Consider the following 56,449-nt stretch of genomic DNA (forward strand, 5'->3'; position numbering starts at 1 on the left):
ACCGAGCAGTGCCACCGCCGTGACATCCAGGCCGCCGACGACATTGCCGAGGCAGCACACCCCGCCCACTCACGTCCCCTCCCGCACACCGAGCAGCGCCGCCGCCATGGCATCCAGGTCGAGCCCCGGGTTGACGCGGATCAGCGTCTCCCGCGCGGCGGCCGGGAAGGCGGCCACGCCGTGGCAGGCGCCGCCGACGGCGCCCGCGATCGCGGCGATCGTGTCGCAGTCGCCGCCGACGGACGCGGCGAGCAGCGCGGCCTGCCAGGGGTCGTCGGGGCAGGCTGCGAGAACGGCGAAGGCGGCCGGGACCGACTCCTGTGTGGCCAGGCTCGTCCCGACCAACTCGTAGACCCGCTCGCAGACTTGGGCCTGGGTGAGGCCCCGCACCAGGCCGGTCGCCCACACGATCCGTTCGGAGACATCGGCGGCGGCCACCCAGTGGCCCCGCCCCGCAGCCAACCGGGCCGCCGACACGGCCACTTCGATCGCCTCGGGAACCGACGCCCCGTCAACTCCCGCGCTCACGGCGGCAGCTACAGCCGCGGCACCGGCGAGCGCGACCCCGGTGTTGTGGGTGAGGCTGCTGGCCTCCACCACCCGGTCCACCAGTGCGGGCGGGTCCGTGACCGGCGTCGCGATGCCGACGGGGGCGATCCGCATCGCCGCGCCATTGGTCGTGCCGTAGCGGCCCACCTCGTCGGCGGGGGTGCCGGCGAGGACCTGTTCCACGGCCCGCTTGGTGGACGGGCCGAGGAGGTCGAGCGAACCCCGGGCCCGCATGTCGTCCTCCCAGGCGACCAGGCGCCGGGCCAACTCCGCCGGGTCGATCCGGCCCTTGCCCTCCACCAGCAACTCGGCCAGCAGCAGGGCCTGTTCGGTGTCGTCGGTGACCGCGCCCGCCGGCATGCCTGCGGCCAGCGGATGGTCGGGGTCGGCCGGGTGGAAGCCGGTGAGGAAGGGGCCGTAGCGTGCCGTGATCTGTGGGCGGGACAGCATTTGGGTGGGCATGCCGAGGGCGTCGCCGAGGGCGAGCCCGTACAGGGCTCCGGTGGCGCGGCTCTGGAGGGTCATGGGTACTTTCCGGGGCGGGGTCGACGGTTCGGCGGTTCAGCGGTTCAGCCGAAGGCGAGGGTGAGTTGGAAGTGCTCGGGGTCGAGGAGGCTCACGACATGTTCGACGAAGGAGCCGTCGGCGGCCCGGCTGGTGCGGCGCGTGTCGAGGAACCAGTCACCCGGTTCGCGGCGCAGCAGCTTCGCCTCCCGGCCGTCGATCCGCCGCCCGCTCACCCGCTGTTCGCCGTGGTCGGGCCGCAGTCCGGCCCGCAGCATCACATCGGTCAGCGACTCCTGCCCGAGGCCGCGCGCCGGCAGCTCCCGCACTCCGGGCACGGGCGGCAGGAAGCTGCGCTCGTACGACACGACGACCGCGTCCGCGACCAGTTCCCGTATCCGCTCCACGCACACGAACTCCGTGGTGTTCAAGGTGAGTTGACGGGCCAGCTCCTCGTCCCGCCGGGCGTCGACCGCGAGTGTCCTGACCCGGGTGTCGATGCCCTGGGTGGCGAGCGCATGGGCCCAGCCGAGGCTGTCGTCCAGTGGGCGGCCGTCGAAGAGGACGTAGGAGCCCTTGCCGGTGCGGGTGGCGATCAGGCCGGCCTCGCTGAGTTCGGCGAGGGCCGCGCGGACGGTCGTACGGCTGACGCCGAAGCGTTGGGCCAGGGCGTGTTCGCCGGGCAGCTGCTCGCCCGCGGGGCGGTGGCCGCTGCGGATCTCCTTGGCGAGGACCTCGGTGATGCGCTGGTGTTTGAGCCGGACGCCGGTCATGACGCCGCCCCGACCGCCTCGGTGACCGTGACCACCCGGATCAGGGGGCGGTAGAGGTCCATGACGTGCAGCGCCTTGGCGTGGGACTCGTCGTCGACGCCCGCGCAGGCGTCGGCGGCCACCAGTACCTCGACGCCCGCGTCGGCGGCGGCGAGTGCCGTCGACAGCACGCAGCAGTCGGTGCTGACGCCCGCGAGGACTAGACGGCCGGTGGGGGCGACGCGCTCTGCGAGTGCCGGGGTCCACTTGCCGAAGGTGGGCGCGTCCACGAAGTGCCTTGCCTGGGCGGCGAATTCGTCGGTCAGGCGCCAGAGCGGGGCGTCCGGCGGCTGGAGGGCGAAGGGCCACTGGTCGTAGTAGGCGCGCCAGCTGCCCTCGGGTTTCTCTGGGGCCAGGAAGCGGGTGAAGGTGACCTCGTCCCCGAAGGCCGGCAGCAGTCGTCGTACACCCGCCGCCGCTTCGTCGAAGCGCGGGGTGGCCCAGGGGCTGTCGGGTTCGGCGAAGACGCGCTGCATGTCGATGACGGCGAGGTGGCCGGGTGCGGTGGTCATACGGCGGCCACCGCCTCCGGGCTCGGGGCCTGCTCTTCCTGGCGCTGGACGCGGGCGCGGCCCAGCGCGAGGGTGCCGAGGAAGCCGAGGGCGAGGGCGGCCAGGACGCCGAGGTTGGCGTAGGCCCAGGCGCCGGACTTGCCGCCGAGGCCGAGCGGGTCGAGGAGGTAGCCCTGCCAAGTGAGCCAGCTGGCGGCCGTGTTGGTGACCAGGCCCCAGCCGATCGCGGTGGCGGCGAGGGTGAGGAGGAGGGGTGTGAGCGGTACGTCGCCGTAGCGGCCGTTCGGGCGGAAGAGGTCGCCCTCGTCGTAGTCGCGGCGGCGCAGGGCGAGGTCGGCGAGCATGATGCCGCACCAGGCGGCGATGGGGACGCCGAGGGTGGTGAGGAAGCCCATGAACTGGCCGAGGAAGTTGTCGGCGAAGAACACGATGTAGATGGAGCCCGCGATCATCAGGACGCCGTCGACGAGCGCGGCAAGATAGCGCGGCACCGGCAGGCCCGCGGAGAGAAGGGCGAGGCCGGAGGAGTAGATGTCGAGGACCGCGCCGCCGACCAGGCCGAGGACGGCGACCACGGCGAACGGGACCAGGAACCAGGTGGGCAGGATCGTCGTCAGCGCGCCGATCGGGTCGGCGGCGACCGCCTTGTTCAGCGTGCTGGAGGAACCGGCGAGCAGCAGCCCGAAGACCAGCAGGAGCAGCGGGGCGACGGAGGCGCCGAACGTGGTCCAGCCGATCACGCCTCTGCTGGACGAACTCCGGGGCAGATAGCGGGAGTAGTCGGCGGCGGCGTTGACCCAGCCGAGGCCGAAGCCGGTCATCATGAACACCAGCGCGCCGATGAACTCCTGGGCGGAGCCCGCCGGTACGGCCCTGACCGTGCTCCAGTGGATGTGGTCGGCGACGAGGGCGATGTAGACGACGGTGAGCACGGCGGTGACCACGGTGATGACCGTCTGGAGCCGCATGATCAGGTCGAAGCCCATGACTCCGCCGACGACGATGAGCGCGCCGACGATGATCAGCGCGACCACCTTGGTCTCGGTGCCGCCGCCCCAGCTGAGCCTGTCGAAGACGGTCGCGGTGGCCATCGTCGCGAGCGCGGTGAGGACGGTCTCCCAGCCGACGGTGAGGATCCAGGAGATCACCGACGGCAGCCGGTTGCCGCGCACTCCGTAGGCGGCGCGGCTGAGCACCATCGTCGGTGCCGAGCCGCGCTTGCCCGCGACCGCGATGAAGCCGCAGAGCAGGAAGGAGAACACGATGCCGATCACACCGGCGATCAGCGCCTGCCAGAAGGAGATCCCGAAGCCGAGCGCGAAGGCGCCGTAGCTCAGGCCCAGGATCGAGACATTGGCCCCGAACCAGGGCCAGAACAGTGTGCGCGGGGTGCCTTTGCGTTCGGCGTCGCCGATCACATCGAGGCCGTGCGTCTCGACCTGAAGCTGCCGGGACTGGGAAGTCTGGGAGTCCGCCATCGTCGACCTACCTGTCTAGACGTGTTCAGTCGAGGCTAGGTGCGGTGGTGACGAGCGTCAAGAGGAGAGGGCGGTGGAGCGGAGGACGCCCCGCCGTTCCGCTGAACGGCACGGCACGCGACAGGGCGCCGGGCGGTCAGCAGGCTGGTTCTGTCGGTCGGGCGTCGCACGTACCGCACCTGGTGTGCCGCGCTTCCGCGTTCTCGAAGGAGGGCACCATGGAGTCGTCCACGACGCGTCAGGGGCACGGTGAGCCCGCCCGCACTCCCCGCGGCACCGGCCCCCGCGTCCGCGACCCCCTCGTCCTGCTGACGGCGGAGTTCGACGGCGTCCACGACGTGTGGCGCTCGGCCGCGGGCACGGTGTGCGTGGCGGGCCCGGAGCCGGCCCGGGCGGTGCTCGGCAACCGGTACGGTGCCGTCGCCGAGGCGGCCGACTTCTACCGCACCCGGCACGGCGACTTCGGCCCCCGCGCGGCCCAGATCCGGATCGGCCGGGCGGGCCGCGCCCTGATCCGCCGTCATCTGGACGCTCGGCGGCCGGAGTTGCCCGCTCTCGTCGCCGAACACCTTGTCCCCAGCAGCGTCTGGCCGGACGCGGGGAACCTGCTCGTGTTCCGGCATCTGCGGGACGTCCTGCTGCACCGTGACGCCTCGCCTCAACTCCACGCAGTTGTTGGACAGATCGTCCACCGGTCGGTCCTGGCGGGCGCGCGGCGTCGGCACTCGACGCCGTCGCGACTGCTCTTCCGGCGGCGCGCGTTGAGCGTGCTGCATGCCGAAATACGCGCCCGGCAACGGGAGTTCCAGGGCGAGCCACGTGACCTGGTCGACGTAGTGGTGCACGAGAGCGACCCCGGGTCGGACCCGAAGGACCTCGCCGAGGTCTATCTCTCCTTCCTGTTCGCCGCGGTCGGCTCGGTCGGCTTCGCTTTCGGCTGGTCGGTGTATCTGCTCGGCACGCACCCCGACCGCCTTGCCATGGAGCCGAGTTGGACGGTCCGGGAGGCGCTGCGGCTGTGGCCGGTGGCGTGGCTGTTCGCGCGGACGCCGAGCCATGTGCAGGAACTCGGCGGGACGGAGGTCGGCCCGCGCGACCGGCTCGCCGTCTGCACCTATCTGGTGCACCGGCATCCCGGGCACTGGGAGCGGCCGGACGAGTTCGTACCGGAACGCTGGGCGGCGCCCGTGCCGGACGGGGCGTACCTCCCGTTCGGCCACGGGCCGCACACCTGCGCCGGGGCGACCGTCACCATGCGGCTCCTCGAAGACCTCGTCGGCATCATCACCCGTGACCGGCGGCTGTCGGTCACCCACGACGGCGCCGGTCCCCAGGTGGGCCCGGCGCTCGCTCCACCGCGTTTCACCGCGGTGCTGAGCGACCGCACCGGCTGTCCCGGAAGGAGGTGAACGCGCATGCGCGCCCTGTATCTCAAGGCGAAGTCCGTCCTCAACATCCGAGGCCAGTACGAGTACTTCTGGTACCTGTACCACCACATCTGACCGGCCCGGCGCGGGACGCCGCCGCAGACCGGCGCCCCGCGCCCCACGAGGGGGACGTATCCGATGACCACCCCGCAACACCCCGAGGACTTCCTGCGTTTCATGCGGATGCGCAGCGCGAACGAGGACGGGATCTTCTGGGTCGACGACATCCGGCTCGGCGTGTTCGAGCCGGAGGCGGCGCGCCGGGTCAGTGCCACGAACTGGCGCCGGTTCGTCATGCACGACCGGCTGATCGACATGGTGCGGCGGCGGCGCAGCCCCGAGGTGCGGTGGAGCGAGGTCCGTTCCGCGTGGCTGACCCAACTGCACACGCTGGCCACGGCGGAGCACCACGGTGATCTGATCGACCGCATGGAGCGGATCCTCGACGAACGGCTCGGTGACGACGTCGACCTGGTGATGCTGACCCAGGACGTGGCACTGCGGTCCATGCTGCCGGTCGCGCTGACGGGTCTCACCTCCGGCGAGGCGGATCTGGTACGCCGGGACCTGGAGATGAAGCTGCTGCGGCTCATCTCGCCGGATCCGGGCGGCACTTGGCACCACCTGAAGTTCGTCGTCGTACAGCTGCGGTCCGGTCTTGTCGTGCGCCGGGTGCTGCGGCAGCGCGCGCACGGGAAGCGGAAACGTGAGCCGGACCTGGCCGATCCCTTCGTCGACCTGCTGCCCCGGATGGGCATGGACCGCGCGCTGGACGTGGTGACCGCCGTCCTCACCGCCATCGGCGGGCCGCCGGGCACCGCGGCGGCGAGTCTGCTGTACGAGTTCGTCCGCAACCCCGAGTGGCAGCGGCGGCTCACCGAGGAACTGCGTTCCGTGGACCCGGTGGAGTTCCGCACGGCGCCGACGCACGCGGCCCCGGTGACGCACCGGTTCGTGAAGGAGGTGCTGCGTCTGTGGAGCCCGCCGCTGCTGCTGGTCCGGCGGAACCAGTTCCCCTTCGACTTCGGCAAGACCCGCTTGGAGCCCGGCGACTGGTATCTGCTGAGCCCGCATCTGATCCACCGGGACGAGCGGGTGTGGAAGCAGCCGGACGTCTTCGACCCGGACCGCTTCCTGCCGGGCGCGCCGCACGGGCCGGCGGACCGTACTTGCTACGTGCCGTTCGGCTGGGCGCCCAAGAAGTGCGTCGGCGCGAACATCGGCACCGTCCAACTCATGGGTCTGTGCCACCTGTTGTGCACCCGGTACGACCTGAGTGTCGACCGTCCCGAGGACCTCACGATGGCGCTGCGCTTCGCCCCGGTCCCGGAGAACTTCCGCGGCCGACTCGCCCTGCGCCGACCTGGATCGCCCCCGCCGACCTCGAACTCCCGGAAAATTGTCCGTAATCCGTAACAGCGGGATCCCTTCGCTCGTTTATACCGTCCTGACGAATGCACGGAAGCGGACAACAGGACAGGGAACAGGGCGGACATGGCACGTCATGGCGGGCGGGGTTGGTACGGCCGGGTACTCGCGGCGGCGGTCGGTGTGACGGCGGTGGCGGCGGCCACTTCCGTGTGGACCGCGCAGGCCGGTGTGGTCGACGCGCAGCGGGGCGGGGCCAATGGGCGTCCCGGCGCCTCCAGTTCGGCGGCCCGGGTGGCGGCCGTGTCGGCGGAGATCGTGCACGCCTCCGACAAGGGCGCGCGGGGTGTCAACATCACGATCGACGACGGGCCGGACCCGACCTGGACCCCGCAGGTGCTCCAAGTGCTCAAGGAGTACGGGGTGAAGGCCACCTTCTGCATGGTCGGCCCGATGGCCGAGGCCCATCCGGACCTGGTCAAGGCGGTGGTGGCGGCCGGGCACCGGCTGTGCGACCACTCGGTGTCGCACGACACCACCATGGACAAGAAGTCCGAGTCCTACCAGAAGCAGGAGATCCTGAACGCCGCCGCCATGATCACCAAAGCCTCCGGGGGCGTACGGCCGCTGTACTACCGGGCGCCGGGCGGCGCGTTCACGCCGTACAGCCGTCATCTCGCCGCCGCGCAGGGCATGCGCCCCCTGGGGTGGAACGTCGACTCCAAGGACTTCGAACTCCCCGGCACCGGCGCCATCGTGACCACCGTCAAGAGCGAACTGCCCAACGGGCCGACCATCCTGTTCCACGACGCGGGCGGCGACCGCTCCGAGACCGTGGCCGCACTGCGCGAGATCCTGCCGTGGCTGAAGCAGCAGGGCTATTCGTTCGGTTTCCCGATGCGCTGAACAGTGCGTCGAGCGCGTGTGGAACGATGCGCCGAATTGACGGTCGTCGTTTTTCGGGTGGCGAATATGTGTGGGAAATGTGGAACGGCCGACGAGGTGGCGGTATTTAAGCGTGTCAGTGCCGATTCGCGCTGCTGTCGATTCGCCATGAAGGGTTGCGGCGATATCACCCGTGCAGTAACTACGTGAAGCATGAACCTGTTCAACCGTGCTGCGCCCCTCCGCCGCCCGGCACCCCCCACAGCTCCGCAACGCCCCGCCGCCCCACCGGCGTTCACCCCCTCCGGCCTGCCCGATCCCGCCCTGGCGGCGCTGACCGGAGAGTGGATGATCGACCCCGCGCACAGCCGGATCGGTTTCTCCGTCCGGCACGCCATGGTGACGACCGTGCGCGGGTCCTTCGCCGAATACAAAAGCCGGCTCTACTTCGACGGCCGCAACCCGGCCCGTTCGCGGGCGGAGATCGTGGTGTCCACCGGCAGTGTCGACACCGGTGTGGAACAGCGCGACGCCCACTTGGTGGGCCGGGACTTCCTGGACTCCGCGACCTACCCGCGTATGCGTTTCGCCAGTACCGCGGTGCAGATGTCCGGCAACGATGTCTACCGCATGCTCGGTGACCTCACCATCAAGGACGTCACCCGTCCCGTCGTCCTGGAACTGACCTACATCGGACATGTCACCGACCCGTTCGGCGTCGAACGGGTCGGCTTCGACGGCACCACCACGATCGACCGTTCCGACTGGGGGCTGACCTACAACTCCCGGCTGGCCGAGGGCGGTGCGATGGTGAGCGAGAAGGTGCGGCTCCAGTTCGACATCGCCGCGATCAGGACGCTGCCGGCGGGGTGACGAGACCGCCGCCCACGAACGTGTGCAGGGGGTTCAGGTCGCGCAGGGCGTCGCTCGGGCAGCGGGCGGGGTCCTGCTCCCAGACAGTGAGGTCCGCGAGGCGGCCCGGGCCGAGCATGCCGCGCAGGTTCTGGTCGCCGCACAGCAGCGCCGCGTTGGCGGTGTGCAGAGTGAGGGCCTCGTCGTAGGTGATGGCGTGCTCGGGGCCCTTGGGGCCGATGACGGTCTGGCGGGTGATCATGCCGTAGACCGAGCGCATGGCGCCGAACTGGCCGACGGGGAAGTCCGATCCGGCGCTGACCTGGGCGCCCAGGTCGATCCAGCCGCGGGCGGGGAAGAGGCGGGCGACGCGCTCCGGGCCCCAGAAGCCCTCCTCGACCTCGGCGGTGTCGTGCAGCAGCGGCTGCTGGATGGTGACGGGGATGCCCAACTCGACGGCGCGGGCGCGCTGTTCGGGCCCGGCCAGACCACCGTGCTCCATGACCAGCGTGCCGGCGGGCAGTCCGGGGTTGCGGGCGAGGACCCGCTCGTAGACGTCCAGGAGGGTGCGGACCGCCCGGTCGCCGTAGGCATGGGTGCCGACCCGCCAGCCACGCCGGACCACTGCCTCGACGGCCTCCACCAGCGCGTCGGGCTCCCAGGTCAGCGTCCCGGAGAAGGCGTGGTCACAGGCGTACGGCTCCTCGGTCGCCCCGGCCTCAAGACCGCCGTCGAGCCCGAACTTCACGCCCCACACGCGCAGCCACGGGTCGGAGTCGTCGCGCCACTTCTCCATGGCGTCGAGCAGGTCCTCCACCTGGTCGGCGCCGGTCATGCCGAGCGCCGAGATCAGGGCGCGCACCCGGATGCCGAGCGCCCCCGCCTCGCGGGCGGCCAGCAGCACGGCGTAGTCCTCCAGGCCGACCGCGCAGTCGCGCACGGTACCGATGCCGGTGGCGGCGTACTGGGCGGTGGCCAGCCGCAGCCCGTCGATCCGCCCGGCCCGGTCCGGGGCCGGGACCAGGCGCTCCACCAGGCCCAGGGCGTTGTCGATCAGCCGCCCGTCGAGGCGGCCGTCGGCGTCGCGGCCGATGACACCGCCCGGCGGTACGGGGGTGTCCTCGGTGATGCCCGCCAGGCGCAGCGCATAGCTGTTGACGACGTCGTTGTGGCCGCCGCGCTTGACCAGGACCGGGTGGCGGCCGGTGGCCGTGTCGAGTTCGGCGGCGGTGGGCATACGCCGCTCGGCGAGGTTGAGTTCCTGCCAGTTGGTGGTGGTGCGGATCCACTCGCCCTCGGGGGTCGTCTGCGCCCGCTCCCGGATCAGGTCAAGGAACTCGGGGATGTCGTGGGCCCGGTGGACCGGGACGTCGTGCGCGCCGAGCGCCGCGTAGATCAGGTGGGTGTGGGTGTCGTCGAAGGCGGGCAGCACCGTGGCGCCGGGCAGGTCGTGGACCGTGGTGTGCGGGCGCAGCAGGTGGTCGAGTCCGTCGGGGTCGGGCGAGAGGGCCGTGATGCGGTCGCCGCGCACGGCCAGCGCCCGCTGCGGGGCCTGGCCGGGTACCAGCGTGTGGATCGCCCCGGCCCGGATCACCAGATCGGCTCCGTGATCAGTCATCGTTCTCTCCCACTTCCTCGATGCATCCGCTGACCAGGCCTTTGTACGAGCGATCGGTCGATTGGCGCACTTTTGGCGGGCTCTGATGCAGGAAACACGCCACGGTGGTCGTCTGAAATGGAGATCATGCGCCAAACTCTCGGCTTGTCTCGCCCACCACTCGGGACCGTCATTGACAAGGCGATTCCGCAACGGTTGTCATGAACACATGCTGAACTGCCCGGAGCCCCGCCGCCCGCACCGCCCCGCCCGCACCGCCGTGGCGCGGAAGTGCGGTCGTTGACCGGGCACCGCGAGCTGATCGGCACCGCCCGCACCGAGTTGACGGACCGTCAGGGAGTGCTGCTCCACGGTCCGACGGGGATCGGCAAGTCCGTGCTCGTGGCCGCCCTCGTGGCGTCCTCGGACGCCCATGTCCGGCCGTCCGGAACGGTGTTGCACTGCTCGCCCGCCGAGGAGGACGCCCGGCTGCCGTTCGCCGGTCTCGTCGACCTGTTCGCACGCGTGCCGGAGAGCTGCCTCGACGCCCTGGCACCCGAACCCCGATCGGCCCTGCGGGCCGCCCTGTTGCGCGGCGCGGTACCGGCCGACGACCGTGACCGGCTCGCCGTCCGTGTCGCCGTTCTCGACGTATTGCGCGTCCTCGCCGCCACCGGCCCGGTGCTGCTGGTCCTCGACGGCCTCCAGTGGCTCGACGAACGGACCGTCGAGGTGCTCGCCTTCGTCGTACGCCGTGTCGAGGGCCTCGACGTAAGGGTGGTGGCCGCCGAGCGGGTGGCGGACGGTGGGCAGCCCGGGCGGACGCGCTGCTGCCCACCTGGCACCGTCGAACTGCCCGTGCCACCGCTGACGGACGAAGAGGTGGCGCGGCTGCTGCCCGACGACCTGCCACCGACGGTGTTGCGGGCCGTCCAGGACACGGCCGCCGGAAACCCTTGGTACGCCCTGGAGTTGGGGCGGGCGGCCCCGCGCGACGCGGCGGCCGTCGGGCTCGGCAGGACGCTGCCCGTGCCGCACCGGCTGCGCACCCTGCTGCTGGATCGGGTGCACACCCTGCCGGAGAGCACACGCCACACGCTCCTCGTCATGAGCGCCGCCGCCCGCCCCACGCTCACGCTGCTGCGCGCCGCCGGGTTCGACGATCCGGCCGCCGACCTCGCGGAGACCGAACGGCTCGGTGTCGCGACGGCCGACGCCCACGGGACCGTACGTTTCCGGCATCCGCTGCTTCGGGCCGCCGTCTACGCCGACGCTCCCGAGTACAGCCGCCGGCAGGCGCACGCCCTGCTCGCCGACGCGGTCACCGATCCCGTGGAGCGGGCCCGGCATCTCGCGCTCGCCCATCCCTACGAGGACGAGACCACCGCCCGCACCCTGCTGGCCGCCGCCGAATGTGCCCGCCGCGACGGCGCTCCCGACGCGGCCTTCGAACTCGCCGGGCTCGCGGCCCTGCGCACTCCGGGCGACCGTCCGGCCGAGCACGCCGACCGGCTGCTGCTGGCGGCCGAATACGCTTGTGACGCCGGGCAGTTGGAGGAGGCGGGGCAGGCGGCCGAAACCGTCCTCGCGGGTTCGGGCTCGGCCCGACAGCGGGTGCGGGCGCGGCTGGTGCTGCTGCGCAACGCCGGTCAGGCCCTGCACGGCACGCACGCGCTGATCGAGGAAGGGCTCCGGGACGCGGCCGGTGATCCCGAGGCGGAGGCATGGCTGCACCACTGGGCGGCGGTGCGGGGGCTGCTGTGCGGGGAGTTGGCGCAGGCCGCCCGGCATGCCCGGCGCGCGGCCCGGCAGGCGGCCGTGGCCGGCGACACCGACACGCGGATCGGGGCGCTCGCCACCCTCGCCCGGGTGCGCTCGCTGGGCGGTGAACCGGTCGCCGCCGACGCCGCGTTGGAGGAAGCGCTCGCGCTGACCGGCGGCGCGGGCGCAGGACCGGAGAGCTGGGGGCTGATCCGGATGCGGGCGATCCTCGCCCTGGACTCCGACAAGGTCACCGAGGCCCAGGAGAGGGTCGCTCAACTCCTCACGGAGATCGGGGAGTTCGCCGGGGTCGAGGAGGTCATGGCGACCCTGGTCGCGCTGACCCGTATCCAAGTGCGCGCCGGGCACTGCCAGGAGGCGCTGCGCACCGCCGCCCGCTGCACCCGTGCCGTGGCCGAGACCGGCGTACAGGCCGCTCCGGCGCTGTACGTGGCGGCGCTCGCCGCGACTGCGGGCGGCAGCGCCGACGAGGCACGGGAGTTGGCCGGGCAGGCGGTGCGGGCCTCGGAGGCGGACGGCGACCGGCTGTTCCTGCTGCGCGCCCTCGCGGTGCTGGGGCAGGCCGAGTTGCTGACCGGTGATCCGCACGGGGCCGCCGCCGCGGTCGAGGCGCTGCAGCGCGTCAAGGAACTCGGCGAGGCCATGTCGGCCGCCGATCCGCCCCTGCTGCACTGGTACAGCGATCTGGCCGAGGCCCTGGTGGTGCTCGGCGAGACGGAAGAGGCCGGGGCGGTGCTGCGCGAAGCCCGCGCTCGGGTGTCCGGCGACGCGCCCGGCAGCGTACTGGCGGCCCTGGAACGCGCGGAGGGCCTGCGCGAGGCGGGGCTCGGCCGGGCGAAGGAGGGCGCGCTACGGCTGCGCACCGCCGTGGACCGGCTGCGTCAACTCCCGTTGCCCGTAGAGCTGGTACGCACGCTGATCTCGCTCGGCGCGGTCGAGCGCAGGGCCCGCCACCGCAACGCGGCCCGCACCGCGCTCGGCGAGGCGCTGGAGACGGCGACCCGCATAGGTGCCGCTCCGCTGGCGGCGCGGGCGGGCGACGAACTGGCCCGACTCGAGGCGGGCGACCGGGACGGTGAGGGGCGGCCCGAACTCACGCCCACAGAAGCGCGGGTGGCGGAACTGGTCGGCGGCGGGGCCACCAATCGGGAGGTCGCCGCCGAGCTGTTCATCAGCGTCAAGACGGTCGAGGGCACCCTCTCGCGGGTCTACCGCAAGGTCGGTGTCCGCTCGCGCACCGCGCTCGCCCACGCCATGGCGGTCGCCGTCATCGCGTCCGGAGCGGCAACCGTGAGCGTCGGTGACGACGACCAACAGCAGGCCGGCGCACAGGCGGTGACGATCAGTCAGCCCGGGCGGCTGCGGACTCCCCGCACCCTCGACACCCGCCGCTGACCTGTCATCCGCGGTTCATGTGACACCCGCAGTTAACACGTGACGCAAGGGTTCCCCCGCTTATGCGGGTGGGGTTGCTGTTCCTACGGTGAACGCAGTTCCGCTTCCGGGACAGCAACCCCCCACTCCTCGGAGGACCTCCGTGACGTCACGTCTGAAGCTGGTCGGCCTCGTCGCCGTACCGGCCCTGCTCGCCGCCGCCGTCCCCAGCGCCTACGCCGCCGTCCAGCCGCACGCAACTCGCGCCGCCGTCGCGGGAGATGTCCTCAAGGGCCTCAACCACGACGCGTCCCGCACCGGCGCCGTCGCGGCCGGCAAGCGCATATCGGTGGCCATCAGCCTGACGCCCAGAAACGACAAGGCGCTCGACACGTTCGTGGCCAACGTCAGCAATCCGCGGTCGAGTTCGTACGGCCACTATCTGACGAAGGCCCAGTTCGCGGCCCGGTTCGGCCGGACCGACGCCGAGGTGAAGCAGGTCAAGGACTTCCTGCGGGCCCAGGGTCTGACCGTCGGCAAGGTCCACTCGGGGAACCTGCTCGTCGACGCCAGCGGCACCGCCGCGCAGCTGGAGAAGGCGTTCGGCACCAAGCTGTCGACGTGGAAGGACGCCGAGTCGGGCCGCGCGTTCTACGCCAACGAGACCGCGCCGACCCTGCCGACCGGCATCGCCGGCCTGGTCAGCGACGTGACCGGCCTCAACAACCGCGCCCAGCTGCACCACGAGGGGTCCGCCAAGGTCAACCCGCACAACGGCCCCGGCGGCGGCTACACCCCGGCCCAGATCAAGGGCGGCTACAACGTCTCCGGCACGTACACCGGCAGCGGCCAGAAGATCGCGCTGCTGGAGTTCGACGGCTTCCAGCAGTCCAACATCACCAAGTACGACACCAACTACAGCCTGGGCTCGCCCACTCCGACCGTGTCGAAGGTCGACGGCGGCTCCGGAGCGCTCGGTGACGGCCAGGTCGAGGTCGAGCTCGACATCGAGGTCCTGCACGCGATCGCCCCGAAGGCCAACGTCACCGTCTTCGAGGGCCCCAACTCCGACGCCGGTGAGGTCGACACCTACCAGGCCATCGTGGACAGCGGCATCCCGACCACCTCGATCAGCTGGGGCGCCTCCGAGAGCCAGCGCACCACCTCCAACATCAACGCTGTGGACGCCGTCTTCAAGGCGGGCGCGGCCGAGGGCCTCGGCTTCTACGCGGCCTCCGGCGACGACGGCTCGGACGACGCGGGCAACGGCACCACCACCGTCGACTACCCGGCCGCCGACCCCTACGTCACCGGCGTCGGCGGCACGACGCTGACCGTCACCTCCGCCAACGCGTGGAGCAAGGAGACGGCCTGGTCGGGCGGTGGCGGCGGCAAGTCCTCCGTCTTCAAGATCCCGAGCTGGCAGACCGCGGTGCAGAAGACCGCGGGCGGCGGCTACCGGCAGGTGCCCGACGTGTCGGCGCTCGCCAACCCGAGCCCCGGTGTCTCGATCTACTCGCAGGGCAGCTGGGGCACGGTCGGCGGCACCAGCGCCGCCGCGCCCGAGTGGGCGGCCTTCGGCGCGCTCTACAACCAGCAGGCCGCGGCGGCCGGCAAGGCCAACCTCGGCTTCGCCAACCCCGCGCTCTACACGGCGAGCGGCACCGGCTTCCACGACATCACCAGCGGCAGCAACGGCGCCTACTCCGCGGCCAGCGGCTGGGACTTCACCACCGGCTGGGGTTCGTACAACGCGGCGACCCTGGCGGCCAAGCTCCTCGGCTGACCGCGGATAGCTGAATGAAGTGACCGAAGAGCGGGCCGGGATCTCTCCCGGCCCGCTCTTCACGTCCGTAGAAGTGTCAGCTGTCGTAGTCGACGGCGAGCGTGTCGGACACCGGGAAGGTCTGGCAGGTGAGGACGTAACCGGCCTCGACCTCGGCCGGTTCGAGGGCGTAGTTGCGCCGCATGTCCGCCGTCCCGTCGGTGACCAGTGCGCGGCAGGTGCCGCAGACGCCGCCCTTGCAGGCGAAGGGCAGGTCGGGCCGGGTCTTCTGGGCACCGTCGAGGATCGAAGTGTCCTTGGGCAGCGCCGAGTTGGTGGTGCGCCCGTCGAGCGTGACGCTCACCTGGCTGACCGGGCCGTCGTAGGCCTTGTCGACGTGTTCGTTCTGCCGGACGGGCTCGTCGTCGGCGTAGAACAGCTCCTGGTGGACCCGTTCGGCGGGGACGCCGAGTCCGGCGAGGACCTGCTGGGCGTCGCGGACCATGCCGTGCGGGCCGCACAGCCACCAGTGGTCGGCGGTCTCCACGTCCACGAGCGCGTCGACGAGCGTGCTGAGCCGGTCGGCGTCGAGGCGGCCGGAGAGGATCTCGGCCTCGCGCGGTTCGCGGGACAGGATGTGCGCGAGCTGGAACCGGCCGGGGTGCAGGTCCTTCAGGTCGGCGAGGTCGTCGGCGAACATCACCGTGTCGGAGCGCCGGTTGCCGTAGAAGAGCGTGACCCGGGAGCGGGTGTCGGCGGCGAGGACGGACTCCGCGATGGACAGCATCGGGGTGATGCCGGAGCCGGCGGCGATCAGGACATGGTGGCCGGGGACGGTCAGGTCGGGGGTGAAGACGCCGGTCGGAGCCATCACCTCGACGGTGTCTCCGGGGCGTACCTCGTCGACCAGCCAGGAGGAGAACAGGCCGCCGGGAACGACCCGTACACCAATGCGCGGGCGCGCCCCCGCCGGGGAGCAGATGGAGTACGAACGGCGCTCGTCGCGCCCCTCGACCTCACGGCGGAGCGTGAGCGACTGACCGGGCCGGTACGCGAACTCCTCGGCGAGGTGCTCGGGAATGTCGAAGCTGATCGCGGCGGCGTCCTCGCACAGCGGCTCGACGGCGGCGACCCGCAACACGTGGAAGGCCGGCCGGCGACGCGCCGGGCGGGCGGGGGTGGTGGGGGCCGGGGCGGTCACTGGTCCACCGTCCTTTTCACGGGCAGGAGTTGGGGGCTCACCGGGCTCGCCGCGAGCGGGAACCGGCGGCTCATCGCACCCTCCACGGACCGGAGTTGAAGACTCGCCGGACTCTCCACGAACGCAGACCGGGCGCTCACCGCGCCCTCCGCAACCGGGAACCGGCGGCTCACCGCGCCCTCCACGAGCTGGAGTTGAGAACTCGCCGGACTCTCCGCGAACGCGGACCGGGCGCTCACCGCGCCCTCCACGGACCGGAGTTGAAGACTCGCCGGACTCTCCGCGAGCAGGGACCGGGCGCTCACCGCAGTCATCGCGAGCAGGTGTCGGGGGCTCGCCACAATCGAGTGGTGGGGGCTCGCCATCAGATCTCCTTGACGTACTCGAACGGCTCGCGGCAGGCGCGGCACCGCCACAGGGCTTTGCAGGAGGTCGCGGCGAAGCGCGAGGTCTCCTCGGTGTCCGTCGCCCCGCAGCGGGGGCAGGCCACCGTACGGCGGGTCGGCGACAGCGTGAGCTCGACCGGGCCGCGCGGGGCGGCACCGGGCGGGGCGATGCCGGATTCGGCGAGCTTCGCGCGGCCGGCCGGGGTGATCCAGTCGCTGCTCCAGGGCGGGGTGAGGACCGTACGGATCTCCACGCGCGCGTACCCCGCGTCCGTGAGCCGCGCGGCCACCTCGGCGCGCATCTCGGCCATGGCCGGGCAGCCGGAGTAGGTCGGCGTGAGGCTCGCCACGACCGTGCCGTCCTCGCGCACCTCGACGTCACGCAGTACGCCGAGGTCGGCCAGCGTGAGCATCGGCATCTCGGGGTCGGGCACCTGCGCGGCGATGTGCCGGGCGCGCCGCGCGTCGAGCAGGGTGGTCACCATGTCGCCTCCGGGTGGGCGCGGGCCACGCTCTGGAGTTCGGTGAGCAGCGGGACCAGGTGTTCGGTGTGGTCGCCGTCGCGGCCGTGTCCGGGGACCGGTGCCGTCTCGGGCCAGGCGAGCCCGGCGGCGTCGGTGACCTGGCGGAGTACGGCCAGCACCTCGGCCTTCAACTCCCCTGTCTCCGCGAAGAGTTCGTCCACGTAGGGTGCGACGGCGGCCAGCGCGTCCCGCATCCGCCGCTGCGACTCCTCGGTGCCGTCGCCGAGCCGGACGGCCCACTCGGCGGCGTACTGACGGTGGTACGCCAGCTCCTTGACGCCCTTGGCCGCGATGGCGGCGAGCACCGGGTCCGACGTCGTGACGGCGAGACGCTCGAAGAGGGCCAGCCGCCAGGAGGACAGCACCAGCAGGCGGGTGATGGAGAACGCGAAGTCGCCGTTGGGGAGTTCGGCCAGCCGTACGTTGCGGAAGGCGTCGGCGTCACGGAAGTAGGCGTACGCGTCCTCGCCGCGTCCCGTGCCGTCTACCTGGCCGGCACGCGCGTAGAGCAGGCGGGTCTGGCCGAGGAGGTCGAGCCCGATGTTGGCGAGGGCCACCTCCTCCTCCAACTCCGGTGCGGCCGTGCACCATTGGGCCAGCCGCTGCGCGCTGACGAGCGCGTCGTCGCCGAGTGCCAGGCAGTACGCGGCCAGTTGGGCGGTGTCCGTCCCCTCCGGCACGCTCTGGTCGACGCCGTGCAGCGGGTCCTCGAAGCCGGTGCCGAAGGCCCAGCGGGCGTCGCTGTCGTCGTGCCCCTCGGCCAGGGACAGATAGACGTGGTCGTCACTCATTCCCTGCTCCTAGATGTGGGGGACGTCGTCGGGGATGTCGTAGAAGGTGGGGTGGCGGTAGACCTTGTCGGCGCTCGGCGCGAAGAACGGGTCCTTCTCGTCGCGGGTCGAGGCGGCGATGTGCTCGGAGCGCACGACCCAGATGGACACGCCCTCGTTGCGCCGCGTGTAGAGGTCGCGGGCGTGGGTGAGGGCCATCGCGTCGTCGGCGGCGTGCAGCGAGCCGACGTGGACGTGGTTCAGTCCGCGCTTGCCGCGCACGAACACCTCGTACAGGGGCCAGTCCTGCGTCATGCCGCCGCTCCTTCGGTCTGCTTCGTACGGGCGGCCTGCTTGGCCGCGTGGGCGGTGGCCGCCTCCCGGACCCAGGCGCCCTCCTCGTGGGCGGCCCGGCGGCGGGAGACCCGCTCGGCGTTGCGCGGTCCGTCGCCCTTGATCACGCGCTGCAACTCGGACCAGTCGGGGGTGCCGAAGTCGTGGTGGCCGCGCTCCTCGTTCCAGCTCAACTCCGGGTCGGGCAGGGTGACTCCGAGCTTCGCGGCCTGCGGGACGGTCATGTCGACGAAGCGCTGGCGCAGTTCGTCGTTGCTGTGCCGCTTGATCTTCCAGGCCATGGAGCGGGCCGAGTTGGGCGAGTCGTCGTCGGGCGGACCGAACATCATCAGCGACGGCCACCACCAACGGTCCACCGCGTCCTGGACCATGGCCCGCTGGGCGTCCGTGCCGCGCATCATCGTGAGCAGCAGCTCGAAGCCCTGCCGCTGGTGGAAGGACTCCTCCTTGCAGACCCGCACCATGGCCCGCGCGTACGGCCCGTACGAGCAGCGGCACAGCGGCACCTGGTTGCAGATCGCCGCGCCGTCCACGAACCAGCCGATCACGCCGACGTCGGCGAAGGTCGGGGTCGGGTAGTTGAAGATCGACGAGTACTTCTGCCGGCCCTCGATCAGCGCCTCGGTCAGTTCGGCGCGGTCCGCGCCCAGGGTCTCGGCGGCCGAGTACAGATACAGCCCGTGTCCGGCCTCGTCCTGCACCTTCGCGAAGAGGATCGCCTTGCGGCGCAGGGAGGGCGCGCGGGTGATCCAGTCACCCTCCGGCTGCATCCCGATGATCTCGGAGTGCGCGTGCTGCGCGATCTGCCGGATCAGGGTCTTGCGATAGCCGTCGGGCATCCAGTCGCGGGGCTCGATCCGCTGGTCCTTCGCGATCGTGGCGTCGAACTGCTCCTCGAACCGCGTCTCGTCCCGGTCGGCGGCTGACGCCTCCGTGCCTGTGCTCGTCATCGACACCTCAACTCCCCTACCGACCATTCGTTCGGTTCCCAGTGTGAAGGGTTTCCCCCGGTGAGGCAAGACCTGCCGGGTGAATGGCTGGTCAGCGGCCCGCGAAACGCCGTCCGCCTGCCCTTGCTCACTCCCACGTGTAGAACCCCTGTCCCGTCTTGCGGCCCAGTTCACCGCGCGCCACCTTGTCGCGCAGCAGCCGCGGCGGGGCGAAGCGCTCGCCGAGGGTGGAGTGGAGGTATTCGGCGATGGCCAGCCGTACGTCGAGGCCGACCAGGTCGGTCAGCCGCAGCGGCCCCATGGGGTGCTTGTAGCCGAGGCTCATCGCGTCGTCGATCGCCTCCGGCTCGGCGACGCCCTCCTCGACCATGCGGATCGCCTCCAGGCCGAGCGCCAGCCCGAGGCGGCTGCTGGCGAAGCCGGGCGAGTCCTTGACCGTCACGTCCTTCTTGCCGAGGGCGTGCGTCCAGTCCAGGGCGGCACCGACGACCGCGGCCTCCGTGCCGGGCGCGACGACGATCTCGACCAGCGCCGAGGCGGGCACCGGGTTGAAGAAGTGCATGCCCAGGAAGCGGCCGGGCCGGGTGAGCGCGGCGGCAAGTTCGGTGACCGACAGGGAGCTGGTGTTGGTGGCCAGCACGGTCGTCGCGCCCACCGCCCGTTCGGCCGCCACGAGTACCCGGGCCTTGAGCCCGGCGTCCTCGGGGACGGCCTCGACGACCAGGGCGGCGTCGGCGGGCAGACGGTCGACGGAGTCCGTCATGGTGACGCGGGCGAGCACCTGCTCCGCGGGCTCACGGAGCAGACCGCGCTCGGCTGCCCGCTTCAGTCCGGTCGCGACCCGGTCCAGCGCGGCGGCCGAGGCCCGCTCACCGCTCTCCACTACGGTCACGGACGACCCGGCGGCAGCGAAGGACTGCGCGATACCGGCGCCCATCCGGCCACCGCCGATGACCCCTACAACTGCGGGCGCGGAGTGGGGTGTTGGGCTCATGCGCGGCTACTCCTCTTCTCCAGGAAGCGTGTCATACGGTCCCTCTTGTCCTGCCCCTCGAAGAGCACAGCTTGGGCAAGGTCGTCGGCGATCGGGTGGGCGCCCGGCGAGTCGACCACGAGCTTGGTGAGTCTCAAGGCCGTTGCCGAGGACCGGGCCATCCGGTCGAGCAGCGCGTGGGCCTCGTCCAGCAGCTTCTCCGCCGGTACGACGTCGATGACAAGGCCTGCGGCCAGCGCCGCCGCCGCGTCGAGGTTCCGTCCGGCGAGCAGCACCTGCTTGGCCACCGACTCGCCGACCAGCTCGGGCAGCCGCCAGCAGGCACCGGCCGCGGCGAGGATCCCGAGGCCGGGTTCCGGGTTGCCGAAGACGGCGTCCGGACCGGCGATCCGCAGATCACAGGCGTACGACAGTTCCGCGCCGCCGCCCAGCGCCCAGCCGTCCACCGCCGCGAGGGTCGGCATCGGCAGCCGGCGCACCCGCTCGAAGAGCCGGCTGTTGATGCCCTGCAGCGCCCCGTCCCGACCGCGCTCCAGCAGCTCCGCGATGTCGGCGCCGCCCGCGAAGACCCCGCCGCGGCCGGTGAGCAGGAGCAACTTCGGGTCCTGCTCCAACTGCTCGCAGACGGCGTGCAGTTCGCGGATCATCAGCCCGCTGATGGCGTTGCGGGCCTCGGGTCGGTGCAGGGTGACGACGACTCGGTCCGCGCGCTCTTCGACGCGGAGGGTGTCGTAGGACCCGGGGGCGCTCACACCCGCTCCACGAGCATGGCGACACCCTGGCCGACGCCGACGCACAGCGTGGCCAGACCCCTACGTCCGTCCTCCCGCTCCAGTCGGCCGAGCAGCGTGAGCAGGATGCGGGCGCCGGAGCAGCCGAGGGGGTGGCCGAGGGCGATGGCGCCGCCGTCGGCGTTGACCTTGTCCTCGTCGAGCTTGAGACGGCGCACGACCGCGAGCGCCTGGGCGGCGAAGGCCTCGTTCAGTTCTACGGCGTCCAGGTCGCCGGTCCCCCATCCGGTGCGGGCGAGGGCCTTCTCGGTGGCGGGGACCGGGCCGAGGCCCATGAGGTGGGGCTCCACTCCGGCCGAGGCAGAGGTGACGATGCGGGCCCTGGGGGTGAGCCCGTGGCGCCGGACCGCCGCCCCGCTCGCGACCACCAGGGCGGCGGCGCCGTCGGACAGCGGCGAGGACGAGCCCGCGGTGACGATGCCGCCGTCGCGGAAGATGGTGCGCAGGGAGCCGAGCTTCTCCAGCGTGGTGCCGGGGCGCGGGCCCTCGTCGCGGGTCACCTCGCCGCCCTTCACCACCACCGGCACGATCTCCCGGTCGAAGTGACCCGACTCCTGGGCGGCGGCGGCCCGTTGATGGCTGCGCAGCGCGAACGCGTCGGAATCGGCGCGGGTGATGCCGTCGAGCGCGGCGACCTCCTCGGCCGTCTCGCCCATGGACAGGGTGTCCTGGGCGGCGAAGCGCGGGTTGGTGAAGCGCCAGCCCAGTGAGGTGTCGTGCACCTCCCCCGGCTTGGCCCACGGGGTGCCGGGCTTGGCCATCACCCACGGCGCCCGGGTCATCGACTCGACGCCGCCCGCGACGACGAGGTCGGCCTCTCCGGCGCGTATCGCCTGCGCGGCCGAGGCCACGGCGGTCAGCCCCGAGGCACAGAGCCGGTTGACGGTGTAGCCGGGCACGGTGTGCGGCAGCCCGGCCAGCAGGACGGCCATCCGGGCCACGTCCCGGTTGTCCTCGCCGGCCTGGTTGGCGGCGCCGAGGATCACCTCGTCCACCTCGTCGGCCGGAATCCCGGCCCGGCGGACCGCCTCGCCGACGACCAGCGCCGCCAGGTCGTCGGGCCGTACGGAGGCCAGGGCGCCGCCGTAGCGGCCCTGCGGGGTGCGGGCCCCGTCGATCAGATAGACCTCGTCGGAGGAGGTCTCGGAGCTGGTCTGGGGCATGCGTTCCACCTCTTGACAGGCAGTGGTGATGCTGGATTACTTGGCCGTGCCGCACGCTAACCGAATGTTCGGTCGGTCCACAAGGTGGTGGAAAATGACGCAGGCCACGAACACGGCCCCCGGTCCCACGGAGAAGATGTTCGCCGCGGACGAGGCGTCCCGGGCTCTCGGTATCGAGCTCGTCGAGCACGGCGAGGGGACCGCCGTGCTCCGTATGACCGTGACCCCGGCCATGGTCAACGGACACGGGACCGCCCACGGCGGCTATCTGTTCCTGTTCGCCGACTCCGCCTTCGCCTGTGCCTGCAACAGCCACGGCCCGGTGACCGTGGCCGCCGGCGCCGACATCGACTTCGTGGCCCCGGCGCACGAGGGCGACGTCCTGGTGGCGACCGCGAGGGAGCGCACCCGGTTCGGCCGCAGTGGCATCTACGACGTGACCGTGGAGCGCGGCGACCAGGTGATCGCGGAGTTCCGGGGACGGAGCCGCAGTATCAACAGCACGAGGACGAAGGAGTCTCCATGAGCAGCGATCCCAAGGCCCCGGTGGCCGCGAGCCCACGCCTGGGCGAACCGCTGCCCGAAGCGCTGCTGGACCCCGCCGAGCGCCTCACCCGCGAGGAGCTGCGCGCGCACCAACTCGGCCTGCTCCAGGCCACGTTGCGGCACGCCTACGACAACGTGGAGCTGTACCACCGCAAGTTCGACGAGGCCGGTGTCAAACCCGGTGACTGCCGCACCCTCGAGGACCTGGCCCGGTTCCCCTTCACCACCAAGGCCGACCTGCGGGACACGTACCCCTTCGGCATGTTCGCCGTCCCCATGGACCAGGTCCGCCGCGTCCACGCCTCCAGCGGCACCACCGGCCGCCCCACGGTCGTCGGCTACACGGAGAACGACCTCTCCATGTGGGCGGACGTGGTGGCCCGTTCGATCCGCGCGGCCGGCGGCCGTCCCGGTCACAAGGTCCATGTGTCGTACGGCTACGGGTTGTTCACCGGCGGTCTGGGCGCGCACTACGGCGCCGAGCGCGCGGGCTGCACCGTGATCCCCGCCTCCGGCGGCATGACCGCCCGCCAGGTGCAGATCATCCAGGACTTCGAGCCCGAGATCATCATGGTCACCCCGTCCTACATGCTGACCCTCCTCGACGAGTTCGAGCGCCAGGGCATCGACCCGCGCACCAGCTCCCTCAAGGTGGGCATCTTCGGCGCCGAGCCGTGGACGGAGGAGATGCGCCGCGAGATCGAGGAGCGCATGGACATCCACGCGGTCGACATCTACGGCCTGTCGGAGGTGATCGGCCCCGGTGTGGCGCAGGAGTGCGTGGAGACCAAGGACGGCCTCCATGTGTGGGAGGACCACTTCTTCCCGGAGGTCGTCGACCCGTTCACCGGCGAGGTGCTCCCCGACGGCGACGGCGGCGAACTGGTCTTCACCTCCCTCACCAAGGAGGCGCTGCCGATCATCCGCTACCGCACCCGCGACCTGACCCGGCTGCTGCCCGGCACGGCCCGCCCGGCCTTCCGGCGGATCGAGAAGATCACCGGCCGCAGCGACGACATGATCATCCTGCGCGGGGTGAACGTCTTCCCCAGCCAGATCGAGGAGATCATCCTGCGCACCCCCGCCGTCGCCCCGCACTTCACGATCCAGCTGACCCGCCGCGGCCGGATGGACCACATGACGGTCCGCGCCGAGGCCCGCCCCGGCGCAGGCCCCGAGCAGCGGACGGCCGCGGCGGCGGCGATCGGCAAGGGCGTCAAGGACGGTGTGGGCGTGACCGTGGACGTGGAGATCGTCGACCCCGAGACGCTGGAGCGCTCGGTGGGCAAGATCCGCCGGGTCAAGGACCTGCGGGCTCAGTGACATCCGTGGGGGGCCGGGCCGGTGACCGGCCCGGCGGGCCCAACTCCCCTCCCCCACAGGCCACATGACCGTCCCGAGTACGATGATCGAGAGCTCGTCCCGATCCGTCCGCTCGGCACGATGGAGTTGCCATGACGTCCGACCCGCAGTCGGCCCCGCAGATCGACACCGGCAAGGCACATCCCGCACGGGTCTACGACTGGCTGCTGGGCGGCAAGGACAACTACCCGGTCGACGAGGCCGTGGGGGAGAAACTGCCGCCCGAGGCGAAGGACGCGGCCCGGCAGAACCGTCAGTTCATGCACCGCGCGGCGACCTGGCTGGCCGGCCGGGGCATCGACCAGTTCCTGGACATCGGCACGGGCATCCCCACCGCGCCCAACCTGCACCAGATCGTGCAGCGGACCGTACCGGCCGCGAAGGTCGTCTACACCGACAACGACCCGATCGTGCTGCGCCATGCGGAAGCCCTGCTGATCAGCCACCCCGACGGGGTCACCGACTACATCCAGGCCGATGTACGACAGCCCGAGGCCATCGTCGAACACGCCCGCCACGTCCTGGACTTCGGCCGTCCGGTCGCCCTCTCGCTGATCGCGCTGATGCACTTCGTCCCGGACGAGCAGGACGCCCACGGCATCGTCCGCGACCTCGTCGCCACCATGCCGTCCGGCAGCTATCTGGTCCTGTCGCACGCCGCGTCCGACCTCTACCCCGAGCTGGCCGCGCAGGTCACCGCCGAGTACGCCAAGGGCGGCATCAAGCTCGGCTTCCGCACCCGCCCGGAGGTCGCCCGCTTCTTCGACGGCCTCGACCTGGTGGAGCCCGGCCTGGTGACGGCGACGGAGTGGAACCCCCCGGCGCCGGACGGGACCCCGGAGGGCAGCGGGATCTACGCGGCGGTCGCGCGGATCCCCTGAGCCCTCAAATCCACCGTGCCGTCAATGCGCGGTATTGGTCTGCCACACGACCCCGCCGTCGGTCGCGATGACCATGTTGCCGTCCTCCAGCACCTTGAGGGTCGCCCCGTTGGTGCCTCCTGTGTTGCTGGCCCACACCGGCTGCGTCTGGGCGTTGTAGACCACCAGGTTGCCGTCCGCCTGGAACACCGCCGTGTTCCCCTCGCCCGAGGTCTGGCTCGCCCAGTGCGCGGTGCCGTCCTTGTCGTAGAGCACCAGGTTGCCGTCCGCCTGCATGATCAGCTTCGAGCGCACGGTCTCCACGAACTTCCCGGGCTCGAACGTGAAGGGCGGCTTCACCACCACGGCGTCGGCCAGGCTGCCCGCACCCGTACTGGAGGCCGAGGGAGACGCCGTCGCTCCGCTCGCGGACGGACCGGCCGACGTGTCGGTGCTCCGGCCGGCGCTCGCGGACGGTGAGGCGTGGCCGGAGGTGGAGCTCTTGTCCTGGAAGGCGTGGGACAGCAGCAGCGCGCCGCTGCCGGCGACGACCAGCGAGGCCACGGCGATGGCGGCCCACAGCGCGCGGCGCCCGCGTCGGGTCCCGCCACCGTCCGCCTGGGCCGGCGGGTGGGGACCGTAGGCCCCCGGTGCGGGGGTGTCGAGGCCCGCCTCGGGTGCGAGGAGCGTGAGGGCGTGGTGCTGCCGGGCGCCATCCAGGGTTGCCGTCACCGCGTCTGGGGCGGCGGAGACCGCGCCGCCCCCGAGGTCGGCGACGGTCGCGGCACGCTCCCGGTCCGTCAACGAGCCCACGGCGAGGGCGCGTTGGTAGGCGGGGTGGTGGACGAGGTCGGCCTCGGCGCGGGCGAGTTCGACGATGCGCTGCGGGGTGGGGCGCTGCGCGGGATCGCTGCGCACGCAGGCCTCGATCAGCTCGGCGACACCGGGGTCCACTCCCCGCAGGTCGATCTCCCCGTGCACCGAGCGGTAGGACACGGCCGCGAACGGCCCGTCCCCGTAGGGCGGTCGGCCGGTGACGGTGAACGCCAGGGTGGCCCCGAGGGCGAACACGTCCGCCTCCGGACCGGTACGGCCGCCGGTGAAGGTCTCCGGCGCGATGTAGCCGGGACTGCCCATCGCGCTGCCGGCCTGCGTGAGGTTGGACGCCTCGGTGGACCTGGCGATGCCGAAGTCGATCAGCTGCGGGCCGGTGGCGGAGAGGATGACGTTGTGCGGCTTGAGGTCCCGGTGCCACACACCGCGCACGTGGATGGCCTCCAACCCCTCGGCCAGCGCGGCCAGCATGACCCGCGCCAGGTCCGCGGGGAGCGGTCCGCCGCTCGCGACGGCGGCGTGCAGCGTGGGCCCGGGCACGTACTCGGTGGCCAGCCAGTACGGCGGTGTGTCCAGCTCCGCGTCGATGAGCGAGGCCGTGTACGCGCTGCGGACCGTGCCCAGGGTCTCCACCTCGCGGCGGAACCGGCTCAGGGCGTGCTCGTCGTGCCGGAGGTGGTCGTTGATCACCTTCACGGCGGCGGGACGGCCACCGGGCGACCGGGCGAGGTACACCTTCCCCATCCCGCCCTCACCGAGTCTGCCGACCAGACGGTAGCGGCCTATGTGCGAGGGGTCGGAGCCATCGAGCGAAAGCACGGAACATGTCCTCCTTGAGCGGGCCCGACGATCACCGGATCCACCGTGAGGTCGACTCGGCCGGGCTCCGACCCGACATACTAGGGGTGCGATCGCCGACGTCAGGCCAACTGGCCGCCATCGGTCGCCAGTTGCCCGTGGATGTCCTCGTGCAGATGCACGACGAGCCAGTGACCGTCGGAACCGGCCCGCCGCAGGACCGCCGTGATGCGGGCCAGTTCCGGCGGCGCCGCACGGTAGTCGACCCGTAGCCAGTAGCGGGCCAACGCCAAGTCCCCGAAGACGTCCACGACTTGGTCGTAGGCCGTGAGGCCGGTCTCGTCGGGGCCGTCCTCGGAGGTGGGGCGGCCGTCCCGGACGTTGTTCAACTCCGTTCTGCCCCGGATGAGTTCGCGGGTCGCCGAGTCCCAGATGGTGGCTTCGGGGTCGAGGAAGGAGTCGATGCGCTCCCGGTCGCCCGCGGTGTAGCCCTCGTACATTCCCGTGATCACCGTCCACACCGCCGCCAGTTCGGCGGGCGCGCCACCCGGGCGGGCACCGCCGTCGGCGGCGGGACGGGCGGAGGGGGGCGGTGGAGCGGGCATGGCGGATCCTCGGGGTGGGTGGCTGGTGGAGCGGGGCGATCAGGGCAGTACGACCAGGTCCCGTGGCCTGCGATTGAGGCGTTCGCCGCTGGCGCCGGCGCAGATCACGATGTCCTCGATCCGCGCTCCGTACCGGCCGGGCAGATAGATGCCGGGCTCGACGGAGAAGGCCATGCCGGGCGCGAGCGGGAGCGGGTTGCCGGCGACGATGTACGGCTCCTCGTGGCTCTCCAGTCCGATGCCGTGGCCCGTGCGGTGGATGAAGTGCGGCCCGTATCCGGCATCGGTGATGATGTCCCGTCCCACGGCGTCGAGTTGATGGGCCGTCAGACCCGGTCGTACGGCGTCGGTCTGGGCGCGCTGGGCGCGCAGCAGCACGTCGTAGAGGCGACGGAACTCGGCCGGCGGCTCTCCGATCGCGTATACGCGCGTCGAGTCGGAGCAGTAGCCGTCCCGGGTCGTACCGCCGATGTCGACGACCACCGGGTCGCCGGGGCGGATCACGCGGTCGGAGAGTTCGTGATGCGGGCTGGCGCTGTTGGGGCCGGAGCCGACGATGACGAAGTCGGCCCGCACATGGCCCTCGGCGACGATGGCGTCCGCGATGTCCCGGCCGACCTCGCGTTCGGTGCGTCCGGCCCGCAGCCACTCCCCCATGCGGGCGTGCACCCGGTCGATGGCGGCACCGGCCCGGCGCAGGGCGTCGGCCTCCTGCGGGGTCTTGCGCATCCGCAACCCGTTGAGCACCCCTCCGGCCAACTCCTGCTCCACGCCCGGCAGTACGGCACGGAAGGCGAGGGTCTTCTCCGCCCACATGCGGTTGTCGACGCCGACGCGGACGGTGCGGGCGGGCAGCCGGGCCGCGACGAGCGCGTACGGGTCGTCGGTCTCCTGCCAGCCGGTGATCTCGATGCCCAGACCGCCGGCCGGAGACGCTCGCGCGGCGGGTTCCTCCAGGGCCGGGACGAGCAGGAAGGGGTCGTTCTCGGCCGGCAGGACCAGGCAGGTCAGCCGCTCCAGCGGCAGGGCGTCGTAGCCGGTCAGATAGCGCAGGTCGGCGCCGGGCGAGATCAGCAGGGCGTCCAGACCGGCGCGGGCCGTGGCCTCCTGGGCGCGGTGGAGGCGGTCGGCCGGGTAGAGGCTCGTGAGTGGCGCGGCGGGCTGGCGGGGGTGGTCGCCGTCGGGCGGCGGGGTGGCGGACATCGGCTCTCCGTGGGGTTCGGCGCGAGGCTCGGCGTGAGGTCTGTCGGACGATCTGCGGGCGAGGTTCCGCCGCGTGCGGAAGGGAGCCCCGGGCACACGGACGGCGCGCGAAGCACCGCGATCAAGCGATGCCTGGGTGGAACGGCGCCGCGCGCGAGCCGCGAGAGGTACGGATCGGCGGTGCGGCGAGCGCACGGCCACCGCCACCTCTCCCGCTCACGCCGCGTACAGACGACACGCGACACCCCCCGCGATCAACTGCGGTTCCTCGCGGTCGCAGCCGTCGAAGGCCTGGGGGCAGCGGGGATGGAAGCGGCAGCCGCTCGGCGGTTCGGCGGGGTCGGGGACATCGCCGGGGAGTTCGGCGGGTAGCACACCCGCTCCGTCCGGCTTGGGTACGGCGGCCAACAGGGCCCGGGTATAAGGGTGTCGCGGGTCGGCCCAGACCTCTGCGGTGGGGCCGGTCTCCACGATCCGCCCCAGGTACATGACCGCGATCCGGTCCGCGATCAGCCGTACGACGGACAGGTCATGGCTGATGAACAGCAGCCCGGCGCCCGACTCGACGGCCAACGACCGCATCAGCGTGGCCACTTGGAGCTGCGCGGAGGCGTCGAGCGCGGAGATCGGCTCGTCCCCGACGAGCAGCCGGGGCCGGGCGGCGAGCGCCCGGGCGATGGCGATGCGCTGCCGCTGGCCACCGGAGAACTCCTGCGGATAGCGCTCGGCGGCCTCCGCCGGCAGTCCGACCCGGGTCAGCAGGTCCTCCGGGGTCGCCCCGTCCGCCGCCTCCCCCCGCCCGCTCGCGGTACGGATGCCGTCGGCGATCTGAGCGCCCACCCGGCGCCGGGGGTTGAGGGAGCCGTACGGATCCTGGAAGACCATCTGGATGCCGGTGAGGGCCGGGTCGCGGCGGCGGACGCGCAGCGGTCGTACCTGCGTGCCGTCGTAGGTGATCCGCCCCTCCGCGGCCGGGGTCAGGCCGCAGACCGCGCGGGCCAGGGTGGACTTGCCGCAGCCCGACTCGCCCACCAGGCCCACGACTTCGCCCGCCCGCACCTGGAGGCTGACCCCGGCGACGGCGCGGGTCGGCGAGGCGCCCGGCCGGTGGTACTGGACGACGAGGTCGTCGACAGAGAGGAGGGGGGTCATACGGTGCTCCTTCCGGGGAGCGCGTCCAGGAGCTGACGGGTGTACTCGTGCCGCGGCTCGGTGAGGACCCGGCCGCGCGGGCCGGTCTCCACGACGAGGCCGTGGCGCATCACGCTCACCTCGTCGGCGATCGCGGACATCACGCCCAGGTCGTGGGTCACCAGCAGGACGGCGAGGCCGAGTTCGTCGCACAGGCCGCGCAACAGCCGTAGCACGCCTGCCTGTACGGTCACGTCGAGGGCGGTGGTCGGCTCGTCGGCGATCAGCACCTTCGGTTCGCAGGCCAGCGCGATGGCGATCGCGATGCGCTGGCGCATCCCGCCGGAGAACTGGTGCGGGTAACGCCCCAGCGCCTCAAGGGGGTTGGGGATGCGGACCTGGGTCAGCAGCTCGGCGGCCCGTGCCTTGGCCGCCTTGCGGTCCAGCTTCAGGTGGTGGCGCAGGTGGTCGGTGAGCTGGTGTCCGATGCTGAGCATGGGGTGCAGGCTGGTGGACGGGTCCTGGAACACCATGCTCACGGATCGCCCGCGCAGCGCGGCCAGTTGGCGGGGCGGGAGGGTGAGCAGGTCGGTGCCCTCCAGCTCGATCCGGCCGCCGGTGCGCGAGCCGGGCGGCAGCAGACCGAGCGCGGCGAGGCCGGTCATCGTCTTGCCCGAGCCGCTCTCCCCCGCGAGCCCGTGCACCTGACCGGGCCGTACGGCGAGGTCGACGCCGCCGAGGATGCGACGGCCGGCCAGGTCGAGGGTGAGGCCGCTGATCTCCAGCACATTGCCGGCGGTCATGCGACACGCTCCTTCTCCGCGCCGAGGGTTCGGGCCGTGCCGGGGTCGAGGGCGTCCCGGAGCGTGTCGCCGAGGAAGTTGAAGGCGAGCACGACGGTGAGGATGGCCAGGCCCGGGAACACCCCGATCCACCACTTGTCGAACTGCTGCGTACCGTCCGCCACCATGGCGCCCCACTCGGCGGTCGGCGGCTTCGCACCGAGCCCCAGGAAGGACAGCCCGGACAGCAGCAGCGTCGCCGTACCGATGTCGAGGGTGGCCAGGACGAGCAGCGGCCCGAGGACGTTGGGCAGGATGTCGACGCGCAGCGAACGCCAGGCGGAGAAGCCCAACAGCCTTCCGCTGAGCACGAATTCACGGTTGCGCAGCCCCATCACCAGGCCCCGGGTGACGCGTGCGTACGACGGCCAGGACACGACCAGGACGGCCAGTACCGCGTTCTGGAGGCTGGCGCCGAGCGCGGCGGCGACCACCATCGCGAGGATGACGGTGGGGAACGCGAACACCAGGTCCGCGATCCGCATCACGGTCTCGTCCACCCAGCGTCCGAAGAACCCGGCACAGGCTCCCAACACCCCGCCGACCAGCAGGGACATGGCCACCAGCAGGAGGGCGAGAGGGATGGAGACGCGGGCGCCGTACAGCACCCGGCTCAGGACGTCACGGCCCAACTCGTCGGTGCCGAACCAGTGTCCGGCGCCGGGGGCGGCCAGCCGGGGCAGGTTCTGGGCGAGGGGGTCGTGCGGGGCGAGCAGCGGGGCGGCGACCACGATCAGCAGCCAGAACACGGCGACCAGGCCGCCGGTGACGGCGAGGGGGCGGCGCCAGGCGGGTGGCAGCCGTCGTAGCAGGGAGAACTTCGCCGCCCCTTCAGACCTGCGTTTCACGGCCCCTTCAGGACTGCGTTTCACTGCACCCTCACCCTCGGGTCGATCACGCCGTACAGGACGTCCACGGCGAGGTTGACGGTCAGGTACACCAGGCCGACGACGAGTCCGACGCCCATGACGGCGGGCAGGTCGAGGGTGGTCGCGCTGCGGTAGGCGTAGGCGCCGAGGCCCGGCCAGGCGAAGATCGACTCCACCAGGACGGTGCCCGACAGCAACGCTCCGAAGGCCAGTCCGGCGACCGTGACGACGGGGACGAGGGCCGCCCGGAGCACGTACTGGAAGAGGACGGTCCGGCCGGGCAGGCCCTTGGCGCGGGCCGCTCGGACGTAGTCCTGGTTCAGGACCTCCAGGACGGCGGAGCGGGTGAAGCGGGTGAGCAGGCCGACGGTGTACGCCGTCAACACCAGTGCGGGCAGGGCGAGATGACCCACCGCGTTCCAGAACACCGGCCACTGGCCCGCCAGTGCCGCGTCGACCGTGTAGAGGCCGGTGACGTGCGGCGGGGCGGTCGTGCCGGGGTCGAGGCGACCGCTGCCCGGGGCCCAGCCGAGGCGGTAGAAGAAGATGTAGAAGGCGAGCAGCGCCAGCCAGAACGTCGGCACCGACACGCCCAACAGGCTGATGACACGCAGGAGTTGGTCGGTGAAGCGGTCCCGGCGCAGCGCCGCCACGACACCGAACGCCACGCCCACGACCAGGGAGACGACGATCGCGGCCCCGGCGAGTTCCAGGGTGGCGGGGACGGCGGTGGACAGGTCGGTGAGCACCGACTGGTGGCTCTGCTGGGACTCGCCGAGGTCGCCCTGGAGCAGGTTGCCGAGGTAGGTGACGTACTGGACGGGCAGCGGCTTGTCCAGGCCGTTCGCGTGCCGCCACTGGGCGACGATCGCCGGGTCGCCGATCGCCCGCTGGCCGAGGTTGGCCGCCGCCGGGTCACCGGGGACGAGGTTGGTGAGGACGAACGTCACCAGGGTCACGCCGATGGCGAGCAGCACGGCGGTGGCGGTACGGCGGAGGAGGAAGCGGGCGAGGGGGTGGCGGGCGAGGAGCCGTCTGCCGCCCCCTGTGTCCCTACTTCGCGCCCAGCGCGGCGACATCGATCGTCCATACGGGGTTGTAGGCGACGCCGGTGACCGACTCGGCGTAGACCGTGTTGCGGCTCGGCTGCATCAGCGGGATGAAGGGGCCGTCGGCGTTCAGCTTGGTCTGGATCTGCTCGTACAGCGTCTTGCGGGTGTCGTCACCGATCGTGGTGGCGGCCTTGTCGCCGAGCGCGGTGAGGGCGGGGTCGGCGCCGGCCTTCCAGCCCGCGCGCAGGCCGACCAGGTTGCCGGGCAGGAAGGTCAGGTAGTCGCTGGGGTCCGGGTAGTCCGGGCCCCAGTACCAGAGGCCCAACTGCTCTTTTCCGTTGCGGTAGTTGTCCAGTTCCGTGGTGGTCGGCGCCGGGGCCAGCGTGACGGTGATGCCGACCTCCTTCAGCTGGGCCTGGACCCGTTCGGCGAGGGTCTGCAGGGAGAGTCCGTCGACGGTCAGGTCGCTGGCGTAGCCGAGCGTCACGGACGGCTTGGCGATCCCGCTCGCCTTCAGGGCCGCCTTCGCCCCGGCGAGGTCGCGGCCGGCGGCCTCGGAGGCGGGCAGCGCGCCGAGGAATGTCGAGGGGATGATCCCGGCGGGCTGGACGGAGCCGGTGCCTGCGAGCGAGAGCAGGCTCTTGTAGTCGATGCCCTTTCGCACCGCCTCCGCGAACTTGGCGTCGGCCGTCGTGGAGCTGACCTTGGTGTTCCGGTTGAGCAGCAGGAAGATCACGTCCGAGGACGCGCCGCTGTCCACCTTGAGTCCCCCCGCGAGCCCGCTGACCTGGTCGGAGGTGAGGTCGAGGGCGATCTGGCTGTCGCCGCGCTGCACGTTCAGCTTCTGGGTGGGGGCCTGGACGTTGCGGATGACGATCTTGTCGTAGGTCGGCTTGTCCGCACCCGTGTACTTGGGGTTCTTCGTCAGCACGACCTCGGTGTTGGTGTTGAACGAGGTCAGCGTGTACGGGCCGGAGCCGGCCGACGTGGTGTTGAGGTACTTCTCCGCGCCGTCCGTCGAGCTCGCCGAGCCGCCGTGGGCCTGGACCGTCTTGGCGCTGAGGATACCGAGCGCGGGGTTGGGGAGGATGAAGGGCAGGGCGGGGTTGGCCTTCTTCGACACCAGGGTGACCGTCGAGGCGTCCGTCTTGGTGACCGTGACGCCGTCGAGGAGGAACGACGGGTTGCCCTTGAGCGCGATCACCCGGTTCAGCGAGAAGACGACGTCGTCGGCGGTGACCGCGCTGCCGTCCGCGAACTTCGCGCCGGTCCGCAGGTGCAGGGTGAGCGTCTTTCCGTCCGCGGACTGCTCGTACGAGGAGGCGAGGCCCGGCACCGGCTTGGTGACGTCGGAGCCCTTGAAGGTCAGCAGCGTCTCGTAGAGCGCCTTGTCCACGATCTGCCCGGTCGGCTCGAACTCACGGCCCGGGTCGGCGGTCTTCAGATTGAACGACGTGTCGACGACCAGGGTCTTGCCGGCCGAGGAGCCGGAGGCGCTCGTACCGCCGGAGCAGGCGCTCAGGGCGAGCGCGGCGACCGCGACGAGGGAGAGTGCCACCGGGTACGACCCGGCACTGGATCTGGGCATGCGTGCCTCCGTGAGCAGGGCGGAGCGGAAGAAGGCCGGGCGGGAACGGACGGACACCGGGAGGGGACCTGGACGATTCGCCGTTAGGGTGGGCCGAAACTAACCAGGACTCTCGGCCGACGGGACCAGCGCGAGACGAAAATCCACGGAGAGGCGCGAACATGGAAGATCAGTCCACTCTGGAGCCCCCGGGCGAACGCCGCTCTGGACGGATCGGCATCGGTCTTGGTCTGGATTCGGTGCATTTCAAAATCCTCGACGTCCTGCGCACCCAGGGCCGGATCTCCGTCGCGGCCCTCGCGGAACGCGTCGGTGTCTCGCGCGCGAACGCCTACACCCGCCTCGAGGCACTGCGTGCCGACGGTGTGATCAACGGTTTCAGCGCCCGTGTCGACCACACCCGGGTCGGTCTTGAGATCTGCGCCCTGATCTTCGTCACGGTCCGCCAGGAACTGTGGAAGCAGTTCCGCACGGCGCTCGCGCAGATGCCGGAGGTGGAGTACTGCGCCGTCACCACCGGCCAGCACGACGCCATGATCCAGATCCGGGTGGCCGACGTCTCCGCCGTGCACCGCCTGGTCACCGACCGGCTGTCCACGATCCCCGCGGTCCGCGCCACCGAGACGGTGATCATCCTGGACGAGGTGCTCCGCCGCCCCTACGTCCTGCCGTCCGCGCCCCGCTCCAGCGAGACGACGGCCGGCACTCCCCAGGACACCTCCGGCACGAGCCAGTTCGGCATGACCCGCTTCATCCGCGCCGCCGAGGGCCGGGCCGACCTCCAGCGCACGTCCGAGCCGGAGGACTGAGGGGCACCGGACCCCGTGCGCCCCGGCCGCTCGCGCCCGGGGCATTGTCAGTGGTGGCAGGCAGGATGGACGTCATGACTACACCAGCTGCAGTGATCGTGGATGCCGCCGGCTACGCGCAGGCGGTCGAGGACGCGGTGAAGGCTTCGGCCGCCTACTACACCGGCGGTACCTCGGTGCTGGACGACGACTCCTACGACCGGCTGGTGCGCGGTATCGCCGCGTGGGAGGCCGACCATCCCGATCAGGTGCTGCCCGAGTCCCCGTCCGGGAAGGTCGCCGGCGGCGCGGTCGAGGGCGACGTCCCGCACACGGTGGCGATGCTGAGCCTGGACAACGTCTTCTCCGCCGAGGAGTTCACCGCCTGGACCGTCTCGCTGGCCCGAAGAACCGGCCACGAGGTCACGCGGTTCAGTGTGGAGCCGAAGCTCGACGGCCTGGCGATCGCGGCCCGCTACGTCGACGGCCGCCTCACCCGGCTGATCACGCGCGGCGACGGGACGGCCGGGGAGGACGTGTCCCACGCGATCGGCACCATCGAGGGCCTGCCCGCCGAGCTGACCGAGCCGGTCACCGTCGAGGTGCGCGGCGAAGTCCTCATGACCACCGCCCAGTTCGAGCACGCCAACGAGGTGCGCACCGCGCACGACGGGCAGCCGTTCGCCAACCCGCGCGGCGCGTCGGCGGGCACGCTGCGCGCCAAGGAACGCGCCTACACCGTGCCGATGACGTTCTTCGGCTACGGCCTGCTCCCCCTCGCCGGTACGGAGGCGGGGCTCGCGAAGCGGCTGGGCGAGCTGGCGCACAGCGAACTCATGGACCGGACAGCCGAGTTGGGCGTCAACACCACCGCCACCACGCCCGTGCCCGGCATCACCGCCGACACGGTCGAGGAGGTGCTGACCCGGGTGCAGGAGATCGGCGCGCTGCGGGCCGGGCTGCCGTTCGGGATCGACGGGATCGTCATCAAGGCCGACCTCGCCGCCGACCAGCGGGCCGCCGGGTCGGGCTCGCGGGCCCCGCGCTGGGCGATCGCCTACAAGCTCCCGGCCGTGGAGAAGATCACCCGGCTGCTGGAGGTGGAGTGGAACGTGGGCCGCACCGGCATCATCGCCCCGCGCGCCGTCCTGGAACCGGTGGAGATCGACGGGGCCACCATCACCTACGCCACCCTTCACAACCCCGGCGACATCACCCGCCGCGACCTGCGCCTGGGCGACCATGTGATGGTCCACCGGGCCGGCGACGTCATCCCGCGCGTCGAAGCCCCTGTCGCGCATCTGCGAACCGGCGACGAACAGCCCATCGTCTTCCCCGAGGTGTGTCCGCGCTGCGGCTCCGGCATCGACACCAGCGAACTGCGCTGGCGCTGCGAACAGGGCCGCAACTGCCATCTGGTCGCCGCCCTCTCCTACGCCGCCGGCCGCGATCAGCTCGACATCGAGGGGCTGGGCCACACCCGCGTCGTCCAGCTCGTCGAGGCGGGCCTGGTCGCCGATCTCGCCGACCTGTTCGCCCTGACCCGCGACCAACTCCTGGGCCTGGAGCGGATGGGCGAGACCAGCACGGACAACCTCCTCGCCGCGATCGTCACGGCCAAGGGGCAGCCGCTGTCCCGGGTGCTGTGCGCGCTCGGGGTGCGCGGCACCGGCCGGTCCATGTCCCGCCGTATCGCGCGCTATTTCGCCACCATGGACAACATCCGCGCCGCAGACGCGGAGTCGATGCAGCGGGTCGAGGGCATCGGCACTGAGAAGGCCCCTTCGATCGTCGCCGAACTCGTCGAACTGGCCCCGCTCATCGACAAGTTGGCCGCCGCGGGGGTGAACATGACCGAACCCGGCGCGACGCCGCCGGCTCCCGTGACGGACGAGGCGGGGGCCGAAGGCGTGGAGGTCCCGGATGCGGCCGACGGACCGCTGGCCGGGATGACCGTGGTCGTCACCGGTGCGATGACCGGCCCTCTGGAGAAGCTCAGTCGCAACCAGATGAACGAACTCATCGAGCGCGCCGGTGGCCGCTCCTCCTCCAGCGTCTCCAAGAAGACCACCCTGGTCGTCGCCGGCGACAACGCGGGTTCCAAGCGCGCCAAGGCCGAGACCCTCGGCATTCGCCTCGCCACCCCGGACGAGTTCGCGATCCTGATCGCCGACCATCTCGACTGAGGGAACAACCCGGGTCCGTCGGCCGTTGTCCAGGGTGTGCGGCCCCGGCTGGTCTCCCCCGTCCAGCCGGGGCCCCTTTCACTCCCAGGAGCGACCTCCCGCACTCCGCGACAAGGGCAGAATGGACGCCACACAGCCGCTGCGGATGGGGAGTTCATGGACACGCGTACGTTCGACGCGCTGACCGAGTCGATGAAGAGCGCGTACGTCGCGGGTCTCAGTGAAGGTGCCGTGCCGCGCCCGGTCATCATGCCGCTCGTGCGCGGCGAGTTGGTCGGCCTGATCTGGCTGCGCCCGGTCGAACCCGGCCGGGACGCCCTCACCGCGATCGCGTCGCTCTCGAACATCGCCGCGGCAGCAGGCGCCGACGAGATCGTCCTCGCCTGGGAGACCCACGACGTCGCCACCGTCTGCGAACTTCCCGTCGACGGCCCGTCGCCCTGCCTCAACATGGTGCACGCCACGAAGGACGGCCACACGCTCCACCAGTTCCCCTACGCCGAGGACCCGGCCTCGGCCGCACCGGACTGGCAGCCGGCCCCGGCTCCCCAGCCCGACGCCAAGCTGGTGCCGCCCGTGCAGGCCGCGGTCGACTATGCCTTCACTCCCCTCGATCTGGACCACCCCTCCCCGTTCGGTGTCACGGTCGTCCTGATGGAAGAGGACGGCTACAACCTGCGCCTGACGGAGGCCTTCGCCTTCTGACGGCCTCGAGGTCGACGGCATCATCATTCGGCACACCACGAACTGCCGTTACAGACATGACACAGTTCATGGTCCAACGGCACCGCGCGCCCGCCCCGGGCCTACGCTGTGCCGGTGACCAGTGTCGATGTCGCCGTCGGACCCGCCGCCGAGAGCGGTCCCGAGCCGCGCACCCAGTCCCTGATGCTGACCTTCTTCGGCGCCCATGTGCTGGGGCGGCCCATCGCCGTGTCGTCGGGCAGCGTGATCGCCGCGCTCGGCAGGCTGGGCAGCACCGAGGAAGCGGTGCGCACCACCCTGAACCGCATGGTCAAACGTGATCTGCTGGAACGCAGCCGCCAGGGCCGCAAGACGTACTTCGGCCTGACCCCGCACGCCGTCCAGGTGCTGACGGACGGCCGCGACCGCATCTGGCGCACCGGGGCGGTGAACCGGGACTGGGACGGCCGCTGGACGATGGTCGGCTTCTCACTGCCCGAGGCGTGGAGCCGAGAACGGCACGATCTGCGCTCCCGGCTGATCTGGGCGGGTTTCGGCCCCCTGCAGAACGGCCTGTGGGTGGCCCCGGCGCCCGTCGACGTCCGCGAGATGGTGGCGGGCCTCGGCCTGGAGCCGTATCTGCGGGTGTTCCGGGCGGAGGTGGAGTCGCCGACCGACGTCCGCGAGGTGCTCGAGCAGGCCTTCGACGTGCCGGCCATCGGCGCGCGCTACCGGGCGTTCCTGGAGCGCTGGGACCGCACCGACCCGCTGCCCGCGGCAGCCTCCGGCGACGAACTCGCGGGCCAACTCCTGCTGCACACAGACTGGTTGGACCTCGTACGACGGGACCCGCACCTGCCCGCCGAGCACCTGCCCGCGGACTGGCCGGCCGCCCAGGCGGAGACCGTCTTCCGCGGCCTGGCCAGCCGCTGGGAGCGCCCGGCGGCACGCGCCGCCGCGCGTCTGCTGGACACCCTGACACTGGGCTGATCCCCACTCGCACCGGATCGGGTGCGCCCCCACGCGGACACGTCCGCTCCTTTATTGGTCAGTCTCTTGACGGCAATGAAAAAAGAGCCCTACATTCGCAGCGCTCTTCCAGCTCGGCCCTCCCGCCCGCTCCCCCACTCGACCGCACTCGACCCGCGGAGCCGCCGTCATGCCCCGACCCCGTCTCTCGACCCTCGCCGCAGCCTGCGCGACCGCCCTCGCAACCGCCCTCCTCGGCCCGGTGACCGGCGCCCACGCCACCACCGCCGCCCACTACTCCGGCACGCTGACCGACGGCGCCACCTGGATCGCGGACACACCCGAAAACTGGAACGGCACCCTGCTCCTGTTCAGCCACGGCTTCGGCCCTACGACCGCTGCCGACGCCCCGTCGCCCGCGGCGGCCCAGGCCCTGCTGGCCGCCGGTTACGCCCTCGCCGGCTCCTCCTACGACCCGAGCGGCTCGATGTGGGCGCTCGAATCGGCCGAGCGGGACCAGTTCGCCGCGCTCACCGCGTTCCGCCGCCAGGTCGGCACCCCGACCCGGGTCATCTCGGTGGGCCAGTCGATGGGCGGCCTCGTCAACGCCCGGATCGCCCGTGACGGCGCCGGACGCGTCGACGGTGCGCTCGGCCTGTGCGGCCTGGTCGCGGGCGGTGTCGACCTGGACAACTACCAGCTGGACGCGGAGTACACCCTGGCCACGTTCTTCGACCCCGCCGACGCCGACGCCCTGGTGAACCTGGACAGCCAGGCCGACGGCGGCGCCCTCGCCGACCGCCTCACGAAGGCCGTGGAAGCGGCGCAGCAGACTCCGGCGGGACGTGCCCGCATCGCCCTTGCCGCCGCCTACCTCAACCTGACCGACTGGGCTCCCGGTCAACAGCCGCCCGCACGCGGTGACTTCGCGGGCCAGGAGCAGCAGCAGTACGCGTGGCTGGCTCAAGGGCTGCTCGGGTTCATCGTCCCGGCGCGCTGGTCGGTCGAACAGTCGGCCGGCGGCAACACGTCCTGGAACAAGGGCGTCGACTACGCCGGGCTGCTGCGCGGATCCGCCCACGCGAAGCAGGTCGAGGCGCTCTACCGCGACGCCGGGCTCGACCTGCGCACCGATCTGAACCAGCTCACCCGTGGTGCGGACATCACGGCCGACCCGGCCGCGGTGGCCCGTCTGAAGCGGACCTCGACCGCCGGGCAGAGCCTGGCCGTTCCGCTGCTGGACATCCACACCACAGCCGACCAACTGGTGCCCGTGGAACAGGAATCGGCCTTCGCCGGGCGGGTCCGCGCGGCCGGCGACTCCGCACTCCTGCGCCAGGCCTACGTCGCCCGTCAGAGCCACTGCAACTTCACCACCGCCGAAGTGGTCGCCGGTCTGCACGCGGTGGAACACCGCCTGGACACCGGGCGCTGGGACGACGCCGCCTCCGCCGCCCAACTCCAGCGCAGCGCCGACGAGTTGGGCCTCGACGGCGCCGCCTTCACCGACTACCGGCCGAGCCGCCTGACCGGCACGCGCTGATACCGGAAACCCCGCCCGCATCTCCCTCCCGTCCCCGCCCGTCCTGCATGCATCAGGAGCCCTCCGTGTCGATGACGACCGAACCGACCGAACCCTCCACCAGAACCGCCACCGGCCCCGGCCTGACCACCGGCACCCTGGTCGCCGGTCTCCTCGCCGTCTGCCTCGCGCAGATCGGCCTGGCCATACCGGCCACCCTCAACGGACTGTTCCAGTCCGACCTGCATCCGGTCGGCTCCCAACTCACCTGGATCTCCGACGCGTTCCTGCTCCCGGTCGCCGTACTGGAGCTGACCTTCGGCCTGCTCGGCGACCTCTTCGGCCGCAAGCGGCTGCTGGTCGGCGGCGCTGCGCTGCTGGCCGTGGGCGAGTTGGTCAGCGCCACCTCGTCCGGCGTCCACCAGCTCTGGACCGGACAGGCCCTGGCAGGTCTGGGCGCCGCCGCACTGTTCCCGACCTCGCTGGCCATCCTGGCCGCCGGCACCACCTCACCCGCGCAACGGGCCCGCGTCATCGCGATGTGGGCGGCCCTGCTGTCCACCGGCGGGTTCATCGCCCCGCTGCTCGGCGGCGTCACGGCGACCTACGGCTCCTGGCGCTGGTCCTTCGTCGTGGTCACCGCCGTCGCCGTGGCGAGCGTCGCGGTCAGCGCCCTGTTCGCCGTCAACTCCAGTGCCCCCGAGGGCCGTTCACTCGACATCGCGGGACAGGTCACCATCGGCCTGGGACTGTTCGCCCTGCTCTACGCCATCATCCAGGGCCCGACGGACGGCTGGGCCTCGCCCTCGATCGTCGTCGCCTTCGTCCTGGCGGCCGTGTTCCTCGCCGCCTTCGTGCTGGCCGAGAAGCATGCCAAGTCCCCGCTCCTGCGCCTGGATCTCTTCCGCAACCGTGCCTTCGCCGTTGCTTCGGTCGTGGCGGTGGTGGGCATGTTCGCCTTCCTCGGCACCGCCTACTCCGTCAGCATCCGGCTCGGACCGGTGCAGGACCAGGCTCCGATGCGCACGGGCCTGGCGTTCGTCCTCCTCAACGGCGTCACCCTGGCGATGCTGCCGCTGACGGAACGGCTGCTGCGTACCGTCGCGCCCGGTCTACTCCTGGGCACCGGGCTGCTGTTGATCGCGGCGGGCGACTACTGGGCGGCCACACTCCCGATCACCGACACCGCCTTCACCTCACTGATCCTGCCGCTCGGCCTGGTCGGCCTGGGCTTCGCGATCACCGTCTCGTCGATCACGGCGACGGCCGTGAACACCGTGCCGACCCACCTGGCGGGTATGGCGAGCGCCACCACCAACCTGCTGCGCGACTTCGGCTTCACCCTCGGCCCGGCCGTCATCGGCGCGGTCGCCCTGAGCCGTGCGGCAAGCAGTTTCACCGACTCCCTCGACAACTCCGCCCTGCCACAGGCGCTGAAGGGCGCGGGCACAGCCGTACTGGAGGAGGGCGGCCCACTCGCGGTGAACGGCGCCTCGGCGGCCTCCCCGAAACTGGCCGACCTCCACCCCCTCGCCCTGGACGCCCTCGGCCACGGCTACTCGATCGGCTTCGTCGTCTGCGGCAGCGCGGCCCTGGTCTCGGCACTGCTGGCCCTTGTCGCGCTGCGGGGCCGCAAGGCTTCCTCCGTCTGACGGGTCTGCCCGCGAGCCGCCAACCGCCTTGACCGCGGCGTGCAGCCCCAACGCACAGGGGCCGAGCCCATACTTCAGTCAGAAGTAGTGGCGTCGAACCATGTGGGTGCGTCGGCCAGGGTCTGCTTGATCCGGAACAATTGGTGGTCGCTGAGTTCGGGCAGCGCGTCCAGCTCGAACCAGCCGACCTCCAGGGACTCGTCGTCGTTCACGGCCGCCTCGCCGCCGACGGCCCGGCACTTCAGGGTGATGTCCATGAACTGGCAGGCGTCACCGTTCGGGTAGTTGATCGGCCCCCCGGCCTTGACCATGACGACCCGCTCCGCGACGCACTCGACGGCCGTCTCCTCGAACACCTCGCGCACCGCGCACACCGCGGGCTGCTCACCGGGCTCGGGAATGCCGGAGGGCAAGGCCCACTCGTGGTTGTCCGACCGCTTGCCCAGCAGCACGCGTCCCGCGTCGTCGAAGACCACGGCGCTCACCCCGGGAAGCCACAGCAGTTGGTGCCCGGCGGATTCCCGGATCGTACGAATGAAATCAGGAGTAGCCATGGTCAGACCCTAACGGGACGATCCATGGCCACTCCACGAACTGCCGTGCGCGCGGCGGATATACGGCGGGTGTATGGCTAGGCGTCACCCGTGCGCCGCCGGCGCAGACCCGCGCCGATCGCCCAGCCGAGGCCGCCCGCGGCGACGAGGACCAGGGCCATCTCGGGCAGGATGCCGAGCTTGGTGGCGGGTGTCTCCGAGGAGCGCAGCGGCACCTTCTGGACCAGGGAGTCGGCGACGAACATGCCTGTCTTCTGGGTGATCTTCCCGTCCGGCATGATGATCGCGCTGACGCCGCTGGTCACCGGGACCGTGACGGTCCGGCTGTGCTCGACCGCGCGGACCCGGGACATCGCGAGCTGCTGGTAGGTCATCTCGCTGCGGTCGAAGGTCGCGTTGTTGCTGGGCACGGAGATCAGCTGGGCGCCGTCGGTGACCTCGGAGCGCACGGCCCAGTCGAAGGCGGCCTCGTAGCAGGTGACCAGGCCGATCTTGGCGCCGTTCATGGTGAACACGCCCGGCTTGGTGCCCCGGCTGAAGTCCTGGCGGACCATGCTGGTCCAGTTCTTGTTGATGGCCCCGAGGAGCGAGCGCATCGGGAGGTACTCGCCGAACGGCTGGATCTGCCGTTTGTCGTAGGTGCTGGTCGGGCCCTTCACCGGGTCCCAGAGGATCTGCTCGTTGTAGAGCTTGCCGCCCCGTTCGACCACACCGCCGACCGAGATGGGCGCGCCGATCGCCTTCGCGGCTTCGTCGATGTCGGCGTATGCCTGGGCGTCGGCGAACGGATCGACGTCGGAGGAGTTCTCCGGCCACAGGACCACGTCGGGCTTCGCGACCTTGCCGGCCTTGACCTTCGCGGCCAGCCGCAGTGTCTCCTTGACGTGGTAGTCGAGGACGGCGCGCCGCTGGGCGTTGAACTCCAGCCCCGCGCGCGGGACGTTGCCCTGGATGACCGCGACGGTCGTGGTGCCGTCCTCGGCCTTGTCGCTCACCAGGGACCGCGCGGCCACCGCGCCGACGACGGGTACGGCCACGCTCAGCAGGGCCACGGCCGCGGCGGACCGCCGTACCTCATGGGTGCGCCGGGTCTCCAGGGCCAGCCGCACGATCTCGTACAGGCCGAAGCCGCACAGGACGACGGCGAAGCCGAGGACCGGGGTGCCGCCCACCGCGGCGAGCGGCAGGAAGACGCCGTCCGCCTGGCCGAACGCGATCTTGCCCCAGGGGAAGCCGTGGAAGGGGGCACGCGCGCGTACCGCCTCGCCGGCGATCCACAGCGATGCCGCCCACAGCGGCCAGGCGGGCAGTTTCGACACCGCGGTGATGGCCGCGCCGACCAGCGCGACGAAGATCGCCTCGACCGCGACCAGCGCGAGCCAGGGGCCGGGGCCGACCTCGACGCCGGTCCACACCAGCAGCGGCAGCAGGAATCCGAGGCCGAAGAGGTAGCCGAGGCCGAGGCCCGCCTTCCAGCTGCGGCCGCGCAGCACCCACCCGAAACAGGCGAAGGCCGGCAGCGCCAGCCACCACAGCGTGCGCGGCGGGAAACTGACGTAGAGCAGCACTCCGGAGAGGGCGGCTACGGCGGCCGGGACCAGACGGACGAGCCGGGCGAGGCGCGCTGCGGGCGCGGCCTGGGGCTCCAGCTGGTCCGACTCGTCCACGGAAGTTGCGGTGACGGTCACTCCGGGAGTGTACGGCGGTTGACCTTGGGGCCGACAGCACGGTCCGGATGGCGGCACGCGGCACTGAACAGGCCGGGAGCCGCATCGTTCCTGCGCAACTCGTCCACAAATCGGTCATCAGCCGTTACGGTGTGCCGGAGCCCCTGTCGTGCGGTCGGTCCAGGCCGGCGGCCGGGGTCGGTCACGGGTCGGGGGGCTCGGTTCAGGGGGCGGCGGGGTGGGTTCCACGGGGATGGCGTCGGCGACCGGTCCGGACGCCGACAGCGAGAGACGAAACGTTTCGGATGCCGTGGGTGTCGCGGTGCTCGGGGCGTGTGCCGCGTGGTCGCTGATCACCGCCGCGATGCACGACGGCCGGCCCGAGGGGGTGCTGCTCGCGGTCCTGGCGGTCTCCGCCGGGTACGCGTCGGGGCGGATCTCCGGGGCGCTCGTGCCGGTCGCCGCGCCCTGTGTCGGGGCGCTGGCGGGCCTCGGTCTGGCGCTGGCCGAACCGCGGGTCGCCCCGGGCCCCCAGTTCGTCGCCCCGCTCGGCCACGCCGGGGCCACCGCGGCACTGCTGACCCTGGCCGTCGGTTCCGCGTGCTGTGCGGCCTGGGCCGCCCCGGCCCCGGCGCTGCGGCTCGCGTTGCGGCTGCTGGCCGCCGGGATCACGGTCACCGCGCTCGTCCTGGGCTCGGTCTCGGGGTTCGTCACGTGTACGGCGGTGTTGCTGTGCTCGTTCGCCGCCGGCCGGATGCGACTCCGCGGTCTCGGTGTCGTGGGCCTCGGTCTGGCCGCCGCGCTGGCGACCGGGGCGACCTGGGCCATCGCCGGGAACGTGCTGCCGGACGGGCTCACCGAGTCCCTGGAGGGCCAGTTGAGCCTTCACCGGGTGCAGCTGTGGCAGGACGCCCTGCACATGGCGCATCGGGATTCCGCCCTGGGGGTGGGCCCGGGGCGCTTCGGGGAGCTGAGCAACGCGGCGGCCGACGCCCTGCTGCCGGACGGTAAACCGCACTCGGCGCCCTTCCAGATGGCGGCCGAGCAGGGGATCGTCGGCGTGTTCCTGCTGGCGGCGGCCTTCTGCTGGGTGCTCCACGCGCTGTGGCGCACTCCGCGCTCCACTCCGATCGCGCTCACCGCGGGGGCCGCGCTGACAGGGCTCGCGGTCATTGCCTCGGTGGGCAACGCGCTCAGCTTCACCACGGTCACGGCCGGTGCGGGATTCCTCGCCGGACTGGCCACGGCCCACCCGATCACCGACGACGCCTCACGCACCGTCCCGGACGCACGCGCGCGTGGCGACCGCCTTGCCCCATGAAGTGCGAGGGTGAGGTCAGTGCACCGCGCCGGGCGTGGGCGGCACCAGCCGGTCCGTGATGATCCGTACGGCCGCCTCCGCGTTGTCCACGGTGATGGTGAACGTGTGCCCGTCCCACAGCCGCAGCACGATGCCCTCACCACGCCGTACGACGACGGCGGTGCCCTTCTCGGGCCGCCAGCGGTAGCCCCAGCCGCCCCACTGGCGCGGGGTGACGTGCGGCTCGAACTCGGCGCCCGCGACGCTGGCTAGGGGGATGCGGCGGCGCGGGACACCGATGTGGCCGCAGCGCACTTCGAGGGTCTCCGTGTCCACCTTCAGGGCGACGTGCACGAAGGCGAGCGTCCCGAACAGCATGAGCAGTCCGGCCGCGATGCACCCGACGACGGACATGGCGAGCGGGGCGACGCCGGACGTCCAGGCGGAGTCCACCGCCAGCTCGATGCCGAGCGCCATGCAGGCGGCACCGGCGAGCGCCAGCAGCCACTGGAACCGGTTGGTCGCCCGCCCGGTCCAGATCTCGGTCTGCGGGAAGGTTTCGTCGCGGGGGTGGTCCCTCATGCCTACGAGACTACTCAGGTTTCGCTGCGCGGGTACCGCGTTGCACAGGGTGACCGTTTTGCGCGACGACAAAGTGGACGCACAGCGTCCGCTTCATTGCCGGTGGTCAGTGGGCGGGGGTGACGGCCCGCAGCAGCCGGCCTTCCGCGTAGGCCGCCGCCTCGACGGGCAGCGCGCCCTCACGGCCGCTCAGCAGCACCGTCAGGGTGCCGTCGGCCGGCGCCTCGGGTGCGGGCTGCGCACCGATCCGGCGCAGCGCCTGGGCGGCGACCGCGTCGGCGGAGCCGTGCAGGACGAGCGGCGGACGGTCCGGGCGCTGCACGGCGGCGCGGATGCGTTCGGCGACGATTTCGTAATGGGTGCAGCCCAGGACGACGGTCGTTACATCGTCGGGGGTGAGCGCGGCGGCCGCGGCGATGGCGGCGTCGATGGCCGTCTCGTCCGCGTGTTCCACGGCCTCGGCCAGTCCCCAGCAGGGAACCTCCGTCACCGGCACACCTTCGGCGAAGTCCTCGATGAGACCGCGCTGGTAGGGGCTGCCGGTGGTGGCGGGCGTGGCCCAGATCGCGAAGGGCGTGCCGCCGGCGGCGGCCGGCTTGATCGCCGGGACCGTGCCGATGACCGGGATACCCGGCTCCAGAAGGTCCCGCAGTGCGGTCAGGGCATGGACCGTCGCCGTGTTGCATCCGACGATCAGGGCGTCGGGCCGGTGCGCGGCGGCGGCCTCGGCGACGGCGAGCGCGCGCCGCGTGAGGTCTTCCGGAGTCCTCGGTCCCCAGGGCATGCCGTCGGGGTCCAGGGAGAGCACGAGATCCGCGTCGGGGCGTACGCGCCGTACCGCCGCGGTGGCCGCCAGAAGGCCGATTCCGGAGTCCATGAGCGCGATCTTCACCCGGCCACGATAGACGATGGCCTCTGTGGAGCCGCTTCCTTGGGGCAAACTGCGGCCGTGAGCACCCTCGCGTGGACCGCCGCCGTATCACTCGCCGCCTGGCTGTGGCTGCTGCTCTGTCAGGGCTTCTTCTGGCGCACGGACGTCAGACTGCCGGCCCGCAGGGACCCGGACGACTGGCCGTCGGTCTGCGTGGTCGTGCCGGCCCGCGACGAGGCCGCCGTACTGCCGGAGAGTCTGCCCTCGCTGCTCGCCCAGGACTATCCCGGCCGGGCGGAGATCTTCCTTGTGGACGACGGGAGTTCGGACGGCACCGGGGAGCTGGCCCGCGAACTCGCGCGGACGCGGGGCGGGTTGCCGCTGACCGTGGACTCCCCCGGTGAACCGCCGGCGGGCTGGACCGGCAAGCTGTGGGCCGTACGGCACGGTGTCGAACTGGCACGCGCGCGTGGCCCCGAGTATCTGCTGCTGACGGACGCGGACATCGCGCACGCCCCGGACAGTCTGCGGGAGTTGGTCGCGGCGGCGCGCACCGGTGGCTTCGACGCCGTCTCGCTGATGGCCAGGCTGCGGGTGGAGAGTCCCTGGGAGCGGCTGGTGGTGCCGGCGTTCGTCTACTTCTTCGCGCAGTTGTATCCGTTCCGCCGGATCGGCCGGAAGGGCGCCCGCACCGCGGCGGCGGCCGGCGGCTGCGTCCTGTTGCGTGCCGATACGGCGGAGCGGGCGCGGATCCCGGACGCCATCCGGCACGCGGTGATCGACGACGTGGCACTCGCGCGTGCCGTCAAAGGCGGTGGGGGCCACATCTGGCTGGGGCTCGCCGAGCGGGTGGACAGCGTGCGCCCCTATCCGCGACTGCACGACCTGTGGCGGATGGTCTCGCGCAGCGCGTACGCACAGCTGCGGCACAACCCGCTGCTCCTCCTGGGCACCGTCCTGGGGCTGGCAATGGTGTATCTCGTGCCCCCGGTGGCCCTGTTCGCGGGGCTGGGCGCGGGCAGTGCGGGGGCCGCGGTTCTCGGCGGGCTCGCATGGCTGGTGATGACGGGGACGTACGTCCCGATGCTCCGCTACTACGGGCAGCCGCTGTGGCTCGCTCCCCTGTTGCCGTTCACCGCGTTTCTGTACCTCCTGATGACGGTCGATTCCGCGGTGCAGCACTACAGGGGACGCGGTGCGGCCTGGAAGGGCCGCACCTACACGCGTCCTGACGCCGTCGTCGGCGAGGAGAGCTGAGCGCTCACTTGCGACCCGGGGTCCAGTTCATGCCCCACCCGTAGATGCGGTCGACGGTCCGCTGCGGGCTCACTCCTCGGTCGGGGACGAGGTAGCGGGCCTCGCGCTGGACGACGAGGTCGCCCCCGGTGTTGGTGATCAGGGCGAGCGCGCACACCGTGGAGGGGACCGTGCACTCGTCGAGCGAGAAGTCGATCGCGGCGCCGTGCTGGGGCTGGAGGGTGACCGTGGCGTGCAGGTCGGCGAAGGAACGGGCGCCTTCGTAGATGGTCACGAAGACGAGGATGCGCCGGAAGTCCTTGATGTGGTCGAGGTTGACGGTGAGGTTCTCGCCGCTCGCGGACGCGCCGGTGCGGTCGTCGCCGTCGAGGTGGATGTACGGGGGCCGCTGCAGGGAGCCGTACGCGTTGCCGAGGGCCTGGACGACGCCCTTGCGGCCGTCGGCGAGTTCGTACAGGGCGCACAGGTCGAGGTCGAGGTCCGCGTGCATCGCGACCGCCCGGCCGCGCTTGCTGCCCCAGCCCGAGAACTGCTTGCGCACCTCCCAGTTGAGGTTCACGCGCATGGCGCCCGAGGTGCCGCCCTGCTTGGTCAGGGACACCGAGGGGGCCGCCTTGGTGAGCGTCACCTTCGACAGCCGCACGGGCGTGGTGGGCGCGGTGGGCGGCATCGGGGGCGGAATCACCGTCACGGGCGGCGCCACGGTCACTGGCGGCGGGGGCAGGTTCACCGGTGGTCCCGAGGGCGGCGGCATGGTGACGGCCGGCGCCGCCTGCTGCGGTTCGTCCACGGTGATGCCGAAGTCGGTCGCCAGGCCTTCGAGCCCGGTGCCGTAGCCCTGGCCGACGGCCCGGAACTTCCAGGCGCCCTGGCGGCGGTAGAACTCGCCGAGCACGAAGGCGGTCTCGACCGTCGCGCCCGTGCTGTCGAATCGGGCGACGACGGTGTTCTGCGCGGCGTCCCGGACCTCGATGTACAGATCGGGGACCTGGCCGAACGTTCCGCCGTCGGCGGAGGCGGCGAGGACGACGCGGTCCACGGCGGGCTCCACGCGCGCGAGGTCGACGAGCAGGGTGTCGGTCATCCGCCCGCCGGCGTTGTTCTTGCCCTCGTGGCGGACCGCGCCGGAGGAGTGCGTCGGCTGGTTGTAGAAGACGAAGTCGGCGTCGGTGCGGACCTTCCCGTCGACCAGGAGCAGGGCCGAGGCGTCCGCGTCGGGGACTCCGGGGCCGGGCCGCCACCCCAATTCGACGCGCAGTGCCGTCGTCGGCACCGGAACATTCGATCCTTTCGGCATTGACATGTCCTGCCCCCATCGCGTGTCACCGTGCCAGGACACGCCCCGGCAGCCCATTGGGTGTCTACTCCCACAACCTATTCCCCGGGGCCGCGAACGCCCATGAGGAGCGCGGCAACACCCGTGGCCAACCGCTGGTAACCGGCCGGGAACTCGCGCTTTACACGATCCGAACACGGATCCATGCCCTTTTTTGACAAGTTCGCTCGCATTGGGGATCCCATGCCACTGCCGACACGGAAAACAACCCTCTAATCGGTCTCCCCAACCACCACATCGTGGGCTTAACTTATGTGCCATGACCTCCCCCCGCTCCACTTATGGCGGCGGCTACTACTCCGCCTCCTTCCCGGACACTCCGATCTACGACTCCCTCGTGGCCGAGCGGGGGACCCCGCAGATCGCCCCGATCCGGGTTCCCGCCGCGTACGACATGCCGGGGAGCAACCTGCCCGCGCTGCCGTCGGCGCTGCCCGCCCTCCCGGCGGGTCCCTCGCAGACCCCCTACGGCTACCCGCAGGCGCAACAGCCGTCACCGCTGCAGCAGGCGCCCGCCGCCTACATCCCGCAGCAGGCCCCGCCGCGCGGTTACGGCCAGCAGCAACAGCAGCCGCGTCCGATGGCGGCTCCGGCCGGCTACGAGGCGATGCGTCCGGCGGCTCCCCGCCCGGCCCCCGCTCCGTACCAGCAGGACCCGTACAGCAACAACCAGCAGTACCGCGGTTACTGATCCGCACCCTGCGCTGTCGGTGCCGCCTGGCACGATGGAGTGATGGGGAATGCGGAGCTGCGGTCGATCCACGTTCATCCGGTCAAGGCGCTCCGGGGTTTCTCTCCCCGGGAGGCTCAGGTGGAGCCTTGGGGGCTGGCCGGAGACCGACGCTGGGCGCTGATCGACGACGGGGGAAAGGTCGTCACGCAACGCGAGCACCCGCGTCTCGCACTGGCCGCCGCCGAGCTTCTGCCCGGCGGCGGTGTCCGTCTGTCCGCGCCCGGCCTCGACCCGCTGACCGTGCCCGTTCCGGAGCCGGTCGCCACCGTGCCGATGGAGATCTTCGGCACCAAGGTGGACGCGGTGCCGGCCCCGGTCGCGGCGCACGTGTGGTGCGGCGCGTATCTGGGGTTCGGAGTCCGTCTCGTCCACATGGACGATCCGGCCACGCGCCGCCCCGTCGACCCCGAGTACGGATTTCCCGGTGAGACGGTCGGCTTCGCCGACGGCTATCCGCTGCTGCTGACCTCCGAGGCGTCCCTGGACGCTCTCAACTCCCTGATCGCACAGGGCGATCACCCCGCCGAGGGGCCGCTGCCCATGAACCGGTTCCGGCCCAACGCGGTCGTGGCGGGTACGGCCGCCTGGGCCGAGGACGACTGGTCGCGCGTGGCGATCGGCGAGGTCACTTTCCGGGTCGCGAAGATGTGCGGGCGCTGCGTCGTGACCACCACCGACCAGGCCACCGCCGGGCGCGGCAAGGAGCCGTTGCGCACGCTGGGCCGGCACCGCCGTATCGGCGGCAGGCTGATCTTCGGGCAGAACCTGGTGCCCCTGTCCACCGGCACGATCCGCGTCGGTGATCCGGTCCGGATTCTCGCCTAGGCGAAGATCCACCGTCGGAGGCGCTGGGCGGGAACCCTCCCCGTGGGCCCGGTCGTTGAGATCCCGTGAGAAGTTCATGAGAGACCCCGGGAGAGGTGATTTCGCTCTCTCTTCGGCACTGATCTCGCGTGGACAGCTCTCCCAGGAGTTATCACGGAGCGGGAAGGGGGTGCGGGACGGTGGGAGCAATCAGGGGTCTGTGGCGCTGGCGGCACAATCCGCTGCGTCGCGCGACCGATCTGGTCGAGGCCTGGCTGGCCCTCGTGGTCATGCTGGTGGTCCTGGTCGCCGCGCCCTTGATCGGTTCGCTCGTCGGCGCCGTCGCGCAGGACAGCCTGCAGCGGTCGGTGCGTGAGCAGCGCGCGGACCGGCACGCCGTGACGGCCACGGTGGTCAGGAAGCTGAAGGGGGCCGAGCTGGACCCCGACCCCGACTCGGCCACCGCCCGGGACATCCGCACCCGGGTCCTCGCCGACTGGACCGCGCCGGACGGCACCGTCCAGCACGGCGCGGTGATGGCGAGTCTCAACACCCCGCACCAGGGCGACCACTTCAAGGTCTGGACGGACCGGCAGGGGCACATAGTGGCCCGCCCGCTGGACTCGGCCACCGCGACGACGCACGCCGTGCTCGCCGGGTTCGGTGCGGCGCTGCTGACCGCCGGGCTCGTCGACAGCGGACGGCGGTTCGTGCTGTGGCGCATGGTCCGCCGCAGGTACGCGCGTTGGGACCGGGCGTGGGAGCGGGCGGGCCCGGACTGGGGCCGGACCGGCACCGGCAGCTGACAGCCTTCCGGCTCTGGTCAACCCACCGCCCGCACGCACGCTACGGTGGACCGGCGAAGGCTTCGGCATCAACCCGCGTACCACGAGGTGGGGGCACAGCAGCGCCATGGCACAGGGCACGGTCCAGGTGACGCACACCGGCACATCGCGGTGGCGGCGCCGCACAGGTGAGTACGCGTCGCTCGCCGCCGCCCTGGAGGCTGCGGCCGAGGGCGACGTACTGACCGTCGCTCCCGGCACCTACCGCGAGAACCTCGTCGTGCAGCGGTCGGTGACCCTGCGCGGACCGGAGGGTTCGCCCGGCTCGGTGCGCATCGCGCCCCTGGACGGCGTGCCGTTGACCGTGCGCGCCTCGGCGATCGTCCAGGACCTGCATGTCGAGGGCCAGGACTCGGCCGCGCCCGCCCTCCTTGTCGAGGACGGGACACCGGAGTTGACGGATCTTCGGATCGTCACGCGCTCCGCGTCCGGCATCGAGGTGCGCGGCGGCGCCCGCCCCACCGTCCGGCGCTGCACCGTCGACAACCCGGCCGGCATCGGGATCGCCGTACTCGACGGCGGTGGCGGGGTGTTCGAGGAGTGCGAGGTCGTCTCGGCCGGCCAGGCGGGCGTCGCGGTCCGCGCCGGCGGCCACCCGCGCCTGGAGCGCTGCCGCATCCACCACGCCTCAGGAGTGGGTCTGTCCGCGACGGGCGAGAACTCCTCGCTGGAGGCGGTGGGTTGCGAGGTCTACGAGACGCGCGGCAGCGGCGTCCAGATCACCGCCCGCGCCACCGCGCACCTCACCGACTGCGATGTGCACCGTACGGCCGCGGACGGCATCACGCTCGACACGGACGCGGTGCTGACGCTCGCCGACTGCCGTATCCACGACATCCCGGAGAACGCGGTCGACCTGCGCTCCCGCTCGGTCCTGACGCTGACCCGGACGACGGTGCGTCAGTTCGGGCGCAACGGACTGTCGGTGTGGGACCCGGGCACGCGCGTGGACGCCAACCAGTGCGAGATCTTCGACAGCACCGGCGACTATCCGGCGGTGTGGGTCAGCGACGGCGCGACGGTGGTCCTCGACTCCTGCCGGGTCCACGACGTACCGGACGCACTGTTCGTCCTCGACCGCGGCTCCCGCGCGGACGTCGTCGACAGCGACATCTCCCAGGTGCGCAACACGGCCGTGTCGGTGAGCGACGGCGCGACCGCGCAGCTCGACGACTGCCGGATCCGGGACGCGGCCACGGGCGCCTGGTTCCGCGACCACGGCAGCGGCGGCACCCTGAACAACTGCACGGTGGACGCCACCCAGACCGGCGTGATCGTCACCAAGGGCGCCGACCCCACCATCGAGCGCTGCACGGTCGACTCCCCCGCCGAGGCCGGCTTCTACGTCTCCGCGGGCGGCAGGGGCACCTTCCAGGGCTGCCGCGTGACAGGCAGCGGCGGCTACGGCTTCCACGTCATAGACGGTTGTCGTACGACGCTCAAGAAGTGCCGTACGGAGCGGTGTGCGCGCGGTGGCTACGAGTTCGCGGACGCCGGACCGGAGGCGGGGCCCGGCACCGGACCCGTCGTCGAGGACTGCACCAGCGACGAGAGCGGCCTCAAGCAGCCCACCGCCCATGAGACGGCCGTGGAGACGGCGAGCCAGGCGACGAGTGTGCTGGGCGCGATCCCCGGCCAGCGCACCGCCGAGCAGGCGCCCCCGGTCAGCGCGCCGGAGCCGGAGAAGGAGTCCCGCACCTCCAAGGCTGTCCTCGGTGAACTCGACGGTCTGGTCGGCCTGGACAGCGTCAAGCGCGAGGTGCGCTCCCTGATCGACATGATCGAGGTGGGCCGCCGCCGCCAGCAGGCCGGCCTCAAGGCGGCCTCCGTCAAACGGCACCTGGTCTTCACCGGCTCCCCCGGCACCGGCAAGACGACGGTCGCCCGGCTCTACGGCGAGATCCTCGCCTCGCTCGGCGTCCTGGAGAAGGGGCATCTCGTCGAGGTGTCCCGCGTCGACCTGGTCGGCGAGCACATCGGCTCCACGGCGATCCGCACCCAGGAGGCCTTCGACAAGGCGCGCGGCGGGGTGCTGTTCATCGACGAGGCGTACGCGCTCTCCCCGGAGGACTCGGGCCGCGACTTCGGTAAAGAGGCCATCGACACGCTGGTGAAGCTGATGGAGGACCACCGGGACGCGGTCGTGGTGATCGTCGCGGGCTACACGGCCGAGATGGAGCGGTTCCTTTCCGTCAACCCCGGTGTGGCGTCCCGTTTCTCACGGACCATCACCTTCAGCGACTACAACGCCGAGGAACTGCTCAGGATCGTCGAGCAGCAGGCCGAGGAGCACGAGTACCGGCTGGCCGAGGGCGCGTCCGAGGGGCTGACGAAGTACTTCACCGCGATCCCGAAGGGCGCCGCGTTCGGCAACGGCCGTACCGCGCGGCAGACCTTCGAGGCGATGGTGGAGCGGCACGCGAGCCGGGTCGCCCAGGTCGAGGAGCCGAGCACGGACGACCTGACCCTCCTCTACGCGGACGACCTGCCCGAGCTGCCCTGAGGCGGCACCTCGGGCCGCAGCCGGGCCAGCAGCCGTTCCCGTTCCACGGCGAACGCCGGGTCGGCCTGGTAGTCGGAGTGGCCCAGGATCGGGGCGGGCAGCGGGTGTTGGGCGGTACGGCCGTACTCCAGCGGGTCCTTGAGGGGGCCGTGGTCCACCTCGGGGCCGCAGTCGCCGGTCAGCCGGACCGGGCCTCCGATGGGGTCGGTGAGCCGGTACAGATTGCGCCAGCAGTCGACCTCGTGGTGCAGGCGGCTGAGCGCGGCCGGTCCGAAGTGGGCGGGGAACCAGCGGCCGTAGAGGCGCTCCAGGGGTGAGCCGTAGGTCAGGAGGGCGACTCGTTTGCGCTGGGCCGGTTTGAGTTGCCAGGCCGCGGCCGCCGCCAGGACGCTGCCCTGGGAGTGGCCGGAGAGGACGAGCCGGCCGCCGGTGGCGCGGGTCCAGGTGGCGATCCGCCAGGTCAGGTCGGGGACGGCGCGCTCGGCGTAGCAGGGCGGCGCGAAGGGGTGGGCGGCGCGCGGCCAGAAGGTGCCGACGTCCCACAGGATGCCGATGGTGCGCCGCGCGGAGGGGTCCTTGTAGGCGCGTCTGCCCCAGGTGACGAAGAGGATGAAGCCGAGCCCGATCAGCCAGGAGCCGAGGCCCTGGGAGGTCTGGGCGGCGCCGTGCACGAAGGCGTGGCCCTCCTGCCCTGCCCGCGACGGTGTCCTGTCGGTCGTGAAGGCGCCGATCAGCGCTCCGGCGCCCAGGAGCAGGGTGGCGGTCGCGGTGACGGCGACGAGGAGGGGGCCGCGGTCGGTGAGCGTGGCCATCGCGCGGGTGCTCGCGATCCGGGCGGTGCGCGTCCGGTCCTTGCGCCCGCCCGGGTAGTCGAGCGCCACGGCCGCCAGTTCGCTGCGGCGCAGCCGCCAGGCGCGGTGGCCCAGCAGGGCGCAGAGGACGAGTACGACGACCAGGAGCAGCGGGATCACCGAGGCCTGCCAGGTGAGCAGGACGGGCGGGCCCGCGATGGACGTACCGGTGCCGTCCAGCCAGTCGGAGACCCGCTGGGACACCCCGCCGGACATCACACCGCCGAGCGCGCAGGCGAGCATCGCGACGGCCGGTCCGCCGAGGCCGCGCATCGCGGCGCGCGGGTCGGGGTGGGTGCGGTGCAGCAGGTGGGCGACGACCGCCAGGGCGATCACCAGCAGTCCCTGGACCAGGGCGATTCCACCGAAGACGGGATCTCCCGGCAGCCGCCCGGAGGACTCCCATCCCGGACGCGACCAGCCGGCGTACAGCAGGGCGAGGACGAGCAGCAGGAGCGCGCCGAGCGGCAGGCGTCGTACGAGACGGCGGTCCAGGGCCTGGTCGAGACGGTGCTCGCTGCGGCCCCGGCGGCACACGACGTAGACCACGACGAAGGCGAGGCCGGCGAGCGCCGTCTCCAGGAGCGTGCCGAGGCCGGCCAGTGCGTGGGAGCCGTCGGGTCCGCGGTCGAAGCCGGCCGCCGAGACGGTGACGGCCGCGGCGACGGTCAGGAGGCCCGCCGCCGTGTGGGCGGCGCGCAGCCGTGCGACCAGGCGGCGGCCGTACCAGAAACCGGGCCTGCCCAGGGCGCTGCCGTCGGGCTCGTCGTCGGGTTCGGCTCTGCGGGGCATCGGCTGCTGGGACTCGTACTCGCTCCAGGTGCGGCGCGAGAGGTACCAGAGCAGGACGGTCATTGCGGTCGGCACCAGTGCGGCGAGGCCGAGGCGGCGGCCGGGGCGGCTCCACCAGCTGTCGTGCGACACGGCGGGCGACAGGAAGCCCAGCCAGGAGTGGCGCTCGGCGCACGCGCGCGTGCCCGCGCACTGCCAGGCGGCGAGATCGAGGGCGACCTCGCAGGCCGCCGCCACGAGCAGCACGGTCAGGGTGAGTCCCGCGAGTCGCACCAGCAGGCCGTAGAAGCGCACCGTCCGTTTCCGGTCGCGGGCGGTGGGGCGCATCCAGTGGGCCAGGTTGACGACCATGAACGGCAGCAGCAACAGCCACAGGGCGCGGGTGCCGTTGCCGGAGGTCAGGTTGCACCAGACGTACGCCTCGCGGATCGGTCCGGTGCGGCCGTCGGCGGTTCTGGACTCGGCGTCGACGTCGGCGGTGCGCCGGAAGACGGCCGCCGTGTCGTCGCCGGTGATCCGCACCGTGCGCGGATCACCGAGCATTTCCTCTGGTGTGGCGCCGCCGACTCCGTGGACCAGGAGTTCCAGGGCGGGTTCGGTCCGGTCGGGCCGTACGGCGGGCTCGTCGGCCCCGCTCGTGACGGCATGTTCCTGCACACGCTCCACTGTTCGCACATCCCCCGTGACGTACCGTCTGACTGTGTTCGTGTGCACACCAGGATCGCCCCTTTCGGCGCGTCGCACACGCCCTGTCACCGAATCTCCCCGATCCGTGTGACAACGCGGGGGACGCATGAGGTCCCGATGACATGTGCGCGTCGGGAC

The 56,449-nt window shown here is 71.8% G+C and carries 50 protein-coding genes; 22 read left to right on the plus strand and 28 right to left on the minus strand.

Annotated elements, in window-relative coordinates; translation table 11 throughout:
* Positions 1-69: 69 nt before the first annotated feature.
* From SSP08S_RS49390 to SSP08S_RS49410, 4 genes are read right to left on the minus strand one after another with little or no spacing between them, the layout of a single operon-like run.
* Positions 70-1,074, minus strand: a complete 1,005-nt coding sequence (locus tag SSP08S_RS49390; protein ID WP_019075076.1) for an ADP-ribosylglycohydrolase family protein — start codon at positions 1,072-1,074, stop codon at positions 70-72.
* 44 nt (positions 1,075-1,118) lie between these two features.
* Positions 1,119-1,826, minus strand: coding sequence for a GntR family transcriptional regulator (locus tag SSP08S_RS49400; RefSeq protein ID WP_019075077.1), 708 nt, complete (start codon positions 1,824-1,826; stop codon positions 1,119-1,121).
* On the minus strand, positions 1,823-2,377 hold the full coding sequence (locus tag SSP08S_RS49405) for a cysteine hydrolase family protein (RefSeq protein WP_019075078.1): 555 nt from the start codon (positions 2,375-2,377) through the stop codon (positions 1,823-1,825). Before SSP08S_RS49405 ends, SSP08S_RS49400 begins: the two co-directional genes overlap by 4 nt.
* Positions 2,374-3,855 carry a purine-cytosine permease family protein gene (locus SSP08S_RS49410; protein WP_019075079.1) on the minus strand — a complete coding sequence of 494 codons (1,482 nt, stop codon included), beginning with the start codon at positions 3,853-3,855 and terminating at the stop codon, positions 2,374-2,376. Before SSP08S_RS49410 ends, SSP08S_RS49405 begins: the two co-directional genes overlap by 4 nt.
* A 218-nt stretch (positions 3,856-4,073) precedes the next feature.
* Here SSP08S_RS49410 and SSP08S_RS57630 point away from each other — a divergent pair, with 218 nt between their 5' ends.
* The 5 genes from SSP08S_RS57630 (at position 4,074) to SSP08S_RS49435 (ending at position 8,408) form a co-directional block, all read left to right on the plus strand.
* On the plus strand, positions 4,074-5,264 hold the full coding sequence (locus SSP08S_RS57630) for a cytochrome P450 (RefSeq protein ID WP_019075080.1): 1,191 nt from the start codon (positions 4,074-4,076) through the stop codon (positions 5,262-5,264).
* A gap of 6 nt (positions 5,265-5,270) precedes the next feature.
* Positions 5,271-5,357, plus strand: coding sequence for a hyalucidin A family RiPP precursor (locus tag SSP08S_RS64900; RefSeq protein ID WP_461696010.1), 87 nt, complete (start codon positions 5,271-5,273; stop codon positions 5,355-5,357).
* 63 nt (positions 5,358-5,420) lie between these two features.
* On the plus strand, positions 5,421-6,698 hold the full coding sequence (locus tag SSP08S_RS49425) for a cytochrome P450 (protein ID WP_019075081.1): 1,278 nt from the start codon (positions 5,421-5,423) through the stop codon (positions 6,696-6,698).
* A gap of 78 nt (positions 6,699-6,776) precedes the next feature.
* Entirely contained in the window at positions 6,777-7,556 is a 780-nt protein-coding gene (locus tag SSP08S_RS49430; RefSeq protein WP_019075082.1) for a polysaccharide deacetylase family protein, read from the plus strand.
* A gap of 192 nt (positions 7,557-7,748) precedes the next feature.
* Positions 7,749-8,408, plus strand: coding sequence for a YceI family protein (locus tag SSP08S_RS49435; RefSeq protein WP_026179493.1), 660 nt, complete (start codon positions 7,749-7,751; stop codon positions 8,406-8,408).
* Here SSP08S_RS49435 and SSP08S_RS49440 read toward each other — a convergent pair.
* Entirely contained in the window at positions 8,386-10,005 is a 1,620-nt protein-coding gene (locus tag SSP08S_RS49440) for an amidohydrolase (protein WP_019075084.1), read from the minus strand. The two genes, SSP08S_RS49435 and SSP08S_RS49440, sit on opposite strands and share 23 nt — an antisense overlap.
* A gap of 270 nt (positions 10,006-10,275) precedes the next feature.
* Between SSP08S_RS49440 and SSP08S_RS49445 the strand changes: the two genes are divergently transcribed.
* Positions 10,276-13,161, plus strand: a complete 2,886-nt coding sequence (locus SSP08S_RS49445; protein ID WP_158697334.1) for a helix-turn-helix transcriptional regulator — start codon at positions 10,276-10,278, stop codon at positions 13,159-13,161.
* A gap of 142 nt (positions 13,162-13,303) precedes the next feature.
* Entirely contained in the window at positions 13,304-14,926 is a 1,623-nt protein-coding gene (locus tag SSP08S_RS49450; protein WP_019075086.1) for a S53 family peptidase, read from the plus strand.
* A 76-nt stretch (positions 14,927-15,002) separates the two neighbouring features.
* Here SSP08S_RS49450 and paaE read toward each other — a convergent pair whose 3' ends face one another.
* From paaE to SSP08S_RS49495, 9 genes are all read right to left on the minus strand, one after another.
* Positions 15,003-16,106, minus strand: coding sequence for a 1,2-phenylacetyl-CoA epoxidase subunit PaaE (gene paaE, locus SSP08S_RS49455; protein WP_019075087.1), 1,104 nt, complete (start codon positions 16,104-16,106; stop codon positions 15,003-15,005).
* Complete coding sequence (locus SSP08S_RS49460) at positions 16,103-16,471, minus strand: hypothetical protein (protein ID WP_019075088.1); 369 nt, start codon at positions 16,469-16,471, stop codon at positions 16,103-16,105. Before SSP08S_RS49460 ends, paaE begins: the two co-directional genes overlap by 4 nt.
* Positions 16,471-16,977 (minus strand): 1,2-phenylacetyl-CoA epoxidase subunit PaaD, encoded by a 507-nt coding sequence (paaD, locus tag SSP08S_RS49465; RefSeq protein WP_019075089.1) that lies wholly within the window; start codon positions 16,975-16,977, stop codon positions 16,471-16,473. Before paaD ends, SSP08S_RS49460 begins: the two co-directional genes overlap by 1 nt.
* Positions 16,971-17,807, minus strand: coding sequence for a 1,2-phenylacetyl-CoA epoxidase subunit PaaC (gene paaC, locus SSP08S_RS49470; RefSeq protein ID WP_019075090.1), 837 nt, complete (start codon positions 17,805-17,807; stop codon positions 16,971-16,973). The genes paaD and paaC overlap by 7 nt, the downstream gene beginning before the upstream one ends.
* A gap of 9 nt (positions 17,808-17,816) precedes the next feature.
* On the minus strand, positions 17,817-18,101 hold the full coding sequence (gene paaB / locus SSP08S_RS49475) for a 1,2-phenylacetyl-CoA epoxidase subunit PaaB (protein WP_019075091.1): 285 nt from the start codon (positions 18,099-18,101) through the stop codon (positions 17,817-17,819).
* The gene (gene paaA / locus SSP08S_RS49480; protein WP_019075092.1) at positions 18,098-19,090 is read right to left on the minus strand and encodes a 1,2-phenylacetyl-CoA epoxidase subunit PaaA; all 993 of its coding nucleotides are present in this window, start codon (positions 19,088-19,090) and stop codon (positions 18,098-18,100) included. The genes paaB and paaA overlap by 4 nt, the downstream gene beginning before the upstream one ends.
* A gap of 127 nt (positions 19,091-19,217) precedes the next feature.
* Complete coding sequence (locus tag SSP08S_RS49485) at positions 19,218-20,084, minus strand: 3-hydroxyacyl-CoA dehydrogenase family protein (RefSeq protein WP_063739224.1); 867 nt, start codon at positions 20,082-20,084, stop codon at positions 19,218-19,220.
* Positions 20,081-20,836 (minus strand): enoyl-CoA hydratase/isomerase family protein, encoded by a 756-nt coding sequence (locus SSP08S_RS49490; protein ID WP_019075094.1) that lies wholly within the window; start codon positions 20,834-20,836, stop codon positions 20,081-20,083. Before SSP08S_RS49490 ends, SSP08S_RS49485 begins: the two co-directional genes overlap by 4 nt.
* Positions 20,833-22,038: a thiolase family protein gene (locus SSP08S_RS49495; RefSeq protein ID WP_019075095.1), complete on the minus strand. Its 1,206-nt coding sequence runs from the start codon at positions 22,036-22,038 to the stop codon at positions 20,833-20,835. The genes SSP08S_RS49490 and SSP08S_RS49495 overlap by 4 nt, the downstream gene beginning before the upstream one ends.
* A 94-nt stretch (positions 22,039-22,132) precedes the next feature.
* On the opposite strand from SSP08S_RS49495, the gene paaI reads away from it, so the two are divergent.
* The 3 genes from paaI to SSP08S_RS49510 all read left to right on the plus strand — a co-directional run bounded on the left by paaI (position 22,133) and on the right by SSP08S_RS49510 (position 24,827).
* Entirely contained in the window at positions 22,133-22,564 is a 432-nt protein-coding gene (paaI, locus tag SSP08S_RS49500) for a hydroxyphenylacetyl-CoA thioesterase PaaI (RefSeq protein WP_019075096.1), read from the plus strand.
* Positions 22,561-23,907: a phenylacetate--CoA ligase PaaK gene (gene paaK / locus SSP08S_RS49505; protein WP_019075097.1), complete on the plus strand. Its 1,347-nt coding sequence runs from the start codon at positions 22,561-22,563 to the stop codon at positions 23,905-23,907. The genes paaI and paaK overlap by 4 nt, the downstream gene beginning before the upstream one ends.
* A gap of 131 nt (positions 23,908-24,038) precedes the next feature.
* Positions 24,039-24,827, plus strand: coding sequence for an SAM-dependent methyltransferase (locus tag SSP08S_RS49510; protein WP_019075098.1), 789 nt, complete (start codon positions 24,039-24,041; stop codon positions 24,825-24,827).
* Between the two features lie 21 nt (positions 24,828-24,848).
* On the opposite strand, the gene SSP08S_RS57635 is transcribed toward SSP08S_RS49510, so the two are convergent.
* The 8 genes from SSP08S_RS57635 to SSP08S_RS49550 all read right to left on the minus strand — a co-directional run bounded on the left by SSP08S_RS57635 (position 24,849) and on the right by SSP08S_RS49550 (position 33,728).
* The gene (locus tag SSP08S_RS57635) at positions 24,849-26,459 is read right to left on the minus strand and encodes a protein kinase domain-containing protein (protein WP_051106143.1); all 1,611 of its coding nucleotides are present in this window, start codon (positions 26,457-26,459) and stop codon (positions 24,849-24,851) included.
* Between the two features lie 101 nt (positions 26,460-26,560).
* On the minus strand, positions 26,561-27,043 hold the full coding sequence (locus SSP08S_RS49520; protein WP_019075099.1) for a DUF4440 domain-containing protein: 483 nt from the start codon (positions 27,041-27,043) through the stop codon (positions 26,561-26,563).
* A gap of 39 nt (positions 27,044-27,082) precedes the next feature.
* Positions 27,083-28,246, minus strand: coding sequence for a M24 family metallopeptidase (locus SSP08S_RS49525; RefSeq protein WP_019075100.1), 1,164 nt, complete (start codon positions 28,244-28,246; stop codon positions 27,083-27,085).
* A 216-nt stretch (positions 28,247-28,462) separates the two neighbouring features.
* Positions 28,463-29,398 (minus strand): ABC transporter ATP-binding protein, encoded by a 936-nt coding sequence (locus SSP08S_RS49530; RefSeq protein WP_019075101.1) that lies wholly within the window; start codon positions 29,396-29,398, stop codon positions 28,463-28,465.
* Positions 29,395-30,180 carry an ABC transporter ATP-binding protein gene (locus tag SSP08S_RS49535; RefSeq protein ID WP_019075102.1) on the minus strand — a complete coding sequence of 262 codons (786 nt, stop codon included), beginning with the start codon at positions 30,178-30,180 and terminating at the stop codon, positions 29,395-29,397. Before SSP08S_RS49535 ends, SSP08S_RS49530 begins: the two co-directional genes overlap by 4 nt.
* Positions 30,177-31,067, minus strand: coding sequence for an ABC transporter permease (locus tag SSP08S_RS49540; RefSeq protein WP_019075103.1), 891 nt, complete (start codon positions 31,065-31,067; stop codon positions 30,177-30,179). Before SSP08S_RS49540 ends, SSP08S_RS49535 begins: the two co-directional genes overlap by 4 nt.
* Before the next feature lie 20 nt (positions 31,068-31,087).
* On the minus strand, positions 31,088-32,167 hold the full coding sequence (locus tag SSP08S_RS49545) for an ABC transporter permease (RefSeq protein WP_019075104.1): 1,080 nt from the start codon (positions 32,165-32,167) through the stop codon (positions 31,088-31,090).
* Entirely contained in the window at positions 32,142-33,728 is a 1,587-nt protein-coding gene (locus SSP08S_RS49550; protein ID WP_026179495.1) for an ABC transporter substrate-binding protein, read from the minus strand. The genes SSP08S_RS49545 and SSP08S_RS49550 overlap by 26 nt, the downstream gene beginning before the upstream one ends.
* Before the next feature lie 161 nt (positions 33,729-33,889).
* Between SSP08S_RS49550 and SSP08S_RS57640 the strand changes: the two genes are divergently transcribed.
* The 6 genes from SSP08S_RS57640 to SSP08S_RS49580 all read left to right on the plus strand — a co-directional run bounded on the left by SSP08S_RS57640 (position 33,890) and on the right by SSP08S_RS49580 (position 41,529).
* Positions 33,890-34,537: an Lrp/AsnC family transcriptional regulator gene (locus tag SSP08S_RS57640; protein WP_019075106.1), complete on the plus strand. Its 648-nt coding sequence runs from the start codon at positions 33,890-33,892 to the stop codon at positions 34,535-34,537.
* A gap of 74 nt (positions 34,538-34,611) precedes the next feature.
* Positions 34,612-36,702 carry an NAD-dependent DNA ligase LigA gene (ligA, locus tag SSP08S_RS49560; RefSeq protein WP_043260382.1) on the plus strand — a complete coding sequence of 697 codons (2,091 nt, stop codon included), beginning with the start codon at positions 34,612-34,614 and terminating at the stop codon, positions 36,700-36,702.
* A 156-nt stretch (positions 36,703-36,858) separates the two neighbouring features.
* Complete coding sequence (locus SSP08S_RS49565) at positions 36,859-37,407, plus strand: hypothetical protein (RefSeq protein ID WP_019075108.1); 549 nt, start codon at positions 36,859-36,861, stop codon at positions 37,405-37,407.
* A 108-nt stretch (positions 37,408-37,515) separates the two neighbouring features.
* Positions 37,516-38,376 carry a PaaX family transcriptional regulator gene (locus SSP08S_RS49570; protein ID WP_019075109.1) on the plus strand — a complete coding sequence of 287 codons (861 nt, stop codon included), beginning with the start codon at positions 37,516-37,518 and terminating at the stop codon, positions 38,374-38,376.
* A 169-nt stretch (positions 38,377-38,545) separates the two neighbouring features.
* Complete coding sequence (locus SSP08S_RS49575; protein ID WP_019075110.1) at positions 38,546-39,898, plus strand: hypothetical protein; 1,353 nt, start codon at positions 38,546-38,548, stop codon at positions 39,896-39,898.
* 71 nt (positions 39,899-39,969) lie between these two features.
* A complete protein-coding gene (locus SSP08S_RS49580; protein ID WP_019075111.1) occupies positions 39,970-41,529 on the plus strand; it encodes an MFS transporter in 1,560 nt (519 codons plus the stop codon).
* 74 nt (positions 41,530-41,603) lie between these two features.
* Here SSP08S_RS49580 and SSP08S_RS49585 read toward each other — a convergent pair whose 3' ends face one another.
* Both SSP08S_RS49585 and lnt read right to left on the minus strand, forming a co-directional pair.
* On the minus strand, positions 41,604-42,083 hold the full coding sequence (locus tag SSP08S_RS49585; RefSeq protein ID WP_026179497.1) for an NUDIX hydrolase: 480 nt from the start codon (positions 42,081-42,083) through the stop codon (positions 41,604-41,606).
* Between the two features lie 77 nt (positions 42,084-42,160).
* Positions 42,161-43,771 carry an apolipoprotein N-acyltransferase gene (gene lnt, locus SSP08S_RS49590; protein WP_026179498.1) on the minus strand — a complete coding sequence of 537 codons (1,611 nt, stop codon included), beginning with the start codon at positions 43,769-43,771 and terminating at the stop codon, positions 42,161-42,163.
* A 232-nt stretch (positions 43,772-44,003) separates the two neighbouring features.
* Between lnt and SSP08S_RS49595 the strand changes: the two genes are divergently transcribed.
* Positions 44,004-45,071, plus strand: a complete 1,068-nt coding sequence (locus SSP08S_RS49595) for an O-antigen ligase family protein (RefSeq protein ID WP_051106144.1) — start codon at positions 44,004-44,006, stop codon at positions 45,069-45,071.
* Between the two features lie 15 nt (positions 45,072-45,086).
* Here SSP08S_RS49595 and SSP08S_RS49600 read toward each other — a convergent pair whose 3' ends face one another.
* Together SSP08S_RS49600 and SSP08S_RS49605 are read right to left on the minus strand one after the other, a co-directional pair.
* A complete protein-coding gene (locus SSP08S_RS49600; protein WP_019075115.1) occupies positions 45,087-45,632 on the minus strand; it encodes a hypothetical protein in 546 nt (181 codons plus the stop codon).
* A 106-nt stretch (positions 45,633-45,738) separates the two neighbouring features.
* Positions 45,739-46,524: a glutamate racemase gene (locus SSP08S_RS49605; protein WP_019075116.1), complete on the minus strand. Its 786-nt coding sequence runs from the start codon at positions 46,522-46,524 to the stop codon at positions 45,739-45,741.
* 57 nt (positions 46,525-46,581) lie between these two features.
* On the opposite strand from SSP08S_RS49605, the gene SSP08S_RS49610 reads away from it, so the two are divergent.
* Complete coding sequence (locus SSP08S_RS49610) at positions 46,582-47,760, plus strand: glycosyltransferase (protein ID WP_019075117.1); 1,179 nt, start codon at positions 46,582-46,584, stop codon at positions 47,758-47,760.
* A 4-nt stretch (positions 47,761-47,764) separates the two neighbouring features.
* Here SSP08S_RS49610 and SSP08S_RS49615 read toward each other — a convergent pair whose 3' ends face one another.
* Entirely contained in the window at positions 47,765-49,057 is a 1,293-nt protein-coding gene (locus tag SSP08S_RS49615) for a TerD family protein (RefSeq protein WP_026179500.1), read from the minus strand.
* Between the two features lie 298 nt (positions 49,058-49,355).
* Here SSP08S_RS49615 and SSP08S_RS49620 point away from each other — a divergent pair, with 298 nt between their 5' ends.
* The 4 genes from SSP08S_RS49620 (at position 49,356) to SSP08S_RS49635 (ending at position 53,981) form a co-directional block, all read left to right on the plus strand.
* Entirely contained in the window at positions 49,356-49,787 is a 432-nt protein-coding gene (locus SSP08S_RS49620) for a DUF6643 family protein (protein WP_019075119.1), read from the plus strand.
* A 42-nt stretch (positions 49,788-49,829) separates the two neighbouring features.
* Entirely contained in the window at positions 49,830-50,654 is an 825-nt protein-coding gene (locus SSP08S_RS49625; RefSeq protein WP_019075120.1) for an MOSC domain-containing protein, read from the plus strand.
* Positions 50,655-50,833: 179 nt separating this feature from the next.
* Positions 50,834-51,439 (plus strand): Rv1733c family protein, encoded by a 606-nt coding sequence (locus tag SSP08S_RS49630; RefSeq protein ID WP_019075121.1) that lies wholly within the window; start codon positions 50,834-50,836, stop codon positions 51,437-51,439.
* 106 nt (positions 51,440-51,545) lie between these two features.
* Positions 51,546-53,981, plus strand: coding sequence for a right-handed parallel beta-helix repeat-containing protein (locus SSP08S_RS49635; protein WP_019075122.1), 2,436 nt, complete (start codon positions 51,546-51,548; stop codon positions 53,979-53,981).
* On the opposite strand, the gene SSP08S_RS49640 is transcribed toward SSP08S_RS49635, so the two are convergent.
* The gene (locus SSP08S_RS49640; RefSeq protein WP_019075123.1) at positions 53,951-56,290 is read right to left on the minus strand and encodes a hypothetical protein; all 2,340 of its coding nucleotides are present in this window, start codon (positions 56,288-56,290) and stop codon (positions 53,951-53,953) included. The genes SSP08S_RS49635 and SSP08S_RS49640 overlap by 31 nt on opposite strands.
* Positions 56,291-56,449 lie beyond the last annotated feature (159 nt).

It is taken from the genome of Streptomyces hokutonensis, assembly GCF_000376565.1.
Taxonomy (GTDB): Bacteria; Actinomycetota; Actinomycetes; order Streptomycetales; family Streptomycetaceae; genus Streptomyces; species Streptomyces hokutonensis.

Bases quoted from the DNA above. Each gene is read 5' to 3' on its own strand.
- SSP08S_RS49635 (WP_019075122.1), top strand. From the start codon at position 51,546: ATGGCACAGGGCACGGTCCAGGTGACGCACACCGGCACATCGCGGTGG.
- SSP08S_RS49530 (WP_019075101.1), bottom strand. From the start codon at position 29,398: ATGACCCCCCTCCTCTCTGTCGACGACCTCGTCGTCCAGTACCACCGG.
- SSP08S_RS49600 (WP_019075115.1), bottom strand. From the start codon at position 45,632: ATGAGGGACCACCCCCGCGACGAAACCTTCCCGCAGACCGAGATCTGG.
- SSP08S_RS49615 (WP_026179500.1), bottom strand. From the start codon at position 49,057: ATGCCGAAAGGATCGAATGTTCCGGTGCCGACGACGGCACTGCGCGTC.
- SSP08S_RS49565 (WP_019075108.1), top strand. From the start codon at position 36,859: ATGGACACGCGTACGTTCGACGCGCTGACCGAGTCGATGAAGAGCGCG.
- SSP08S_RS49525 (WP_019075100.1), bottom strand. From the start codon at position 28,246: ATGTCCGCCACCCCGCCGCCCGACGGCGACCACCCCCGCCAGCCCGCC.
- SSP08S_RS49400 (WP_019075077.1), bottom strand. From the start codon at position 1,826: ATGACCGGCGTCCGGCTCAAACACCAGCGCATCACCGAGGTCCTCGCC.
- SSP08S_RS49620 (WP_019075119.1), top strand. From the start codon at position 49,356: ATGACCTCCCCCCGCTCCACTTATGGCGGCGGCTACTACTCCGCCTCC.
- SSP08S_RS49440 (WP_019075084.1), bottom strand. From the start codon at position 10,005: ATGACTGATCACGGAGCCGATCTGGTGATCCGGGCCGGGGCGATCCAC.
- ligA (WP_043260382.1), top strand. From the start codon at position 34,612: ATGACTACACCAGCTGCAGTGATCGTGGATGCCGCCGGCTACGCGCAG.
- SSP08S_RS49545 (WP_019075104.1), bottom strand. From the start codon at position 32,167: ATGTCGCCGCGCTGGGCGCGAAGTAGGGACACAGGGGGCGGCAGACGG.
- SSP08S_RS49495 (WP_019075095.1), bottom strand. From the start codon at position 22,038: ATGCCCCAGACCAGCTCCGAGACCTCCTCCGACGAGGTCTATCTGATC.
- SSP08S_RS49485 (WP_063739224.1), bottom strand. From the start codon at position 20,084: ATGAGCCCAACACCCCACTCCGCGCCCGCAGTTGTAGGGGTCATCGGC.
- SSP08S_RS49625 (WP_019075120.1), top strand. From the start codon at position 49,830: ATGGGGAATGCGGAGCTGCGGTCGATCCACGTTCATCCGGTCAAGGCG.
- SSP08S_RS49595 (WP_051106144.1), top strand. From the start codon at position 44,004: ATGGCGTCGGCGACCGGTCCGGACGCCGACAGCGAGAGACGAAACGTT.
- paaC (WP_019075090.1), bottom strand. From the start codon at position 17,807: ATGAGTGACGACCACGTCTATCTGTCCCTGGCCGAGGGGCACGACGAC.
- SSP08S_RS49585 (WP_026179497.1), bottom strand. From the start codon at position 42,083: ATGGCTACTCCTGATTTCATTCGTACGATCCGGGAATCCGCCGGGCAC.
- paaK (WP_019075097.1), top strand. From the start codon at position 22,561: ATGAGCAGCGATCCCAAGGCCCCGGTGGCCGCGAGCCCACGCCTGGGC.
- SSP08S_RS49580 (WP_019075111.1), top strand. From the start codon at position 39,970: ATGACGACCGAACCGACCGAACCCTCCACCAGAACCGCCACCGGCCCC.
- paaB (WP_019075091.1), bottom strand. From the start codon at position 18,101: ATGACGCAGGACTGGCCCCTGTACGAGGTGTTCGTGCGCGGCAAGCGC.
- SSP08S_RS57630 (WP_019075080.1), top strand. From the start codon at position 4,074: ATGGAGTCGTCCACGACGCGTCAGGGGCACGGTGAGCCCGCCCGCACT.
- SSP08S_RS49410 (WP_019075079.1), bottom strand. From the start codon at position 3,855: ATGGCGGACTCCCAGACTTCCCAGTCCCGGCAGCTTCAGGTCGAGACG.
- SSP08S_RS49510 (WP_019075098.1), top strand. From the start codon at position 24,039: ATGACGTCCGACCCGCAGTCGGCCCCGCAGATCGACACCGGCAAGGCA.
- paaI (WP_019075096.1), top strand. From the start codon at position 22,133: ATGACGCAGGCCACGAACACGGCCCCCGGTCCCACGGAGAAGATGTTC.
- SSP08S_RS49425 (WP_019075081.1), top strand. From the start codon at position 5,421: ATGACCACCCCGCAACACCCCGAGGACTTCCTGCGTTTCATGCGGATG.
- paaD (WP_019075089.1), bottom strand. From the start codon at position 16,977: ATGGTGACCACCCTGCTCGACGCGCGGCGCGCCCGGCACATCGCCGCG.
- SSP08S_RS49535 (WP_019075102.1), bottom strand. From the start codon at position 30,180: ATGACCGCCGGCAATGTGCTGGAGATCAGCGGCCTCACCCTCGACCTG.
- paaA (WP_019075092.1), bottom strand. From the start codon at position 19,090: ATGACGAGCACAGGCACGGAGGCGTCAGCCGCCGACCGGGACGAGACG.
- SSP08S_RS49430 (WP_019075082.1), top strand. From the start codon at position 6,777: ATGGCACGTCATGGCGGGCGGGGTTGGTACGGCCGGGTACTCGCGGCG.
- SSP08S_RS57640 (WP_019075106.1), top strand. From the start codon at position 33,890: ATGGAAGATCAGTCCACTCTGGAGCCCCCGGGCGAACGCCGCTCTGGA.
- SSP08S_RS49435 (WP_026179493.1), top strand. From the start codon at position 7,749: ATGAACCTGTTCAACCGTGCTGCGCCCCTCCGCCGCCCGGCACCCCCC.
- SSP08S_RS49390 (WP_019075076.1), bottom strand. From the start codon at position 1,074: ATGACCCTCCAGAGCCGCGCCACCGGAGCCCTGTACGGGCTCGCCCTC.
- SSP08S_RS64900 (WP_461696010.1), top strand. From the start codon at position 5,271: ATGCGCGCCCTGTATCTCAAGGCGAAGTCCGTCCTCAACATCCGAGGC.
- SSP08S_RS49460 (WP_019075088.1), bottom strand. From the start codon at position 16,471: ATGGCGAGCCCCCACCACTCGATTGTGGCGAGCCCCCGACACCTGCTC.
- SSP08S_RS49575 (WP_019075110.1), top strand. From the start codon at position 38,546: ATGCCCCGACCCCGTCTCTCGACCCTCGCCGCAGCCTGCGCGACCGCC.
- SSP08S_RS49550 (WP_026179495.1), bottom strand. From the start codon at position 33,728: ATGCCCAGATCCAGTGCCGGGTCGTACCCGGTGGCACTCTCCCTCGTC.
- SSP08S_RS49520 (WP_019075099.1), bottom strand. From the start codon at position 27,043: ATGCCCGCTCCACCGCCCCCCTCCGCCCGTCCCGCCGCCGACGGCGGT.
- SSP08S_RS49405 (WP_019075078.1), bottom strand. From the start codon at position 2,377: ATGACCACCGCACCCGGCCACCTCGCCGTCATCGACATGCAGCGCGTC.